Source organism: Streptosporangium sp. NPDC006013 (assembly GCF_040614275.1).
GTDB lineage: Bacteria > Actinomycetota > Actinomycetes > Streptosporangiales > Streptosporangiaceae > Streptosporangium.
The window spans coordinates 1-46,659 of the sequence record NZ_JBEXUE010000019.1; the positions used below are offsets into that span (position 1 = coordinate 1).

Annotated in this window: 39 protein-coding genes and 1 pseudogene; 26 read left to right on the forward strand and 14 right to left on the reverse strand. The window is 70.0% G+C overall.

Translation table 11 applies throughout. From position 1 onward, the window contains the following. Positions 1-89: 89 nt before the first annotated feature. The 4 genes and pseudogenes from ABZ260_RS05135 to ABZ260_RS05150 all read left to right on the forward strand — a co-directional run. Positions 90-782 (forward strand): annotated as a pseudogene (locus ABZ260_RS05135) (iron ABC transporter permease); the annotation flags it as partial. A 100-nt stretch (positions 783-882) separates the two neighbouring features. Then, positions 883-1,656, forward strand: a complete 774-nt coding sequence (locus tag ABZ260_RS05140) for an ABC transporter ATP-binding protein (protein WP_355613178.1) — start codon at positions 883-885, stop codon at positions 1,654-1,656. A gap of 77 nt (positions 1,657-1,733) precedes the next feature. Next, on the forward strand, positions 1,734-2,381 hold the full coding sequence (locus ABZ260_RS05145) for an adenosylcobinamide amidohydrolase (protein ID WP_350958270.1): 648 nt from the start codon (positions 1,734-1,736) through the stop codon (positions 2,379-2,381). Positions 2,382-2,449: 68 nt separating this feature from the next. Further along, on the forward strand, positions 2,450-3,034 hold the full coding sequence (locus ABZ260_RS05150; RefSeq protein ID WP_355613181.1) for a Uma2 family endonuclease: 585 nt from the start codon (positions 2,450-2,452) through the stop codon (positions 3,032-3,034). 67 nt (positions 3,035-3,101) lie between these two features. Here ABZ260_RS05150 and ABZ260_RS05155 read toward each other — a convergent pair whose 3' ends face one another. Together ABZ260_RS05155 and ABZ260_RS05160 are read right to left on the reverse strand one after the other, a co-directional pair. Further along, a complete protein-coding gene (locus ABZ260_RS05155) occupies positions 3,102-4,802 on the reverse strand; it encodes a hydantoinase B/oxoprolinase family protein (protein ID WP_355613195.1) in 1,701 nt (566 codons plus the stop codon). Positions 4,803-4,879: 77 nt separating this feature from the next. Continuing rightward, positions 4,880-6,958: a hydantoinase/oxoprolinase family protein gene (locus ABZ260_RS05160; RefSeq protein WP_355613197.1), complete on the reverse strand. Its 2,079-nt coding sequence runs from the start codon at positions 6,956-6,958 to the stop codon at positions 4,880-4,882. 618 nt (positions 6,959-7,576) lie between these two features. Here ABZ260_RS05160 and ABZ260_RS05165 point away from each other — a divergent pair. The 4 genes from ABZ260_RS05165 to ABZ260_RS05180 all read left to right on the forward strand — a co-directional run bounded on the left by ABZ260_RS05165 (position 7,577) and on the right by ABZ260_RS05180 (position 12,690). Continuing rightward, positions 7,577-9,145 carry a hypothetical protein gene (locus ABZ260_RS05165; RefSeq protein ID WP_355613199.1) on the forward strand — a complete coding sequence of 523 codons (1,569 nt, stop codon included), beginning with the start codon at positions 7,577-7,579 and terminating at the stop codon, positions 9,143-9,145. Beyond that, positions 9,145-10,698 (forward strand): serine/threonine-protein kinase, encoded by a 1,554-nt coding sequence (locus ABZ260_RS05170; RefSeq protein WP_355613201.1) that lies wholly within the window; start codon positions 9,145-9,147, stop codon positions 10,696-10,698. The genes ABZ260_RS05165 and ABZ260_RS05170 overlap by 1 nt, the downstream gene beginning before the upstream one ends. 87 nt (positions 10,699-10,785) lie before the next feature. Next, positions 10,786-11,967 (forward strand): sensor histidine kinase, encoded by a 1,182-nt coding sequence (locus tag ABZ260_RS05175; protein ID WP_355613203.1) that lies wholly within the window; start codon positions 10,786-10,788, stop codon positions 11,965-11,967. A 60-nt stretch (positions 11,968-12,027) separates the two neighbouring features. After that, complete coding sequence (locus ABZ260_RS05180) at positions 12,028-12,690, forward strand: response regulator transcription factor (RefSeq protein ID WP_355613205.1); 663 nt, start codon at positions 12,028-12,030, stop codon at positions 12,688-12,690. Here the strand turns inward: ABZ260_RS05180 and ABZ260_RS05185 are convergent. Continuing rightward, the gene (locus ABZ260_RS05185) at positions 12,630-13,334 is read right to left on the reverse strand and encodes a hypothetical protein (RefSeq protein WP_355613207.1); all 705 of its coding nucleotides are present in this window, start codon (positions 13,332-13,334) and stop codon (positions 12,630-12,632) included. The two genes, ABZ260_RS05180 and ABZ260_RS05185, sit on opposite strands and share 61 nt — an antisense overlap. A gap of 206 nt (positions 13,335-13,540) precedes the next feature. Here ABZ260_RS05185 and gdhA point away from each other — a divergent pair, with 206 nt between their 5' ends. Then, the gene (gene gdhA, locus ABZ260_RS05190; RefSeq protein ID WP_355555346.1) at positions 13,541-14,884 is read left to right on the forward strand and encodes an NADP-specific glutamate dehydrogenase; all 1,344 of its coding nucleotides are present in this window, start codon (positions 13,541-13,543) and stop codon (positions 14,882-14,884) included. A gap of 194 nt (positions 14,885-15,078) precedes the next feature. On the opposite strand, the gene ABZ260_RS05195 is transcribed toward gdhA, so the two are convergent. Further along, on the reverse strand, positions 15,079-15,972 hold the full coding sequence (locus ABZ260_RS05195; protein ID WP_355613209.1) for a phosphotransferase: 894 nt from the start codon (positions 15,970-15,972) through the stop codon (positions 15,079-15,081). A gap of 110 nt (positions 15,973-16,082) precedes the next feature. Then, the gene (locus tag ABZ260_RS05200; RefSeq protein WP_355613211.1) at positions 16,083-16,703 is read right to left on the reverse strand and encodes a hypothetical protein; all 621 of its coding nucleotides are present in this window, start codon (positions 16,701-16,703) and stop codon (positions 16,083-16,085) included. 204 nt (positions 16,704-16,907) lie between these two features. Between ABZ260_RS05200 and ABZ260_RS05205 the strand changes: the two genes are divergently transcribed. The 3 genes from ABZ260_RS05205 to ABZ260_RS05215 all read left to right on the forward strand — a co-directional run bounded on the left by ABZ260_RS05205 (position 16,908) and on the right by ABZ260_RS05215 (position 17,935). Further along, positions 16,908-17,108, forward strand: coding sequence for a DUF397 domain-containing protein (locus ABZ260_RS05205; protein WP_355613254.1), 201 nt, complete (start codon positions 16,908-16,910; stop codon positions 17,106-17,108). Positions 17,109-17,406: 298 nt separating this feature from the next. Next, on the forward strand, positions 17,407-17,601 hold the full coding sequence (locus ABZ260_RS05210; RefSeq protein ID WP_350958227.1) for a DUF5999 family protein: 195 nt from the start codon (positions 17,407-17,409) through the stop codon (positions 17,599-17,601). 133 nt (positions 17,602-17,734) lie between these two features. Beyond that, the gene (locus tag ABZ260_RS05215; protein ID WP_355613214.1) at positions 17,735-17,935 is read left to right on the forward strand and encodes a hypothetical protein; all 201 of its coding nucleotides are present in this window, start codon (positions 17,735-17,737) and stop codon (positions 17,933-17,935) included. A 190-nt stretch (positions 17,936-18,125) separates the two neighbouring features. Here the strand turns inward: ABZ260_RS05215 and ABZ260_RS05220 are convergent, their stop codons facing one another. Continuing rightward, entirely contained in the window at positions 18,126-18,806 is a 681-nt protein-coding gene (locus ABZ260_RS05220; RefSeq protein WP_355613216.1) for a hemerythrin domain-containing protein, read from the reverse strand. 111 nt (positions 18,807-18,917) lie between these two features. On the opposite strand from ABZ260_RS05220, the gene ABZ260_RS05225 reads away from it, so the two are divergent. The 7 genes from ABZ260_RS05225 to trpS all read left to right on the forward strand — a co-directional run bounded on the left by ABZ260_RS05225 (position 18,918) and on the right by trpS (position 26,991). Then, positions 18,918-20,012, forward strand: a complete 1,095-nt coding sequence (locus ABZ260_RS05225; protein WP_355564616.1) for a helix-turn-helix transcriptional regulator — start codon at positions 18,918-18,920, stop codon at positions 20,010-20,012. 141 nt (positions 20,013-20,153) lie between these two features. Next, positions 20,154-20,402 carry a hypothetical protein gene (locus ABZ260_RS05230; RefSeq protein ID WP_355613218.1) on the forward strand — a complete coding sequence of 83 codons (249 nt, stop codon included), beginning with the start codon at positions 20,154-20,156 and terminating at the stop codon, positions 20,400-20,402. A 472-nt stretch (positions 20,403-20,874) separates the two neighbouring features. Continuing rightward, entirely contained in the window at positions 20,875-21,801 is a 927-nt protein-coding gene (locus ABZ260_RS05235; RefSeq protein ID WP_355613220.1) for a hypothetical protein, read from the forward strand. Positions 21,802-21,917: 116 nt separating this feature from the next. Next, complete coding sequence (locus tag ABZ260_RS05240) at positions 21,918-23,990, forward strand: DUF6421 family protein (RefSeq protein WP_355613222.1); 2,073 nt, start codon at positions 21,918-21,920, stop codon at positions 23,988-23,990. Continuing rightward, complete coding sequence (locus tag ABZ260_RS05245) at positions 23,987-24,628, forward strand: SDR family oxidoreductase (RefSeq protein ID WP_355613224.1); 642 nt, start codon at positions 23,987-23,989, stop codon at positions 24,626-24,628. The genes ABZ260_RS05240 and ABZ260_RS05245 overlap by 4 nt, the downstream gene beginning before the upstream one ends. Before the next feature lie 138 nt (positions 24,629-24,766). Next, complete coding sequence (locus ABZ260_RS05250) at positions 24,767-25,828, forward strand: low specificity L-threonine aldolase (protein ID WP_355613226.1); 1,062 nt, start codon at positions 24,767-24,769, stop codon at positions 25,826-25,828. Positions 25,829-26,025: 197 nt separating this feature from the next. After that, the gene (trpS, locus tag ABZ260_RS05255) at positions 26,026-26,991 is read left to right on the forward strand and encodes a tryptophan--tRNA ligase (RefSeq protein ID WP_355613228.1); all 966 of its coding nucleotides are present in this window, start codon (positions 26,026-26,028) and stop codon (positions 26,989-26,991) included. Between the two features lie 117 nt (positions 26,992-27,108). Here trpS and ABZ260_RS05260 read toward each other — a convergent pair whose 3' ends face one another. Both ABZ260_RS05260 and ABZ260_RS05265 read right to left on the reverse strand, forming a co-directional pair. Next, positions 27,109-27,408 carry a DUF3467 domain-containing protein gene (locus tag ABZ260_RS05260; protein ID WP_030921269.1) on the reverse strand — a complete coding sequence of 100 codons (300 nt, stop codon included), beginning with the start codon at positions 27,406-27,408 and terminating at the stop codon, positions 27,109-27,111. Between the two features lie 74 nt (positions 27,409-27,482). After that, positions 27,483-28,121: a DUF305 domain-containing protein gene (locus tag ABZ260_RS05265; protein ID WP_355613230.1), complete on the reverse strand. Its 639-nt coding sequence runs from the start codon at positions 28,119-28,121 to the stop codon at positions 27,483-27,485. Between the two features lie 133 nt (positions 28,122-28,254). Between ABZ260_RS05265 and ABZ260_RS05270 the strand changes: the two genes are divergently transcribed. Further along, on the forward strand, positions 28,255-28,971 hold the full coding sequence (locus tag ABZ260_RS05270) for a DUF3105 domain-containing protein (protein ID WP_355613232.1): 717 nt from the start codon (positions 28,255-28,257) through the stop codon (positions 28,969-28,971). Positions 28,972-28,983: 12 nt separating this feature from the next. Here ABZ260_RS05270 and ald read toward each other — a convergent pair whose 3' ends face one another. Next, positions 28,984-30,102 (reverse strand): alanine dehydrogenase, encoded by a 1,119-nt coding sequence (gene ald, locus ABZ260_RS05275; RefSeq protein WP_355613234.1) that lies wholly within the window; start codon positions 30,100-30,102, stop codon positions 28,984-28,986. A 799-nt stretch (positions 30,103-30,901) separates the two neighbouring features. Between ald and ABZ260_RS05280 the strand changes: the two genes are divergently transcribed. Next, positions 30,902-31,825 carry an excalibur calcium-binding domain-containing protein gene (locus ABZ260_RS05280; RefSeq protein WP_355613236.1) on the forward strand — a complete coding sequence of 308 codons (924 nt, stop codon included), beginning with the start codon at positions 30,902-30,904 and terminating at the stop codon, positions 31,823-31,825. Between the two features lie 27 nt (positions 31,826-31,852). Here the strand turns inward: ABZ260_RS05280 and ABZ260_RS05285 are convergent, their stop codons facing one another. The 4 genes from ABZ260_RS05285 to ABZ260_RS05300 form a co-directional block, all read right to left on the reverse strand. Next, positions 31,853-33,229 (reverse strand): NCS2 family permease, encoded by a 1,377-nt coding sequence (locus ABZ260_RS05285; RefSeq protein ID WP_355613238.1) that lies wholly within the window; start codon positions 33,227-33,229, stop codon positions 31,853-31,855. Positions 33,230-33,265: 36 nt separating this feature from the next. Next, a complete protein-coding gene (locus ABZ260_RS05290) occupies positions 33,266-35,509 on the reverse strand; it encodes a molybdopterin cofactor-binding domain-containing protein (RefSeq protein ID WP_355613240.1) in 2,244 nt (747 codons plus the stop codon). A gap of 144 nt (positions 35,510-35,653) precedes the next feature. After that, positions 35,654-38,617: a BTAD domain-containing putative transcriptional regulator gene (locus ABZ260_RS05295; RefSeq protein WP_355613243.1), complete on the reverse strand. Its 2,964-nt coding sequence runs from the start codon at positions 38,615-38,617 to the stop codon at positions 35,654-35,656. A gap of 93 nt (positions 38,618-38,710) precedes the next feature. Beyond that, positions 38,711-39,145 (reverse strand): helix-turn-helix transcriptional regulator, encoded by a 435-nt coding sequence (locus ABZ260_RS05300; protein WP_355613245.1) that lies wholly within the window; start codon positions 39,143-39,145, stop codon positions 38,711-38,713. A 1,517-nt stretch (positions 39,146-40,662) separates the two neighbouring features. Between ABZ260_RS05300 and ABZ260_RS05305 the strand changes: the two genes are divergently transcribed. The 4 genes from ABZ260_RS05305 (at position 40,663) to ABZ260_RS05320 (ending at position 45,277) form a co-directional block, all read left to right on the forward strand. Next, complete coding sequence (locus ABZ260_RS05305) at positions 40,663-41,937, forward strand: helix-turn-helix transcriptional regulator (RefSeq protein ID WP_355613256.1); 1,275 nt, start codon at positions 40,663-40,665, stop codon at positions 41,935-41,937. A gap of 83 nt (positions 41,938-42,020) precedes the next feature. Further along, a complete protein-coding gene (locus ABZ260_RS05310) occupies positions 42,021-42,647 on the forward strand; it encodes a copper resistance CopC family protein (protein ID WP_355613247.1) in 627 nt (208 codons plus the stop codon). After that, positions 42,644-44,686 (forward strand): cytochrome c oxidase assembly protein, encoded by a 2,043-nt coding sequence (locus tag ABZ260_RS05315; RefSeq protein WP_355613249.1) that lies wholly within the window; start codon positions 42,644-42,646, stop codon positions 44,684-44,686. The genes ABZ260_RS05310 and ABZ260_RS05315 overlap by 4 nt, the downstream gene beginning before the upstream one ends. Before the next feature lie 177 nt (positions 44,687-44,863). Continuing rightward, positions 44,864-45,277, forward strand: a complete 414-nt coding sequence (locus ABZ260_RS05320) for a hypothetical protein (protein ID WP_355613251.1) — start codon at positions 44,864-44,866, stop codon at positions 45,275-45,277. Between the two features lie 173 nt (positions 45,278-45,450). Here the strand turns inward: ABZ260_RS05320 and map are convergent, their stop codons facing one another. Beyond that, positions 45,451-46,299 (reverse strand): type I methionyl aminopeptidase, encoded by an 849-nt coding sequence (map, locus tag ABZ260_RS05325; protein WP_350914933.1) that lies wholly within the window; start codon positions 46,297-46,299, stop codon positions 45,451-45,453. Positions 46,300-46,343: 44 nt separating this feature from the next. On the opposite strand from map, the gene ABZ260_RS05330 reads away from it, so the two are divergent. Beyond that, entirely contained in the window at positions 46,344-46,526 is a 183-nt protein-coding gene (locus ABZ260_RS05330) for a hypothetical protein (protein ID WP_355570007.1), read from the forward strand. Positions 46,527-46,659: the final 133 nt, after the last annotated feature.

Here is a 46,659-nt window from a genome sequence, read left to right on the forward strand (position 1 = left end):
TGAAGACCATCGTGAACGGCCCGTAGTCGAACAGCGAGTCCAGCCACGTGGCGAAAGTGTGACCGGGGTCGTTGTAGCGCAGGGCGACCACGGCGGCGATCGTCTTCACCAAGGGCGACGGCGAGGCGATCGGCATCCCCGCCGCGGCCTTCGTCGGCGCCGTCGGCGGGGTCCTGCTCGCCTACGCGCTGGGCAACGCGGCGGGCCGGGGCGGCGGCACCGCCACGCTGGTCCTCGCGGGCGTGGCGGTCACCTCCTTCCTCACCGCGATCCAGACGTTCCTGCAGCAGCTCAGGGTGGAGGAGCTCCAGCGCATCTACGCCTGGATCCTCGGCAACGTCGGCGGCGGCTGGAGTCAGGTCACGCTGGTGGCCCCGTACGCGGTCGTCTCGGTGACGGTCATGCTGCTGCACGGCAGGCTGCTCGACGTGCTCTCGGTCGGTGACGACGAGGCGGTCACCCTCGGCCTAAACGCCGCCAGGGTCCGCCTCGTCGTGCTGTTCGCCGCCTCCCTGGCCACCGCGGCGGCCGTCGCGGTCAGCGGGCTGATCGGCTTCGTCGGCATCGTCGTGCCGCACGTGGTCCGCCGCCTGACCGGTTCCTCGTACCGGGTCGTGCTGCCGATCTCGCTGATCGGCGGGGCCGCCTTCCTGGTCCTCGCCGACCTCATCGCCAGGACCGTGCTCGCCCCCGCCGAGCTGCCCATCGGGGTGGTGACCGCCTTCTTCGGCGCGCCGTTCTTCGTCGCCGTACTGCGCATGACCCGCCGGGTGGAGACATGAGCGTCCGGGCCCGTCCGTACGAGGAGCACACGACCGCTCCGGCAGGTGTGCACAGGGAGCGGGCGACCATGGCCCGTGCGCCGCGCGGAGGGGAGATCCGGTGAGCCGCCTCGCGGTGAGTGACCTGTCGGTGGTGCTGGACCGGCGGACCGTGCTGTCCGGCGTCGGGCTCGACGTCGGGGACGGCGGCTGGCTGGCCGTCATCGGCGCCAACGGCGCGGGCAAGTCCACGCTGCTGCGCGCCCTGGCCGGGGTGCTGCCCTGCGAGGGCGAGGTGCTCGTCGACGACGTGCCGATCAGACGGCTGCGGCCCAGGGACCGGGCCAGGCTGCTGGCCTACGCCCCGCAGTCCCCGGCGCTGCCGGTCGACATGACGGTGTTCGACTACGCCCTGCTCGGGCGTACGCCGTACATCCCCTACCTGGGCCGCGAGGGCCGTCGCGACCGGGAGGTGACCGCGTCGGTGCTGGAGCGGCTGGACCTGTCGCCCCTCGCCGGCCGGCGGCTCGGCCATCTGTCCGGAGGCGAGCGCCAGCGCGTGGTGCTCGCCAGGGCGCTGACCCAGCAGGCCCCGGTGCTCCTGCTCGACGAGCCCACCACCGCCCTCGACCTGGGACATCAGCAGCAGGTGCTGGAGCTCGTGGACCGGCTCCGGCTGGCCGACGGACTAACCGTCGTCACGACATTGCATGATTTGAGCCTGGCCGGCCAGTACGCTGACTCGATGATGTTGCTCTCGGGCGGCCGGGTGGCCGCCTCCGGCACCCCGGCCGAGGTGCTGACCGGAGAGCTGATCGGCGAGCACTTCGAGGCCCGCGTCCGCGTCGCCACCGGCCCCGGTGGCAGGCCCGAGGTCCACCTGGAGCGTCCTTGACCGGGTCCGAGATCCTGCGAGGTTCGTCCGAGGGGTTTCCGGACGGCTCCGAGGTTCGGGGGTCACCCGGGGTCTTCCTGAGGCTGAGTCACCGCGAGGAGGACGGCGCCCGGCTGGCCTCGCTGCTCTGGGAGTTCGGCCCCGGGTGGCGGGCGATCTCCTCGGCCATGGTCGGCGGCGGCATCGGCCCGGCCGCCTGGGCGCTCAACGCGCAGGTGGTCGGTGGATACTCGCGGATGGACCCGGTGGAGCACCTGCTGGAACTCGCCCCGCCCGGCTCCGGTGTCGGCATGCTCACCGCCGCCTCCGTCGACCACTTCACCCGGGCCGCCGACGGGGGAGTGGAGGTCATGGCGACCGTCGGCCTGCGCGTCCCCACCTGGGCCGCCGCCCCCGAGGGTGTCCCGGACCCCGAACTGGCCCCCGCGTACCTGCCGGGAACGATCAACATCGTCGTCGCCGTACCGGTCGCGATGAGCGACGCCGCCCTGGTCAACACGGTCATGACGGTGACCGAGGCCAAGACCCAGGCCCTGCTGGAGGTCGGTTTCCCCGGTACCGGGACCGCTTCCGACGCCGTCTGCGTGGCGGTCCCCGAGCACGGCCCGGAGGAACTCTTCGGCGGCCCCCGCTCCACCTGGGGCGCCCGCATCGCCCGTGCCGTCCACACCGCCGTCCGCCAGGGCGCCCAGCAGTGGGTAAACCGTGATGTGTTGACTACTTAAAGTAAGAGAATTGCGGGAAGTAGCATGTGGGCGAGGGCCAAACTCCCGATACTGAGCAGGTGACCACGATGGCAACGAAGGAGCCGGCGGCCAAGCGGACGGTTCTCCAAGGAGAGCCGCCGTTCACTGTCGACGACCTGCTCACGTTTCCCGACGACGGGAACCGCTACGAGCTCTTCAACGGGAGCCTGCTGGTGAGTCCCTCTCCTATCCCCCTGCATCAGCGTGCGATCGCTCGACTTCTCGTAATTCTCGAAGGCGTCGCACCACCTGAGTTCGAGCCACTGCCGGATGTCAACCTCCGGGCGAGTGACCGCGACTTCTTCATCCCTGACCTCGTCGTGGTACCGACGAAGGCCGTCGACGAGACGCAGTTGATGTTCGCGCCACGCGACATCCTCCTGGCCGTCGAGGTGGTCAGCCCGAGTACCCAGGCGCGGGACCGTCATCTCAAGAGGGCCGCCTACGCCGCTGCGGGCATTCCCGTCTACTGGCGGATCGAGCTGTCCGACGGTCCGTCCGTCCACGTCCACGAACTCGCCGGTGACGAGTACAAACCCGCCGAGAGGCACGACGCGGGAGAGGTCGCGACCCTCTTCGCCCCCTTCGAGGTCTCCTTCGATCCCGCTGTGCTGTTGCAGCCTCGGGGCTGAGCGAGGCAAGCCCTCCGCGGGGCCGGGCGGCGCCTTAACCGGGGACGCCCGTCCGGACCCGCGCATGTCAGTTCTCCGCACGCAGGGCCGTGCCGTCGTCCCTGACGGTGACGCCGTAGTCGGCGAGGGCGCCGTGCGGGGTGACGCGGCCGGTGTCGAGGTCGGCGAGGACCTCCTCGACGGGACGTTCGCAGGGGGAGCCGATGCCGCCGCCGCCGGTCGTCTCGATCACGAACGCCTCGCCCGCGCTGAACCGGACGTTGTTCACCTTGGAGTCGAGGCGTTCCAGCGAGCCGTCCGCGCGCCGCAGGTAGAAGCCGCCGAGCCGTCCCGGCAGGCCGCCGGAGCGTCCGGGCGGGGCGTTGCGCAGCCGGTCGCCCCGGGTGGTGACGTGGGCGTCGGCCAGGAAGCGGATCACCGTGCGGGAGCCGAGGCCGCCCCGGTGCCTGCCGGGGCCGCCGGAGTCGGGGACGGTCTCCACCGACTCCACGATGAGCGGGCAGCGGGTCTCGACCGGCTCGACCTGGGGTACCGAGTTGCGGCCGATGCCGAAGTGCACACCGGTCGCGTCCGGGCCGTCCTTGCCCTGCCGGGCGCCGACCCCGCCGAAGTCGTACGACAGGTGGATCCAGTACGGCGCCCCGACGGCCGCGATGGAGAAGGGCTGCAGGATGCCGCTCGCCGCGATGGCGCGTTCGGGCATCGCGTCCGACAGCGCCTGGAAGACGGCCTCCATCGCCGCGTAGATGGGCACGAACCGGCCACCGCACGGATAGGGCGAGCGGGCGTTGAGCAACGAGCCGGGTGGCAGCCGCACCTCGATCGCCCGCAGGCAGCCGTCGTTCATCGCGATGGACGGGTCCAGGAAGCAGCGCATCGCGAACACGGCGGCGGCCAGCGACTGTGATGAGGAGGAGTTGATCGCCGCAGGGACCTGGGGGTCGGTGCCGTCGAAGTCGAGTACGGCTCCCGCACCGGGGGCCAGGGTGACCGCGACCCTGACGGTGTGCGAGGTGGTGAGGTCGATGCCGTCGTCGTCGATCGGGTAGGACGCCTCGTAGCGCCCGGCGGGCAGGGCGAGGAGGGCCGCGCGGGTCAGCGTCTCGGTGTGGTCGAGATAGTCGTCGATCCCCCGGGCGAGCCCGGCGGGGCCGTACTCGCCGACCAGTGCCTCGATCCTGGCCGCGGCGACCGCGGTGCCCGCGACGAGCGCGCGCACATCGCCCATGACCTTGTCAGGGGTGCGGCTGTTGGCCCGCAGGATCGCCTCGATCGCCGGTTCCACGCCGCGCGCGGTGGCCAGCAGGACCGGGGGGAGTTGCAGGCCCTCAAGGAAGATGTCGGTGGCGAGCGGGGCCATGCCGCCCGCGGACAGGCCGCCGAGGTCCGAGACGTGGATCATCGTCGCGGTGAAGTAGGCGGGCTCGCCGGCGACGAAGACCGGCCGGTAGACGAGCAGGTCGTTGGTGTGCACCCCGCCCCGGTAGGCGTCGTTGAGCACGAACACGTCACCGGGCCGCATGGTGGGGGCAGGGATGTCCTTCAGTAGTTCGGGCAGCGCGACCTTAAGCGCCATGCTGTTCATGAGCGTGGTCGCCATCGACTGCGCGACCAGACGCCCACTCGCGTCGAGGATCGCCGCCGAGGCGTCGGACCCCTCGACGATGAACGTCGAGTAGGCCGAGCGCACCACCACGATGCTCGCCTCCTCGGCCGCCACCACCAGCGCGTTCCGCAGCACCTCCGCGGTCAGCGTCTCCGCCGTCAACCGGCTCGCCCCCTCGTGAGGCCCCTTCGTGAGGCCTCCTCGCGAGGACCGCTCGTGCGCCGTCGAGGGTTCCGGTGTCATGGTGTTCCGCCCTCGGTGAGGATTACCGCCATGTCGTCCGCGAGCCTGGCCGTCCAGCCCGGTGGCACCACGATCGTCGCCTCGGTGTCCTCGACGATCGCCGGTCCCTCCGTCTCACGCAGGGTCGCCCTGGTGAGCACCGGCACCTGTACGTACCCGCCCAGCTCGGGGAAGTACGCGGCCCGCCGTACCTCGGAAACGTCGGAAGCACCGTGAGCCTCCGGCCGCGGCCCACCCGGCTCCCGGGCTCCGGGCGAGGCGCGGGGAGGGGGAGGCGCGGGCACGGCGTCGGTAATGGGGTGCCGGGCGGTCTGGGTGACGCGGACGCGGTAGCCGACGACCTCGGTGGGGCCCCGCTGTTCGATGCCGTACACCTGCCGGTATCTCGCGAAGAAGCGGTCGGCCAGCTCGGCGGGGGAGTCGCTCCACCGCACGGTCAGGTCGTGGGCCTGTCCGGTGAAGCGGACGTCGGCCGAGCGGGTGACCGAGACGCCGGGGGAGCCGAGGGTCACGTTCAGGTCGGCGGCGGCGGCCTCGGCCAGGATGGCGAAGACCCGCACCGGATCGGCACCCGGGGCGGACAGGACGCGGTCGGTGGACAGGTCGCCGGCCAGCAGGCCGGCCGCGGAGCCGACCCCGCAGTGCGCGGGGACGACCACCGTGGAGATGCCGAAGCGGGAGGCGACCCTGGCCGCGTGCATCGGGCCCGCGCCGCCGAAGGCGACCATGACGAACCCTCGGGGATCGATGCCCCGCTGTACCGTCACCACGTGGACCGCCGACCCCATCGAGGCGTTGGCGATCTCGTGGACGGCGTGCGCCGCCTCGGCGCGGGAGACCCCGAGCGGGCCGGCCAGCCGGCGGTCGACCGCCTTCTCCGCGAGGTCGAGGGAGAGCGACATCGTCCCGGCGGCGAACGAGGCGGCGTCGAGGTAACCGAGTACCAGGTTGGCGTCCGTCACCGTCGGCTCGTCGCCGCCCAGGCCGTAGCAGGCCGGGCCGGGGTCCGAACCGGCCGAGCGCGGGCCTGCCCGCAGGGTGCCGGCCGGGTCCACCCACGCGATGCTGCCCCCTCCGGCCCCCACCTCCGCCAGGTCGATGGCCGGGGTCTTGACCGGCACCCCGGTCCCGGCCCTGCGCCCGCCGAAGCTGCCCTTGCCGCCCACGTGGAACTCGTGGGTGATCTCCGGCTCGCCGTTCCTGATCACGCAGGTCTTGGCGGTGGTCCCGCCCATGTCGAAGGAGATGACGTCCGGATGGCCGGACGCGGCGGCGGCCAGCACCCCGGCCGCGGGCCCGGACTCGATGGTGGCCACGGCCCGCCGGGCTGCCAGCTCGGCGGACATCACGCCGCCGCCCGAGTCCATGACGTGCACCGGCGCGGTGATTCCGATGCCGGCCAGCCGAGCGGTCAGCCGCCGCAGGTATCCCGCCATGACGGGCCCGACGTACGCGGACATGATCGTGGTGGTCGCCCGCTCGTACTCGCGCAGTTCCGGCCAGACCTCCGAGGAGATCACCACGGTCGGCACGACGCGCCGGAGGATCTCGGCGACCCGCCGTTCGTGCGAGGGGTTCGCGTACGAGTGCAGCAGGCAGACGGCGGCCGCGGTGACACCCCGCCGCGCGATCTCCTCACCGACGCGGGCCACGGCCGCCTCGTCGAGCGGTTCGAGCACCTCGCCCCGGTCGTTCACCCGCTCGGGCACCTCGAAGCAGTCACCGGCGGCGACCGGCGGCGCGGGAGGGTCGAAGCGGAGGTCGTAGCGGTCCTCCTCGACCCGCGCGTAGCGGCCCAGGGGGATCGCCGAGCGGAAACCTCTGGTCGTGACATAGGCGACGCGGACGCCTCTGCGTTCGAGCACGGCGTTGGTGGCCAGCGTGGTCGCGTGCACGACCCTGGTCACCAGGGAGGGGTCCCTGTGGCCAAGCGCGGTGATGATGCCCGTGACGATGCCGTCGGCCGGGTCGTCGTGGGTGCTCAGGCACTTGGCGACGCTGATCTCACCATCCGGCCCGCGGAGCACCACGTCCGTGAACGTCCCTCCGACGTCGACCCCGATCGAGTGGCTCAACGGCTCTCCCCGTCTGATCGTCCGGTGCTCCGGGCGGGTGGCCCGTCGCGGCGCGGGGGCAGGCCCCACGTCCGCTCGCCCGCCCACGAAGGGCAGGCTATTTCCCTAGCAAGCGCTTGTCCATGGGGTCTGCCGGGGCCCGCCTCCGGGCGATCGGCTCGCCCGTGATCCGGTGGCCGCTCTTCTCGCGTTTTCGGATTCGCGGGCCGTCTGCCCGCGCACGGGAGGAGCCTCCTCGGGCGCATGAGAAGCAATGAGAGCTTTATCCCCTTTATTGCGTATTAGATGGAAATATCGAAATATGGGGCCTCCGTCCCATTGGATTCGGGGCGACCGCGGGCCATTGGGCGAGATGAGGGAAACGGTCCCCGCGCGGTATACATTGTCGCGCCGGGGCCCGGTCAGGATTAGACTTTGCGTAACTGTCCGCAACGGGGGGGTGGGGATGGTGAAAGGCATGGTCGGTGCCTGAGTGGTGATGGTGAAGACGGGGTGGAGATATCCGTCTCGTGATCAGGTGCAGGTGACGGCGGAAAGAAAGTCAAGCCCTCGGGCCTGAGCAGTTCACTTATTCACTCCGGTTTGCGACCCTTGTCCTATCCCCTGTAGGGAGTGGCGATGCGGCGGTTCGGTTCGGCGATGGCGGCGTTCGGAGGCCTCCTGTTGGCGGTCGCCGGGGTGGCGCCTGCTCTGGCTCATGAGCACCCCAGCGGGATCACCGATCTGGTGACCCCCGCGGTGGTCAGGATCGAGACCACGGCACGCGTGGACATCACGCTCCTTGACCACATCGGCGAGCTGGTCCACGTGGAGCGTTCCTACGAGGTGCCGATCGGCAGCGGAACCGGCACGGTGATCAACCCCGACGGGGGCATGGTCACCCTCACCCGGGTGGTCAAGAACGACCTGGACGTCCGGATCTACGCCGCCAACAAGATCTTCGCCGAGCACCACAAGGTCAAGATCCCCGCGGACTTCGAGCGGCACAAGCTCAAGGACGACCTGCTCAACCACCACCTGCAGGAGTGCTACCCGCCCAAGCAGCCCACCGCCACCTGCATCATCGACGTCACGACGGAGATCAAGGTCTTCCCCAACATCTCCCCCGCCGACACGGAGGGGTTCAGGGCCGAGATCGTCCGCCCCGGTGACAAGCCCGACAGCCCGGCGGTGCTGAAGCCCGTCGGCCGCGCCGACGGGAGCGCGGGCCTGCCCACCGCCCCGCTCGCCGCCGAGGTGCCCGCCAAGGACAACTCACCGGTGGCGGTCGCCGGGTTCACCGGGCGGCCCGCCGCGAACCTGCCGGAGACCGTCGACATCGCCCACCTCCGGGCGGGCGGCGCCGGTGAGGGCGGCCGGCAGTTCAAGGACCCGGAGAACAAGGTCAACGAGCCGGAGAAGCTGGGCGCGCTCGTCGACAAGGGGCTGCTCGGCGGCCCGGTGATCGAGGACAAGAAGGGCGAGGTCGTCGGCCTGCTGCTCGGCGGTGGCAAGGACGCCCGGATGATCGGCATCCGCGAGGTCACCAAGGCCCTGGCCGAGGCGGACGTCGCGCCCGCCCGCGGCCCGATCGACGCCGCCTTCGAGCAGGCGCTGACCCGTTTCCACACCCACTACTACGGTGACGCCGTCCCCGCCTTCCAGCGGGTGCTGGACCTCTACCCGGGCCACACCGTGGCCGCCGCGCACCTGAAGACGTCCCAGGCCAAGCGCGGCACCGCAGAGGACGAGGGCACCAAGAGGGCGGCCGCCTCCACCGACGCGCCCGGCGGCGCGCCGCTGTGGCCGTTCCTGGTCGGAGGCGGCCTGCTGGTGCTGGTGGTGCTGGTCGCCGCGATCCTGCTCTGGCGCCGCAGGCGCTCCGAACCGGAGCCGGAACCGGAACCGAGCCTGCCCGCGGACCCCCTGCCCCCTACCCTGAACCCGCCGCCTGTGCAAGGGAGATCGGCCTTCGACGAGCAGGTCGACTCCACGATCGTGGTCGGCCGCTCCTTCCCCGCACTGCCCAAGATCTCCTCGACCTCGCCCGGCCAGCCGGTGCTGGTGGCGCGCGATCCGGGTTCCAGCACCGCTCCGGACCCCAGACCCGCCGAGACGACAGTGCAGAAGTACTGCACGGGCTGCGGGATGCGGCTGGGCCCCGCGCACAGCTTCTGCGGCTACTGCGGCCAGCCGGCCAAGACGTGATGTCAGTGAACGACAGGGCGCTGATCGGCCGGGAGGTGGCCGGCTACCAGATCGAGGACATCATCGGCAAGGGCGGCATGGCCGTGGTCTACCTCGCGGTCGACCCCAGGCTCAACCGCCGGGTGGCACTGAAGATCCTCAACCCGCTCCTCGGTGAGGACGAGCGGTTCCGCCAGCGCTTCGTGCTGGAGTCGCGCACCGTCGCGAGCATCGACCACCCCAACATCATCCCGATCTACGAGGCCGACACCGCCGCCGACGGCACCCTCTACATCGCGATGCGCTACGTCAACGGCCCCGACCTGCGCAAGCTCTTCTACGACCGGGGCCCGATGCCGGTCAGCCAGGTCAACCGGACCTTCGCCCAGGTGGCCGCCGCGCTCGACACCGCGCACGCCCACGACCTGGTTCACCGTGATGTCAAGCCGGCCAACATCCTGATCGCCGCCCACACCGAGGGCGACCACGCCTACCTCACCGACTTCGGCATCACCAAGCACCGCACCTCGATTTCCGGGCTGACCCAGACCAACCAGTTCATCGGCACCCCCCGCTACATGTCGCCCGAGCAGATCAACAAGGAGCACATCGACGGCCGCTGCGACCAGTACGGCCTGGCCTGCGTGGTCTACGAGGCGCTGGCCGGGAGGTTGCCCTTCCAGCGCGACAACGAGATCGCCCTGCTCTGGGCACACCTCGCCGAGACCCCCACCCCGCTCACCACGCTCCGCCCCGAACTGCCGCTCGAGGTCGACGGCGTCATGATGCGGGCCCTGGCCAAGTCGCCCGAGCAGCGCTACGAGACCTGCGGCCAGTTCGTCGCCGAACTGCGTGACGCGATCAGCGGTGCCGGCCAGTCGTACCAGCTCACCCAGGCTTCCCCCGCCGCACCGACGGTGCCCACGACCACGAGACGACAGGAGCCGAGCAGGCCCAGATCCGGCGGGAAGGGCATCCTCATCGGCGCCGCAGTGGCGATCACGGCGATCGTCGCGCTGGTGGCGATGCTCGCGACGTTCCTGCGCGGTGGCGACACCTGGGTGGCGTACGAAGGTTCGGCCGCGGTGCCGGTCGCCTTCCAGCATCCCGGCACCTGGACCCTCCAACCGCACGCCGACGTGTTCGTGGTGGCCTCGCCGAGGGTGGAGCAGTTCCGGTCGCTGTTCGCCACGCCCGTCACCGCCGACTGGGCGACCGTGAACGAGATCATCAAGGACGACCCCCAGGACGCCGGCGGCCTTTACGTGCAGACGCTCGACACCCTCGACCCGCGCAGCGGCGCCAAGCAGCTGCAGGAGACGATGCAGTCCTCGCTTCCCGGCACGGTCAACGTCTTCTCCCAGGTCGTCCAGGTGAGCGTGGGCGGGCAGCCGGCCATCCGGTTGCAGGGGACGATCGCCGACCCGCAGCGCGGTGGCCAGCTCGAATTCACCGGCTGGGTCGTCGAGCGGCCGGACGAACCGGCCCTCATCATTTACTTCTGCGCGTCCGGCAGGTGCGACAACGCGACCGCCAATCGATTCGTGCGGAGCGTCTCATTCCCGGTGTTCTGATCCGTTGACTTGTGTTCCACTTGCGATCGACTTGTCCGGGTGTTTTGTCCTATGGGCAAGACGGTCACCAAGCTTTAGTCTCCCCGCATGGCGGTTCTCCTCTCCCCCCTTCGGTACCTGCGCGCGGTGCCGAAGTCCGACTTGCTGATCGGCGCCGTGATCGTCGCCCTCGGCACGCTGGAGGCGTTCACCGTCGCCACCGAGTACGGCGCGACCGAGACGCCCGAGCTGTGGTGGGTCGGCCAGGCGCTCGTCACCGGCGTGCTCGTGTGGTTCCGGCGCCGGTCGCCGGTCGCCGTGTTCATCCTGATGATCCTTGCCCAGTACGCCTGGCACCGACAGGGGTACGAACACTGTCAGACCTGGCAGCTCGCCTCCCTGCTGATCGTCTTCCACACAGTCGGTGCCGAGCTCCCCTTCAGGCCCGGGCTCGCCTGGGCCGTCACCGGCATCCTGGCGTTCGGCTCCGGTGCCGTCGACCACCGCCGGCTCCCCCTGGAGGAGGTCGTCTTCCTGACCGCCCTCTTCGGCGCCGCCTACCTCACCGGCCTCGCCCTGCACGCCTATGTCGCCCGGGTACGCCGCCTGGCCGAGCAGGCCGTTCGCCTGGAACGTGACAGGGAACGCGAGGCCGCCGAGGCCGTCGCGCGGGAGAAAGTCCGCATCGCTCGCGAGCTGCACGACGTGGTCGCCCACAGCGTCAGCATGATGGTCATGCAGGCCGGGGTGCTCCGCCGCTCGCGAGGCGGGGACGACGAGGCACTGCTGGGCATCGAACGGATGGGGCGCGAGGCGGTCGAGGAGCTGCGCGTCATGCTCGGCGCGCTGCGTATGCCCCTGGACGAGAGCATCCCGCAGCCCGGCCTGGATCTGCTGTCCGGCACCGTGGACTCGCTCGTCTCCTCCGGGCTGCGGGTCACCCTCGACGTACGGGGGGAGGTGGTGCGGCTGGCACCCGGGCTGGATCTGTCGGTCTATCGCATCGCCCAGGAGGCCCTCACCAACGCGGTCAAGCACGCCGGAGAGTCCGAGATCCGGATCACGGTCTCCTATCACCGGGACTCCGTGGAGGTGGAGGTCACGAACGGGAGTGAGAACGGCGGGACGTCCTCCGCGCTGTCGACGGGCAACGGCCTCATCGGCATGCGTGAGCGCGCCGAGCTCTTCGGCGGCACCTTCGAGGCCGGCCCGCGTCCAGAAGGTGGCTTCCGGGTCCACGCGTCCCTGCCGGCCTCGCTGGAGGTGTCGGCCGGTGAGCCGATCGTATGAGCCGGTTGACGGACAGAACCATGAACGAGGCGCCGAGCCGCCTGGCAAGAAGGAGGAGAAGTGAGCATCCGTATCGTGATCGTCGACGACCAGGCGATGGTCCGCGCCGGGCTGAAGCTCGTCGTGGAGAGTGAACCCGGCATGGAGGTGGTCGGCGAGGCCCCCGACGGGGTCGAGGCCATCGCCGTGGTCCGCCGCACCAAGCCCGACATCGTGCTGATGGACATCTCGATGCCCCGTATGGACGGCCTCACCGCCGCCAGGCAGCTCCTGGGGCAGCCGGAACCGCCGAAGATCGTCATGTTGACCACCTTCGACACCGACGAGAACCTCTACGCCGCGCTCCGCGCGGGGACCAGCGGGTTCCTGCTCAAGGTCTCGCCGCCTGAGCAACTGGTGGACGCCATTCGTGTCGTCGTCGCCGGGGACGCCCTGCTCGACCCGGCCGTCACCACTCGCGTCATCGCCTCCTTCGCGGGCCGTCATGATCCCGCGCCCCCGCCGCAGCTGGCCGACCTCACCCCGCGCGAGCTGGAGGTGTTGCGCTCCCTGGCCCGTGGCCTGACCAACTCCGAGATCGCGGGGAAGCTCTTTGTCGGTGAGGCCACGGTCAAGACCCATGTGGCACGGGTACTGATGAAGCTCCATCTGCGGGACCGGGCTCAGGCGGTGGTGTTCGCGTACGAGTCGGGCGTGGTGCGGCCGGGGGCGGCGGTCGGGTAGTAGGAGATCCACTCCTCACGGCTCATCCGGATCATCTTGACGCCGAGCCAGCCCAGCGCGACCGCGGGGGCGATCCACAGCGGGACGGTCACCGGGCCGTACGGGACCAGCATCGAGCCGCCGTAGCCGATGCCGACGACGAGCGGCACCCACCAGTGCGCGAATCCCGCCCGCCAGACGCCGATCACCAGGACGGGCAGGCCGAAGATGGCGAAGAACAGCCAGGGCATCTGGAACCCGAAGACGACGCCGGGCAGGTTCAGCATCTCGTTGAGGATCTGCTGCGCCTGCTCAGGAGTGTTCCGCTGCCCGAGCCACCACTCCACCGGGTCGGTCATGAGCAGGCCCGACACGCTGATGTAGCCGAGGACGGTGAGCGAGCCGGCGATGTGGCCGAAGACCACCGCGCGGCGGCGCATCACATGCAGCAGGCCGAGGGTCGCGACGGCCATCAGCAGGTAGGCCCAGTGGTACATCACCGACTGGACCTGGGCGAGGGCGGGATTTTCCGCGAAACTGACCGCTTCGCGCTCGTCGCCCCAGGTGCCGGGGTCGAGGATGACAGCGATGGCCTGGAGCAGTGGGGCGACGATCAGCAGCAGGCCTGATGCGATGCGCCGGAAGTCGGCTGAATCCTTGAACATGGTTTTTTCTTCCCGTGCGAGGCCGGGCCGGCCTTTCAACCAGGAAGGTAGGCGGCGGGTCTCCGCCGGGTCGTCCGTCGCCGGGCTGATCCGGGGTCCCTCTCGCGGGGTAAGAAGTTCTCACCGTGGGCCGGTTAAAGATGTGAGAAGTGCGTCTCATAAGGTCTAGACCACAGTGTGTGGGCTGGCGATCAGAAAGATAAGTGATGTTGCACGAAAAACTGGACTCGATCTACGACAGTGTCCTGCGCCGCAACCCGGGTGAGATCGAGTTCCACCAGGCCGTTCGCGAGGTGTTGGAGAGCATCGGACCGGTCCTCGGCAAGCATCCCGAGTATGCCGAATCCAAGATCATTGAGCGGATCTGCGAGCCGGAGCGGCAGATCATCTTTCGGGTGCCGTGGGAGGACGACCAGGGTGAGGTCCACATCAACCGTGGCTTCCGGGTCGAGTTCAACAGCGCGCTCGGGCCCTACAAGGGGGGACTGCGTTTCCACCCCTCGGTGTACCTGGGCATCGTCAAGTTCCTCGGCTTCGAGCAGATCTTCAAGAACGGACTGACCGGCCTGCCGATCGGCGGGGGCAAGGGTGGCTCGGACTTCGACCCGAAGGGCCGCTCCCAGCGCGAGATCATGCGCTTCTGCCAGAGCTTCATGACCGAGCTCTACCGGCACATCGGTGAGTACACCGACGTCCCCGCCGGGGACATCGGCGTCGGCCAGCGCGAGGTCGGCTACCTGTTCGGCCAGTACAAGCGCATCACCAACCGGTACGAGTCCGCGGTGATCACCGGCAAGGGGCTCAGCTACGGCGGCGCCCAGGTCCGCACCGAGGCGACCGGTTACGGCTGCGCGTTCTTCGTCGACGAGATGCTGAAGGCACGCGGCACCTCCTTCGAGGGTAAGCGCGTCATCGTGTCCGGCTCGGGCAACGTCGCCGTCTACACGATCGAGAAGGTGCAGCAGCTCGGCGGCACGGTGATCGCCTGCTCCGACTCCTCGGGGTACGTCGTCGACGAGAAGGGCATCGACCTGGATCTCCTCAAGCAGGTCAAGCAGGTCGAGCACCTCCGGATGGACGCCTACGCCAAGCGTCACGGCGGCAACGTGTCCTTCGTGGCGGGGCGGAGCATCTGGGAACTGCCGTGCGAGGTGGCGATGCCGTCGGCCACCCAGAACGAGATCACCGGCAAGGACGCCGAGTCGCTGGTGCGCGGCGGGTGCATCGCGGTCGGCGAGGGTGCCAACATGCCCACCACGCCGGAGGGCATCCGGGTGTTCCAGGAGGCGGGTGTCGCCTTCGGGCCCGGCAAGGCCGCCAACGCGGGCGGCGTGGCCACCAGCGCGCTGGAGATGCAGCAGAACGCCAGCCGTGACTCGTGGACCTTCGAGTTCTCCGAGCGCCGCCTCCAGGAGATCATGCAGGACATCCACGGCCGCTGCCTGGAGACCGCCAGGGAGTACGGCATGCCGGGCAACTACGTGGCCGGCGCCAACATCGACGGCTTCAAGCGCGTCGCCGACGCGATGCTCTCCCTCGGCCTGATCTGATCTGAAGTGTTCGTCGTGACCGCCAAAGGCGTCGGTCACCGGCACACCTTCCATAACCGGGCGCCGCTCCCATCGCGGTCCCGGACGCCGAGCCCGCTCCCCGTGCACCGGGATGCCGGCGGCGTCCGAAGTGGCCGTTCACCGGCGAAACCGCGAATACGCCGTTCTGATCACCGGAGCCCCGGTGGGGCGTTCTACGAGTGGAAGAGCCACTCCATCGCGGTGCGGGATTTGCCGACGTAGGCGTCCTGGCCGGTTTCGAGGCCGTACGCCAGATCCTCGAAGAGACCGCATCTGCCGTAGAAGACGGCGCGCTCGCGCAGGGCGGTGACATCGCCGGGCCGGTAGCCGCCGAGGGCGGCGTCCAGGGCAGTGGGGCCGAGGTCGCGATACAGCAGGCCGAAGTCGTAGGCCGGGTCGACGATCGCGGCGTCGCTCCAGTCGATGACGCCGGTCACCGCACCCGTGGCCGGGTCGACGAGAACGTGCTCGATTCCCAGATCATTGTGCGAGAAGACCGGGGTGTATCCCCCGTCCGGGGGTGGGGTGTCCAGGAACGCCTGCACCGACTGCCGGTGGGCCGCCGGGATCTCCCCGGAGATCGTCGGGTAGCTCTCCGCCGCCTCGTCCAGCCATTCGGACGGCGGCGGGTCGTCCACCTCCACCAGGCCGGCCAGCCGATCCACCGGAACGGCGTGCGCGGCGGCGAGCAGGCCGCCGAGCGTGGCGGCGACCGACGGGCCGTGGGCCAGCCGCTCCGACATGGGCAGGCCGAGCAGCGGCCGGCCTGGGAGCTTGAAGTAGGCCAGGCAGCCGTGCTCAGCGACCGTGAACCGCGGTTCGGGGACGGGCACCGGGGAGAATCGCGCGACGGCGGCCAGGAGACGGGCCTCGCGCTCCACGAGCGCGGCCCGCCGCGCCGGGTCCGGCTCCTTGCTGAAGCGCACGATCAACTCGCCGTTGACCTCGTAGGCGATGTTGTCCTGGCCCTCACCGAGCGGCGTGACGGTGTCGACGCGGTAGCCGGGCAGCTGCTCGGCCACCGCGTCGCGGGCATCCTCGGCATGGTCGCGGCTCTGGCTCTCCATGCCGCGACCCTACCGATCACGGCGTGTCAGGTGCGGGGCCGTGTTCCGCGAGCCTTCTTGGGGTGATCCTGCCCCTCCGCTGTCCTTCGGTCTCTGGGGCGGTGGTGCTCTCAGCTCGCGCCGGGGACGGTGACGTTCTTCTCCTTGAAGCCGTAGCCGTTCTGGGTCGCCTTCTGCTGCAGGCCGGTGAAGGAGTCCTTGGTGGCGGCGAGGTCGGCCTCGGTGGCGGTGCCGCTCTTCAGCTTGGAGGTCAGCCTGTCGAAGCTGGCGGTGACCGCCGTGACACCCTTGCACAACGTCGGGTTGGCCAGGGCGAAGCGTTTGGCGACCTTCAGCTCGTGAACGGTGAAGAGACCGGCCACGGCCGCCTTCGCGAAGGTCCGCTTCCGCTTCTCCGCCCCCGCCTTGAAGCCCCCGCTCCGCAGTGGTCGGTAGATGTAGCGGTAGAAGGCTCCCAGTGCGAGGCCCGCGTGCAGCGCGAAGCGGGTCTTGGCGAACTTCTTGGCGTTGCCGGCGGCCGGGCACTCCTCGGAGGGGTACTCCTGGTCGGTATCCGCCGCCGGTGGGGCGGTCGTGGCGGCCGGCGGGGCGGCGGCGGGTGCCGAGGTCGTGGCCACCATGGCACCGGGCCTCAGGTCGGCCGGCGTGTTGTCGCCGCAGCCACCCACCAAGGCCACGGTCAGCAGCACCGCCGCCGGGATGGCAAGGGATCGGGTCCCCCGTGCAAGCATTTTCCCCCCTGGAGAACTTCACGGTGCCGTGGTTCGCACCTTCCTCCGCACTCTACTCTCTGTAGTTGCTTCATCACTTTAAGTGAATAGTGTGGCTCTCCGGGGTGTCCCGAGCCGACGGCGCCGAATCGCCCCGTTGACGTGGCGGACATCATCACCAAGTACGAGGCGATTCGCGCCGAGGCACTTCCGCAGCGAGCATCGCTGAAGCTGATCGAGGCCGTGTGGGTGAAGTCGCCGTTCTCCGGTGGCAACGGTGGCGAGTGCGTGGAGGTCGCGAAGTTGTCCGGCGGTCGTGTCGGTGTTCGTGACAGTAAGGATCGGTCGGGTCCGGCGTTGGTGTTCACTCCGGCCGAGTGGGCGGCGTTCACCCGCTGGATCCGCACCGACGACACCGTCCAGTAGGGCTTGGTTCCTTCGACCTGCTCGAAGTGATCGCTGTCGTCGATGACGAGACAACGCACGGTCACGAGTCCAGGGCGACGGCAGGCCGCGGATGGCGCACTGCAGTTAGCGGGTATGCCGGGACTGCCGTTGGCACGGGGCCCGAATGGATGCTGCCGGCGCAGACGACGGGCGGCGGACACGGCATTGTGGGAAGTGAAAGCAGCCCACCGGACCGGAACGCCGGCGATGATCGTCCAGCCGGAACCGGAGGCTCTCGAAGACTCTCCTGCGATCGTCAAGGATCGAGGTAACGGTCATGTGTCAGCACAAGCCTCCGTGTCCATCCGCGAACGCCCCGGACCACGACGCGGCCCGCCTGGTGGCGTTTCATCCGGAACAGGGATGGGGGCTGCTCTGCAACGGCGTGGTGCTGTTCGACGACACCGGCGAGCTTCTGCCCGACGGGCGCAGCATCCCCGCTCACCGGGATTGCTATGTGCGGGCGGCCTGAACCCGTGTGCCGCCGGGGTCTCGCGGCGGAGTACGCGGTGCCCGGCCGGTCCGCCTTCCCGGCCCGGCCGGGAAACGACTGTTCGGGGGGATGGCGCCGGCTATGGCGGCTTCCTCACGGACTCGGCGGGCCCGTGGCCCGAGCCGTCCGCGCGGCGCGCATCCGGCGGGTCTCGTGGACGCTGTCGCCTGATGTCTCCTCCACGCCCCTGGCACGGCATCTGGCCCGTACCCAGCTCACCGACTGGGGATACGACGGGGAGAGCGACACCGCCGAACTGCTCGTTGCCCGCCCACCCGGCGCGTCAGGCCTCTTGACCGGCCATCCGCGATGAGACGACCATCTTCCTCCCCTGCGGAAACCGGCAGCCCGAACTGTAGCGATCAGTCGGAAAAGGAGTTCACGTGACGAGACGGATCCTTGTCTCCAAGCCCAGCAGGCCCCCTGCCGGGATCGAACTCGACCTGCGGACACCGGGCGGGCGGCGGCTGCCGTATCAGTGCTCCGTTCCTCGGAATAAGCGGTCACGCATGGAGATCACCGCTCGCCGGGGCCGTGGAGACGAGGGCGTGGAGCGCGGCCGAGTCGGCGGCGCCGAGCACGCGGTCGCCGATCGCGAGCACGCCCTTCACCACCTCCGGCGGAGCCGTGGCGGCCATCCGCCGGACGAGCCCGGTTCGGGTCGGTCGGTCGAGGGACGGCAACATCAGTTCCAGGCTGATCGTCTGGATCTCCGGCGTCGTCTCGGCCATGAACGCCGCCCGTGCCGCCGCGATCTCCTCGTCGGTGCAGCGGGCCCAGATGCGTGGCATCACCACGGTCTCCTCCTCGTGCAGGTGCGGGAGGTAGGCCGCGGTGAATCTGGCCAGGTCGCGGTAGAAGGCGAGGCCGGCCACCGGATCGGGCTTGACGACGAGCGCGTCGAAGCTCTCGGCCAGGTGCTGCTCCAGCTCCTCCAGGTCCGTGTGCTGCTCGGCGATCGCGTCGGTGGTCTGGTGCTCGTACGGGTCCAGGACGCGCAGGATGTGCCGGTCCTCGTGTTCGGTGTGCGAACGCAGCAGCGCCAGCAGGGGCTGCCAGCGCGTCGCCAACTGTTCGATGTCGTCGTCATCGGCCCAGTCGGTGGCGCCCGCCAGCATCGTGACCTCGAACAGGCCCCGGCGCAGTGCCTTGTGAATGTGGGTGAACAGGTCGTCCCGTTCCATGTTCGGCTCCTTCAGGTCGAATGCTGAAAAAGCTAGTAAGGGGCCGCCGGGGAGCGGTATCCCATAAACATGGGGGTGGTGAGGAGGCCAGGTACGGGCGATCCTTTGAACGTGGACTTGCACGAAGGGCTGCGCCGGATCGCGGTGCGGGGTGGTGACCTCACCGAGGTGCGCACGGAACTCGACCGGCTGTTGCGCCGGGTCATCGGGTACGACATCGCGGCGATCTCCACGGTCGACCCGGCCACCCTGTTGTGGACGAGCTGCTTCGTCACCGGGATCGGGCACGAAGGCGGCGCGGACCGCGAGCGCATCATCTTCGATCTTGAGTTCCGCGACGCGGACCTCAACGGCTACACCCGGCTGGCCAACGCCGCCGTGCCCGTCGCGGGGTTGCACCAGGCCACCGGCGGCCGGATCTCCGAAGCGGCGCGATATGAACCGCTGCTGCGTGAGCTCGGGATTTGCGACGAGGCCCGCGTGATGTTGCGGTCCCGCAATGGCTGCTGGGGGTCGCTGACGCTCTACCGGTGCACGCCGTCGCCGCCGTTCGGGGCGGCCGAGCTCGCGGCGTTGACCGGGGCGGTCTCCCCCATCGCGGACCTGTTCCGGCTGACCCTGCTCCGTGCCGCCCTGGACGTCGCCGAGGGTATCGAAGATCCTCCGGGGATGTTGCTCGTACGCTCCGGTGGCGAGGTCGAGACGCTCAGTACCCAGGCGCGCACGTGGCTGGAGGCCATCGACGATCGGGGCCGCATACCGAGTGCGGTCAGGTCCGTCGTGGCCGCCGCCCAGGCCGGGAACGGCCCGGCCACTGCCGCCCTGCCGGCCCGGGGCGGAGGGTGGGTGATGCTGCACGGCTCGCCGATCGAGGGTTCGGCGGACCGGGTGGCCCTCATCATCGAGGGCGCCCGTCCCGCCGTGCTCGGTCAGATCATCGCCAGGGCCTACGACCTGACCTCGCGCGAGCGTGAGGTGACGGCGCTGGCCGCGCAGGGGCGCAGCACCCGCCAGATGGCCGCCGTGCTCGGCATTTCGCCGTTCACGGTGCAGGACCATCTGAAGGCGGTCTTCGCCAAGACGGGAACCCACAGCCGGGGTGAGCTGGTGGCCTCACTGCACACCCGCCACTACGCTCCGCGCGTGGCGGCGGGTGCGGCTCCGAGCCCGTACGGCTGGTACCTCGATGACGAATGTTCCGTCTAGTACTCCAGCGACACTTTGTGATCAAGGATGGGGATCTGTGCGGGTAGGGGCATCGGCCCATTGAGGTACGTGTAGTCGGCAAGTCCATCCGGCCCTGAATGGTGACATTGAGTAACATGTTCTTCACTTATAGTTGCATTCGTGGATCGGAGAACCATGCACACCCTGACCCGCACCGCCGCCGCCCTAGGCGCCGCACTCATCACCGCCACCCTGATCTCCGCACCCGCCCAGGCAGAACCGCCACCAGTGGCAGGGTCGGCCTGCCCCGTGTACGTCGACGCCCGGACCAACCAATACTGGTACAGCAGAGAGGGCGATTACGGCCTTCCCAATGGCCCCGGCGGCGGCATCCACATATGCCGCAACGGCAAATGGGTGAAGTGGTAGCACGCTCCTGACGTCACGAACCGCGCCCGACCGTGTACACCTGTGCCCCGGCCGGGCGCGGCGCGTGTTATGACCTTCCCTGCTAGATAGATCAAGCCCGCCCGGCCCTCGCATCCAGCTGCGGGAGCCTGACTGTCACGTGTCTCTACCAGGGCCTGTGCGGAGTACGGATCTTCATGCGAGTCGCCGCGAACGCCGATCCGCTGCAAGACCGTGACCATCGACAAAATCGACGCCGGGGTCACCTGTCCCGACCCCACCTGTGTCCAGTCGCGGAGCCTCGGGCTGGAGGTGACGCCGGCCCTGGATCGCCCGCCGCACCTCGCCCGCCACGGCACTGATCACGGCGATCGCGGCCCCGCGATGTCCGTCGTCGTCGGCCCCAACCCGGCTCCCAGTGGCTCGCAAGGGCGGGTTCCTAGCGTCCGCCCCGTAGGAGTGATCGAGCCTTGCGGGAGCGGGACGCGTGGACATGAGGTTGTTGCTGGGGCTCGACGGGCCGGATCTGTCCGCGTTGGCACGGGCCGTCGTGGGCGTGTTCGGGCCGGGTCGGCCGCCCGACGCGAAGTTCTCCGTGGACTTCGCGGACGAGGTGCCCGGTGCGGACTGGTCGGAGCGCTTCGCCGCCCGCCAGGAGAAAGGGGCGGAGAGCGCCGTCGGGTGGAACGGTGACGGGGAGCCCTTCGCGTTCAACATCGGTAACGCCATCGTGAAGGCGGGCCGCGACGGCGACTGGACCGCCGAGTCGCTGCTGGAGGTTCTGGAGGTCCTGCCGTTCGCCGTCGCCTCCACCGGAGGCGTCCATCACTGGACCGGCAACGGGGGCTTCGCCGATCTCCACTACAGCCACGGGTGGGCGTGCGCGTTCAGGGGAGCGGGCCACGACCGCCTGCTGTCGCGGCGGTGGCTGGAGCACGGCCCGTGGCGGCTCCTCACCCGTGGGGACATCACGCTGGTGCAGTTCCACGATCTGGCCGCCGACTCCGAGACCGCGCGGCGGCAGGCCTGGCCGGGACACGAACTCCTCACGGCGGGGGTCGGCTATGTATCGCCCCTGCCCGGCGGGGCGCGGGACCACCCGTGGCCGAAACGCCGGAGCGGGCTGCGCGGCCTGTACGACGCCGGCACGCGGACCCTGCGGATCGTCGTGCACGGCCGCGCCGTGCACGACGCCGAGATGCGCGACGCCCGCCTGGCCGTACTCGAAGACTCCGGTGACCCGCCGATCGCCGGAGTCGCGTACGTGTTCATGGAGGAGGTGGTGGCCCGCGCGCACCTGCACAGGCTCTGGCTGCACGAGTTGGAATGCTGGACGGTCAGCCACGGCCGTGAGGTCCGCCTTGACGAGGACTACCGGCCCGCGCGCACCCCACCGCGATGGGCGGTGGCACCGACCTGACCCCACCCCGCGAGGTGCCGGTCTTCCGGAAAGCCCTCCGCGTAAGGGATGCGCCAAAAATGGGATGGATTGTGTATATTTTCCGTTGTTAGCTCTTGCTTGAAGGAGGATTTATCGTGACAGCTCTGCCGCGGGTACTGTTCGATGAGGCTCACAGCGAGTCGTGGACCATCCGGCGGGACGTGGCCGAGACGATGAATCCCGGCCATCCCGACGACAGCAGCTACGCGCGCGCCGCGCAGCTGCTGCGCCGGCTGGGGCACACCGTGGACGCGCACACCGAGGGGCCGCTCACCCCGGCCCTGCTGAGCGCGCGGGACGTGTTGGTGATCGCGCACCCCGCCGACGGGCGCTGGGAGCGGACCACCGGGCTGGGCAGCCCCGTCCTGCCCGTCGAGGAGCTGGACGCGATCGAGGAGTACGTCGCGGGCGGCGGCGGGCTGGTCGTGCTGGCCGAGTACGAGCAGGAGAAGTACGGCAGCAACCTCACCGAGCTGCTCGCGCGCTTCGGCGTCGGGGTCGAGCACACCCTCGTCCACGATCCGCAGAGCGCCCACAACGGCGTGGCCGCCTGGGTCATGGGTGCCCCGCGAAAGATCGACGTCGCGGGCCAGGACCTGCTGGCCGGGGTGCGGAGCGCCTGCTTCTACCGGGCCGGGGTGCTCACCGCCCCCGAGGACGCGGCGGTGCTGTTCGAGACCTCGCCCACCGCGACCCCCGCGGGCCGCCCGCTGGCGGTGGCCGTACGGCACGGCGAGGGCCGCCTGGTGGTCGTCGCCGACTCCGACCTGTTCGGCGACGACTCGATCGGCGACCACGACCACGCCGTGCTCTGGGGCAACCTCGTCACCTGGGTCGCCCGCGTCCCCGCCCCGGTCGAGGCCAGGCGGTCCGAGGCCCGCGCCGCCTTCGAGGACCTGAAGCGGGCGATCGAGGAACTGCGGCCGATGCAGGCCAAGGACGGCTCGGTCGAAGGGGACCACGCCAGGGCCGTCGAACTGGTCGCCGAGATCGTCGAGTGCGTCGAGCGGCTCGCGCCGCGCTTCCCGCACGACGCCGGCTACCTGGCCACCGTGGTCGCCGACCTGCGCAAGTGGGCGGACCAGGGCCTGGGCGTGCCCGACTTCCTCGACTCGCTCGACGCCTTCCACCCCGACACCCAGCGGGTGGACGGCCTGGAGCACCTCGTGCTCTTCCCGATGTACACCCAGAACGGCAGCACCTCCCGGCACATCGAGGCCGTGTGGATCCGGACGATCTGGCCGGAGTGGCTGGCCGAGCTGGAGCGGACCCGCTACGACAACCCGATGTTCGTGCCGATCGCCTTCGAGGACTTCACCTCCGGCTACGACACCAACTCCGCGGTGCTCTTCCCCGAGACCGTCGCGGTCCGCCAGACCCCGGCCCGCTTCACCTGGGGCGGCATCTTCGCCGACCGCGAGGCCGCCAGGTTCCGCGCGGTGAGCGGGGCGGCGGCGGACACGCTCAAGCTGGCGCTGCCACCGGACGCGGCCAGGCTGATCGCCTCGCAGGAGCTGGCCCAGGACACCTTCGTGCTCTGGGACCTGATCCACGACCGCACGCACAGCCACGGCGACCTGCCGTTCGATCCGTTCATGATCAAACAGCGGATGCCGTACTGGCTGTACTCCCTGGAGGAGCTCCGCTGCGACCTGACCGCGTTCGGCGAGGCGGTGAAGCTGGAGAAGGAAGGGGTGCCGCACGCCCGCTACGTCCAGCTCGCGGTGCTCTTCGACCGGCTGTTCCGCTTCCCGATCACCGGTGACCGGGTCCGCAACTACGACGGCCTGGGCGGGCAGCTGCTCTTCGCGTACCTGCACCGCAACGACATCGTCAGGTGGACCGACAACCGGCTGAGCGTCGACTGGGACCGGCTCGCCGGGGGCGTGGCCGACCTGCGGGGCGAGGTCGAGAAGCTCTACCGGGACGGCATCGACCGCTCCAAGCTGGCCCACTGGCTGGCCGCCCACCAGCTGGTCGCCACCTACGTCGAACCGCACCCCGCCTCGGTCTGGGCCCGGGGGGTGGCGGCCCTCCCCGTTGAGGGGTTCCCCAAGGCCGTGGTCGACGCGGTGTTGCCCGACGAGTTCCCGCTGAGCATGTTCTACGAGGCCCTGCGTCGTAAGCTCACCGATGTCATCGACTCCACGAAGGGCATCCGAGCATGATCATCCTTGTCACCGGCGCGGCCGGTCCCGCCGGTCAGGCCGTCGTCCGCAGGTTCACCGGCCAGGGGCACACGGTGATCGGCGTCGACAGGAGCGGTGCCGACGGAACCCTGGCGGTCGACCTGCTCGATTTTGACGCGGTGCGGGGGCTCGCGCGGGACGTGGCGGCCGAGCACGGCCACCTGGACGGGATCGTGCACCTGGTCGGCGGCTGGCGCGGGTCCAAGACCTTCGCCGAGACGTCGCTGGATGACTGGGCGCTCCTGCACGACCTGCTGATCCGCACCCTGCAGCACGTCACGCTGGCCTTCGAAGCGCTGCTCAAGGCCAGCGAGCGCGGCCGGTTCGCCATCGTCTCGGCCAAGACGGCCGAGCACCCGGGTCAGGGCGACGCGGTGTACGGCACGGCCAAGGCCGCCGCCGAGGCGTGGACCCTGGCCTTCGCGGACGCGCTGAAGGACACCGCCTCCACCGCGAACATCCTGGTGGTCAAGGCGCTCGTGCACGACGGCATGCGCGCGGCCGCCCCGGAGCGGAGGTTCCCCGGCTTCACGGACGTCGACGACCTCGCCGAGGCGATCGACAGGCTCTGGAAGACCGACGCCAACGGCACCCGGATCGACCTCACCACAGGCTGAGGCGGCCGTGAACCGGCTGCCGGGACCCGTACGGCGGCCACGGCCGGTGCCGCGCCCGTACCGGTACCGCGGCCACGAAGAAGCAAGGCGACGCCCGGCCACGAAGCGGCCGGGCGTCGAACGAGGGGGAAAGAGCACGTGACGGACGCCATCCGCAGGCACGACCCGCTGGTGAAGGGCTTCGCCAGCGACAACTACGCCGGGGTACACCCGGAGATCCTCCAGGCGATCGCGCTCGCCAACGAGGGACACCAGACCGCGTACGGCGACGACGTCTACACCGAGGCGCTGCAGGAGATCTTCAAGAGGCACTTCGGCCCTGCGGCCGAGGCCTGGCCGATGTTCAACGGCACCGGTGCCAACGTGGTCGCGCTCCGCTCGATGACCGCCCACTGGGAGGCGGTGGTCTGCGCGGAGTCGGCGCACATCCACACCGACGAGGGCGGCGCCCCCGAGCGGTCGGCGGGGCTCAAGCTGCTGCCGGTCGCCACCCCCGACGGCAAGCTCACGCCCGAGCTGATCGACAGGCAGGCGTGGGGCTTCGGCGACGAGCACCGGGCCCAGCCCAGGGTCGTGTCGATCACGCAGACCACCGAGCTGGGCACGCTCTACACGCCGGAGGAGATCAGGGCGATCTGCGACCACGCCCATGATCTCGGCATGGTCGTCCATCTCGACGGCGCCCGCGCCACCAACGCCGCCGCCGCGCTGGACGTGCCGCTGCGCGCGTTCACCACCGACGCGGGCGTGGACGTGCTCTCCTTCGGCGGTACCAAGGCCGGTCTGATGTTCGGCGAGGCGGTCGTGGTGCTCAACCCCGACGCCGTCCGCGGCCTGCGCTACCTGCGCAAGAGCGCCATGCAGCTCACCTCCAAGATGCGGTTCGTCTCGGTGCAGTTCGAGGCGCTGCTCGCGGGCGATCTGTGGCTGCGCAACGCCCGCAACGCCAACGCCATGGCCCGGCGGCTCGCCGAGGCGGTGCGGGAGGTGCCCGGCGTGGAGATCCCGCGTCCGGTGCAGGCCAACGCGGTCTTCGCGGTCCTGCCCAGGGACGTGACCGAGCGCCTGCAGAAGCGGTTCCGGTTCTACACCTGGAACGAGGCCACCGGCGAGGTCCGCTGGATGACCGCGTTCGACACCACCGAGGCCGACGTGGACGCGTTCGCCGCCGCGGTGGCGCAGGAGATGGGCACCGCCTGACCAAGGTGGGAGGACCAAGGGGAGCGCTTATACTCGCGGGTATGAGCAAGCACAGTCTGGGTCTGTGGCGGGCCGCTGAGAGGCGGATCCGCTAGCCAGTCCCGACTGCGCACAGAAACGGCCGCCGTTCACCGGCGGTCGTTCTTGTTTTCCCGTACGGCCGGTGCGCGACGGTCCCCCTTCCACGAGGAGTGACCATGACAAAGCGCGTCTTCACCGCTTTCAAACCGACCGGCCACCTCACGCTGGGCAACCTGCTTGGCGCGATCATGCCCGCGGTACGGCTCCAGGACGAGGCCGACTGCGTCTACGCCGTCGCGGACCTGCACGCTCTGACGATCAAGCACGACCCGGAGCAGCTCCGCGCCCGCACCCGCGAGGCGGCGACCCTGCTGCTCGCCTGCGGCCTTGACCGCTCTCTCGTCTACATCCAGTCCCAGGTGCCCGCGCACACCGAACTGGCCTACCTGCTGGAGAGCACCGCCCACTTCGGCGAGATGCGGCGGATGATCCAGTTCAGGGAGAAGTCGGCCGGGCAGGAGGAGGTCCGGCTCTCGCTGCTCACCTACCCCGCGCTGATGGCCGCCGACATCCTGCTGCACCGGGTGGACGTCGTGCCCGTGGGGGAGGACCAGCGCCAGCACGTGGAGTTGACCAGGGACCTGGCCCTGCGGTTCAACCGCCTGTACGGCGAGGTCTTCACGGTGCCCGAGGCGGTGCAGCCGCGGGTCGCCGCCAGGGTCATGGACCTGAGCGATCCCACCTCGAAAATGGGCAAGTCGGATGGCTCGGCCGCGGGAACCGTCTATCTGCTCGACCGGCCCGACGACATCCGGCGCAAGGTCATGCGGGCGGTGACCGACTCCGGCACCGAGGTCCGCCACGATCCGGTGGCCAAGCCCGGTGTCTCCAACCTGCTCGCCCTGCTCGCCGCCTGCTCGGACCGGCCGATCGAGTCGTTGTCGTACGGGTCGTACGGCGCGCTCAAGCGGGATGTGGCCGAGGCGGTGGTGGAGAGGCTGCGGCCCGTCCAGGAGCGCTACACCGAGCTTTCGGCGGACCAGGCCGAGCTGTCGCGGCTCCTGTCGGGCGGGGCGGCGCTGGCCACCCGGCGTACCGCCGGCCTGCTGGCCGCGGCCCGGCAGGCCATCGGCCTGCCATGAAGGCGGCCTGAAGCCGGGTCTCGCCCGCCGGGTTCGGCCGCGTCCCGGGTCCCGGCGGGTGGGACTCCCCGGGCACGGGGCGCGGTGGACCGGATCCGCCACACCGGCGGGCCGGGCTCAGTTCTTCTGGCCTGTCTCGTGCTCGTACGCGGTCAGCTGCTGTTCGAGGGCCTTCATCAGCTCGAAGACCTGGCTCGGGGGGATGCGGATCCGGCTGACGATCCGGGTCGGCACGCTCACGAAGTGATGCCCCGAGGAGGGGTCGTTGGCCAGTTGGGGTGGCCTGGTGATCACCGCGAAGTCCAGGACGAACCCATCCTGGGTGTGCCACACGGAGGCGAAATTGGCGTACTGCCCCATTTCTACCTCGGCGGAGATGCTCACCTCCAGGCGGTTCTCCGGCTCGTCGTTCACCATTCTCTTTCCTCCGGCCAGGTTGACTCCATGCTGCCCTGGCCGGAGACCGGCCACACAGGGACGCGCCGACGCTATTAAAGGATGGAAGGCAGCCGCTGGGCGCCGCGCTGCCGCAACATGTCGGTCATCAACTCGATCTCGCCTGTCTGGCCGTCGACGATGTGCTGCGCCATGGTGGCCACCTCGTCGCGGTCGGACAGTTTCAGCAGCCCCCGGCCCATCTGCACGCCGCCCTCGTGATGGCGGATCATGAGCTGCAGGAAGAGGATCTCCTGGTCCTTGCCTGTGGCCTCACGGAGCTTTTTGAGCTCGTCGTCGGTGGCCATACCGGGCATCGCGGCGGAGGCGCCCGGCGTTACAGAGTGGCCGCCGTGACCGGCCATCCACGCCATGACCGGTCGCTCCGTCGACTGGTTCAACCCCCACTGCTGCAGCCAGCCCGTGAAGATGCCGCGCTGGGCCGTCTGGGTGACGATGATGTCGTAGGCCAGCCGCCGGAGCGCCTCGTCCTCGCTCCCGTCCCTGGCGATGAAGGACATCTCGACGGCCTGGGCATGGTGGACGGCCATGTCGCGGGCGAATCCCGCCTCTGCCGAGGCGTCGGTCGGGGATGCCGTCCTGCCCAGGACGAACAGCAGCGTGATCGCCACGGCCAGGACACCGAGCAGGACGCCGAACAGGACGCCGCGCCTGGACTTTGCACTGTTTTTCACCGGAGTTTCCATTGCCCGCCCAGCGTACCCACTGCCGCGAATCATCGCTGTATCACGTGTTATGAGCCCTTTATTCTCCACATACGCCGGTAGGGCATAGGGTGACCGGAGTTGTTTGCTGGCTGGAGGGTTGATGACCAAGGAAAAGGCGCAGGCGAGGCGAGAGCATCTTGCCCGGATGCGTGCGGAGCAGCAGCGCAAGGAGCGCAGAACGGCCTTCCTGATGTGGGGGGCCGGAGGCCTCGTCATCGTTCTGCTCGTCGGGCTCGTCGCCTTCTACATGGTCAACGAGCGGGCCGCGACCTCGCTGGACAACGTCACCAGCGCGAAGTACGTCGGCAGCCAGCACACCCAGACCAAGGTGACGTACAAGGAGAGCCCCCCGCTCGGCGGTGAGCACAACCCGGCCTGGCAGAACTGCGGTATCTACGACCAGCCGGTCAACAACGAGAACGCCGTCCACTCCATGGAGCACGGCGCGGTGTGGATCACCTACCGGCCCGACCTGCCCAAGGCCGAGCTGGACACGCTGAAGGAGCTGGCGTCCAAGGACTACATGCTGCTGAGCCCGTACCCGGAGCTGCCCGCCAAGGTCGTGGCCAGTTCCTGGAACAAGCAGCTCAAGCTGGACAGCGCGGAGGACCCGCGGCTGCCCAAGTTCATCACCAAGTACAAGAACGGCCCGGACACCCCCGAGCTCGGTGCCGCCTGCAGCGGCGGCGTGGGCAGCACCACCGCCGAGGCGCCCATCCCGGCGAGCGCGCCGTCCACGGATCCCAGCCAGAGCGCTCCGGCCACCGACGCCCCGGCCACCGACGCCCCGGTTCCCAGCGCCACCCCGGCGCCCTGACCAGGTCCTGATCTAGGCCCGCAACGCCCACTCCAGGGGCACCGCCTCCAGCCCGTGAGCCTCGGCCACGGGCCGGTTGGTCAGGTGCCCCTCGTGCGTGTTCAGGCCCCGTGCCAGCGCGGGGTCGCCCAGCAGTGCCTCCCGCCAGCCCAGGTCGGCGATCGCGAGGGCGTAGGGGACCGTCACGTTGGTCAGGGCGTACGTCGAGGTGTGCGGGACCGCGCCCGGCATGTTGGCCACGCAGTAGAACACCGAGTCGTGCACCCGGTACGTCGGATCGTCGTGGGTGGTGGGCCGTGAGTCCTCGAAGCAGCCGCCCTGGTCGATGGAGATGTCCACCAGGACCGAACCGGGCCTCATCCGCGAGACCAGGTCGTTGTCGACCAGCTTGGGGGCTCTCGCGCCCGCGACCAGCACCGCGCCGATGACCAGGTCCGCGTCCAGCACCGCCCGTTCGATCTCGTAGGCGGTGGAGGCGATGGTCCTGCAGTGGCCCCTGTAGATCATGTCCGCCTGGCGGAGCCTGTCGATGTCACGGTCCAGCAGCAGCACCTCCGCCTGCATGCCCAGCGCGATGACCGCGGCGTTCATACCGGAGACCCCGGCACCGATCACGACCACGCTGGCCGCGTGCACGCCGGACACCCCGCCCATCAGCACGCCTCGCCCGCCGCCCTGGCGCATCAGGTGATAGGCGCCCACCTGCGGGGCGAGCCGTCCGGCCACCTCCGACATGGGGGCCAGCAGGGGCAGGGAGCCGTCCGCGTTCTGCACCGTCTCGTAGGCGATGCCGGTGATCCCCGATTCGAGCATGGCCCGGGTGCAGGCCGGCGACGCGGCCAGGTGCAGGTAGGTGAAGAGCACCTGGCCCTTGCGCATCCGGTGGTACTCCTCGGCGACGGGCTCCTTGACCTTCAGGACCAGGTCGCCCTCGGCCCACACGTCGTCCGCGGAGTCCAGGACGGTCGCGCCCACGCGTCGGAAGTCGGCGTCGGGAATGGCGGACCCCACCCCGGCGCCCTTCTCGACGAGGACCTCGTGGCCGTGCCGGATGAGCTCATGGGCTCCGGCGGGAGTCAGGGCCACACGGTACTCGCGATTCTTGACCTCGCTGGGAACAGAGATCTTCACGGCTCCTCCAGGGTGGGCACGTGTCCTCTTCTTCACGTTGCGTTCCCCGAAAGTGAGTAATCACGCGCAAGGTGGCAGGAAAGGGGCGGCGCCGGTGGCGTACCGTCAGCGGTCCGTCGACGCCCGGCCTGTCGGCGTCCATCCTGACTTGCGGGGTTACCGGCTTCCCGCGCTGATCGATAGGCTCGCCGCGAACAGATGCGAGGAATACGGGGATATGACGATGGGGATGCACGCGGGGCAGGGTGGGCCGCCCGTACCGCAGGGACCTCCAGCAGGGTCTGACGAGCCCGCCGGCGCGTCATGGGGACCCTCATCCTCCTACGACGCCTTCACGCCGCCGGAGCGCCGTGACGCCTTCACGCCGCCCGAGCGTCCCGGCGCCCCAACCGGACGCCACGCCCGTGGCCCCTGGGAGCCGGGCGCCGAGCCCCCCGGCGAACCGGGTCCCGGCGGCCCTGATTCCGGTGGTTCCGGCCCCGCCGGTCCGAGGCCCGGCGATCCCGGCTCCGAAGGTCCGGGGCCCGGTGGTTCGGACCCCGGTGACACGAGGTTCGCCGGCCCGGGTTTCGGCGACCGCGGACCGGACGGCCCAGGTCAGGACGGCCCAGGTCAGGGCGGGCCAGGTCCGGGCGTGCCGGGGCCGGGTGGTCAGGGTCCAGCTGGTCAGGGGCCGGGCGGTCAGGGGCCGGGTGGCCCCGGAGCGGGCGGTCCGGAGGCCGGTGGCAGGCAGGCCGGAGGTCCGCCGAACGGGGCGCCGGGGATCCCCAGGGCGAGCCGGATCACGACCGCGATCCTGTTGACCACCCTGGTCGTCGTCGTGCTGATCACCGGCGTGCTCGGCACCATCGCGGTGCTCATGACCCGCAACCCCGATATGCCGCTCGGCGCCAAGCCGCCCAGCCGGCTGGCGGTTCCCATCCACTTCGCCCCGGTGACCGAGGCGAAGGCCGGAGCCTGCACGCTTCCGGAGACCTACCCCGACGACCTCGGGCAGAACTGCTACTCGGTCGCCGCCGGGGTCACCGTGAACGCCGTGCGGAAGATCGAGGCGATCAAGGAGAAGAACGGCACCTACTCGGTCAGGATCGCGTTCGCGCCCACCTTCCGCGAGCAGATCACCGACCTGACCGAGGAGGTGGTCAAGGAGGACGACCCGGTCAGGCAGCAGATCGCGATCGTCGTGGGGGAGAAGGTGGTGGCGGCCCCCCGGGTCGCCCAGGCGATCACCGCCGACAGCCTGAGCATCGCCGGCTCCTTCACCAAGGAGCAGGCGGACGCGATGGTCGTCCGGCTGCTCGGCTCAAGCGGCATCGGCACGGAGCCGACCGCCGGCCCCCGGCCGGACGACACGTCGGTCTTCACCCCACCGGCCGATCCGGCCACGAACCCGCAGCCCAACCAGCCCGTGAGCCCGTCGAACAACGGCGTCCCGGACACGACCAACCCGGCGGGGACGGACCCGGCCGCGACCAATCCGCCAGGGACGGACCCGGCCGCGACGCCCCCGCCGGGAACGGACGCTGCCGCCACCAACCCCGCCACCCGGAACACCGCTCCGGCCACGTCGGGCAACGGAGACCTCGACCCCAAATACCGCACCTGCAGGGAAGCGAACGACAACGGCTACGGCCCGTACCACAAGGGGATTCACAAGGAGTACGACTGGTACATCGACGGGAACAAGAACGGGATCGCCTGCGAGCTGAACGACAGGTCCTGAGAGCGGCCCCGTGCGATCCGGGCCGGCTCAGAAGAACAGCGTTCCGACGCCGTCGACGCCGAAGTAGATCGCGAAGATCAGGCTGACCGCCCAGAGCAGCCACGGGATCCTCCGGGCCCGGCCGAGGGCCGCCTGGATGACGGTGTAGGAGATCACGCCCGCGCCCACCCCGTTGGTGATGCTGTAGGTGAACGGCATCAGCACGATCGTCAGGAACGCCGGGATCGCGATGCCCAGGTCCTCCCAGGGCACCTTCCTGACCTGGGTCATCATCAGCGCGCCCACCAGGACCAGCGCGGGCGCCGCCGCGGCGGCGGGGACGACGGTGGCGACCGGGGTGAAGAGCAGGGTCAGCGAGAACAGGGCACCGGTGACGACGGACGCCAGGCCGGTCCTGGCCCCCTCGCCGACCCCGGCCGCCGACTCCACGAACACCGTGTTCGCCGAGGAACTCGTGAGACCCCCGATCGCCGCGGACACGCCGTCCACGGTGAGGATCGCTCCCAGCCGGGGCACCCGGCCCTGCTCGTCCACCAGGCCCGCCTCGTCGCTCACCCCGATGATGGTGCCCATCGCGTCGAAGAACCCCGACAGTACGAGCGTGAACAGCACGATCGTGGCGGTCAGCGCACCGGCGCGGGCGAATCCGCCGAACAGGTCCACCTGGCCGACCAGCCCGAAGTCGGGCGCCCCGACCACCGCTTCCGGCATCCGGGGTATCACCACACCCCAGAGCTCCGGCGGGACCGTGGTGAACGTGTCGACCACGACGGCGAGCACGGCGGTGATCACGATGCCGATCAGGATGGCGCCCCGGGTCTTGCGCACGAAAAGGGCGATCATCACCAGCAGCCCCAGGCAGAACAGCGCCACCGGCCAGCCCGTCAGGCGCCCGGTGGTGCCGAGCTGGACCGGCGACCCCGTACCCCTGCCGACGAAACCCGCGTCCACCAGCCCGATCAGCGCGATGAACATGCCGATACCCACGCTGATCGCGTGTTTCAGCGCCAGCGGGATGGAGTTCATGATTAGCTGCCGCAGCCCGGACACGGCCAGCAGCACGATCACCAGCCCCTCCAGCACGACCAGCCCCATCGCCTGAGCCCACGTCATGTGCGGCGCGGCCTGGTAGGCGACCACCGCGTTCAGCCCGAGCCCGGTCGCGACCCCGAGCGGTGCGTTGCCGATCACTCCCATGAGCAGCGTGCTCACCGCCGCCGCGAGGATCGTCGACGTGGTCAGCTGCTGGGTCGACAGCCTGGCCCCCGTGACGTCCGTCGCCCCGCCCAGGATGATCGGGTTCAGCAGGATGATGTACGCCATCGCCATGAAGGTGGTTATCCCGCCCCGGAGCTCGCGGCCGACCGTCGTCCCCCTGGCCGAAAGCTCGAAGAAGCGATCCATGGTCTCCCCTCCGGACATGGAGGGGATGGGCGGTTCCTACCCGTTCAAGGCGATGTCATGGGGACGTATGGGCACCCGGGGCAGCGGCAGGCCGGTCGCGGCCCGTACGGCGGCGGCCACCGCGGGGGTGGACGAGAGGGTGGGCGGCTCGCCCGCGCCGCGCAGGCCGTAGGGGGCGTGCGGGTCCGGGTTCTCCAGGATCGACACCCGCATCGGCGGCATGTCGAGGATGGTGGGGATCAGGTAGTCGGTGAACGAGGGGTTTCGCACCACCCCGTCCTGGACCTGGATCTCCTCCATGAGCGCCAACCCCAGCCCCTGGGCCGAACCGCCGTGGATCTGGCCCTCCAGCGCGAGCGGGTTCATGATCCGGCCCACGTCCTGGACCGCGGCCAGCTCCACCACCTTGACCAGGCCGAGCTCCACGTCCACGTCCACGACCGCGCGGTGCACGCACAGCGCGAGCTGGGTGTGGGAGTCGCCCTGCCCGGTGAGGGGGTCCAGCGGGAAGGTGGGCCGGTGCCGGTACTCCCTGGTCTCCTCCACGGCCCCGGCCAGCTCCAGAGCCTGCACCAGCGACGATCCGTCGGCCCGCAGCTTGTCCAGCCGCTCCCGCACGGCCTGGCAGGCCGCCCTGACCGCACCACCGGTGACGTAGGACTGGCGGGACGCCGACGAGGACCCGGCCGACCCGACGGAGGTGTCCGCCCGCGCGACCGTCACCGTGTCGATCCCCAGCTCGGTCCTGGCGATCTGCTCCTGGACCATCAGCAGACCCTGTCCCACCTCGGCCGCCGCCGTGTGCACCAGGACGTGCGGCTCCCCGCCGATCAGCTCCACCCGCACCCTGGCGGTCGAGTGGTCGTCGAAGCCCTCGGAGAAGCAGATGTTCTTGATACCCACGCCGTAGCCGACCCCGCGCCGCACGCCCTCGCCGTGGGTGGTCTGTGAGATGCCGCCCGGCATGCTCAGCAGGTCCGTCCCGCCCGCGTCGTCCGAGGCGCCGTCCGAGGCGGTGGGGGCGGTGGGCAGCGGCATCGCGGCGAGTTCCGCGAGCATCTCGGCCAGCGGCGCGGGCGAGTCGATCACCTGCCCGGTGGCCAGCCTCGACCCCTGGGAGACCGCGTTGCGGATTCTGACCTCGACGGGGGAGATCCCGCACGCCTCGGCCAGCCTGTCCATCTGCGACTCGTAGGCGTAGCAGGCCTGCACCGCGCCGAAACCGCGCATCGCCCCGCAGGGCGGGTTGTTGGTGTAGACGCCGTAGGCGTCGATCCACACGTTGTCCACCTCGTAGGGGCCGACCCCCAGCGAGGCCGCGTTGCCGACCACGGCCGGGGAGGTGGAGCAGTAGGCGCCGCCGTCCAGCAGGATCTCCGCCCTGACGTACAGCAGCCTGCCCTCGCGGGTGGCGCCGTGCTCGTAGCGCATCCGGGCCGGGTGCCGGTGGACGTGGCCGTAGAAGGACTCCTCGCGGTTGTAGACGATCTTCACGGGACGGCCCGTGCGCAGGGCCAGCATGCACGCGTGGACCTGCATGGACAGATCCTCACGGGCGCCGAACGCGCCGCCCACCCCGGCCAGCGAGAGCCGCACCTTCTCCTCGGGCAGTCCCAGGCACGGCGCGATCTGGCCCCGGTCGGCGTGCAGCCACTGCGTGGCGACGTACAGGTCCACCCCGCCGTCCTCGGCGGGTACGGCCAGCCCGGACTCCGGGCCGAGGAAGGCCTGGTCCTGCATGCCGACCTCGTACTCGCCGGTGACCACCACCGGGGCCTCGAATGTGGAGCCGACCCGGATCGGCTGGTGGCGCAGCACGTTGCCGCGCTCGTGGACCGCGGGACAGGAGGTGTCGAAGGCGGCCCGGCGCGGGTCGGTGACGGCCTCGCGGACCTCGTACTCCACGATGACGGCCTCGGCCGCCCTCCTGGCGCGCTCGGGGTGGTCGGCGGCGATCAGCGCGACCGGCTCACCCTGGTAGCGGACCTGGTCGATGGCGAGCACCGGCTGGTCCCTGTGGTCCAGCCCGTAGAACCTCTCGCCGGGCACGTCCTCGTGGGTGAGCACCGCGTACACGCCGGGCATGGCCAGCGCGGGGCCGACGTCGATCGAGCGGATCCACGCCGACGGGTGCGGGCTGCGCAGGGTGACCCCCCAGATCATGTCCGCCAGATACAGGTCGGAGGAGTAGGCGAACTCGCCCGTGACCTTCAGCGTCCCGTCGGGACGCAGGACGCTCTCGCCGACGCCCAGGCTCTGCCGCGTTTCGATGCCGCTCACTCTGGTAGTACATCAGCCGGGCACGGGGCCGGACATGGCAGACACGGGGGAACGCGGGAGGCGGTCGTTAGCGACTCTTACGGTTGTGCCCGGCCGGGTGCGCGTGATCAGCCCGTTGGGCTCGCGGTCCTCAGCTCGCGGTCCTCAGAGAGCCATCATCCGGCCCGGGGAGGCGGACGGTTTCTCGCGGGTGGCCCCGATGGCCGCCCGCTCCGCCGACGCCTCCTTCTCCACCTCGTCGTTCCCCGTCGCCCTGGCGGACGCGACGGAACGCCCCAGGTAGGTCACGGCCTGCTCCACCTCGCCGAGGAGCCGCAGGGAGCGGGCCAGGCCGAGCAGCAGGTACGGTTCGGCGACGACCACCTGCGCGGCGCGCGCGCAGTCGAGGCCGGCCTCGAAGGAGGCCCTGGCCGCCGCGGCGTCCCCCAGGTCGAGGTGAACGCCGCCGAGCCTCTCGTGCACGGCCGTCTCCTGATACAGGTTGCCGTCCCTGCGGCACTTGAACAGGGCCTCGTCCAGCATGGCCAGTGCCTGCTCGAACCGGCGCAGGCCGTGGTACCCCGAACCGATCATGGTGAGCGCGTAGTGCTCGCCCGACCTGTACCCGATCGCGTCCGCGACCTCCCGCTGCTTCTCGGCGCAGTCGATGCACTTCTCGTAGCAGCCGAGTGCGAGGTGGTTCATGGCGAGGTTTCCCAGCGCCTTCTGCTCACCATGCCGCTCGGAGAGCCGACGGCACAGGATCAGGTGCTGCCGGAAGTGGCGCAGGGCCTCTTCGAGACGGCCGACCATGTTCAGTGCGAGGCCCACGAGGCTGTGCGCCCCCGCCTCAAGCCGGCGATCCTCCAGCCGCTGCCCGGCCGCGAGGGTCCGCCGGCTGATGGTGAGGAGACGAGCGGGAAGGCCGGCGTGGTGGAGGTGCCAGAAGAGCGCGAAGACCAGGGCGACGCCGAGACGCGATGTCCGCTCCCGGGGAGCGGACATCGCCTGGAAGGCGGCGGACAGGAGATTGGCCTGTTCCCGGTTCAGCCACTCGTGGGCCTCCTGGTACGAGCCGAGCGGGAGAGGATCGGCACCGAGATCGACGTCCGCCGACTCCGCGCGAGGGTAGCGGGCCAGCTTCACGGCCAGCCGGGTGGTCCCGACATAGAAGCTCAGCGCCCGGTCCAGCATGGCGTCGCGATCCGTCTCCGTCTCCTCACGTGCGACCTGCTCGCCGGCGAACAGCCGGATCAGGTCGTGCGGCCGGTACCTTCCCGGCTCGCCCTCCTCCAGCAGGTGCGCGTCGACCAGCCGTTCCATCGCGCGCTCCGCGGTGTCCGCGGGGACATCCAGCAGGGCGCCGACGACAGGTGCCGTCACGTCGGCCGTCTGCAGCACGCCGAGCGCGCGCAGCGCGCGGGCGGCCGTCCGGTCAAGGTGGTGGTCGCTGCCGGCGAGCATGTCGTGACTGACCGCGAGGCTGGATCGGACCGCGAGATCGCCCGCCGCCAGCTCCCGCAGCCGCCCCCGCTCGTCCTCCAGCCGGCTCACCAGATCGACAACGCCCCAGCGCGGCCGGTTCGCCAGCCGGGCTCCCGCGATGCCGACGGCCAGTGGCAGGCCTCCGCAGAGGTCGATCAGGCGCGCCGTCGCCTGAACGTCCTCGGCGACCCGCTCCTCCCCGATCAGTCTCGCGAGCATCGTGGAGGACTCGGCGCGCCGCATCCTGGAGATCGGTATACGGGCACAGTCGTCGAGCAGGGTGAAGCTCTCCCGGCTGGTCGTCAGGATCGTGTTGCCCATCGGCACCGACAGCAGCGGGCGGATCTGGGCCTCATCGGCGGCGTCGTCCAGCACGACGAGGATCTCGCGGCCGTCGAGTTCGCCGCGCCACAGGGCGGCGGCCTCATCGAGGTCGGCGGGAATGTCACGCTGGGGCATGCCAAGATCGCGCAGGAACCTGCTGATCACCTCGATCGGTTCCAGCCGCCTCATGCCCGGCGTCGCCCCGCGCAGGTTCACGTACAGCTGCCCGTCGGGGAAACGGTCGCGGACCAGGTGCGCGGCCCGGAGCGCCAGGGTCGACTTGCCGGATCCGGGTGCCCCGGTGATCGCGACGACGTGCCGGGGCGGGCGGCCGTCCCAGGGAGAGAGCAGCGTTCTCAGCCGCACGAGCTCCTCCGCGCGTCCGACGAAGTCGGTGGGGTCGCGCGGCAACTGGTGAGCCACCTTTCCCCGGGCGGCGGCGCGGTGCCGCGAATGCGAGGGCTCCCGGAGCGGGGGGACCCGCTCCGGGGGCGTGGGGAGCGTCGCCGAGGGCAGATCGAGCAGGGGGTCGGCGCGTAAGATCAGCTCATGGCACCTGCGGAGACTCTCGTGCGGCTGGATGCCGAACTCCTCGGCCAGCAGGTGCCGGATCTCCTGATAGACCTTCAGCGCCTCCACCTGCCGGCCGCAGCGGTAAAGCGCGACCATGTGCAGCTCGCGGAGCCTTTCGCGCAGCGGGTGCTCGCGGATCAGGGGGGCCAGCCGGGCCGCGGCCTCCTGGGGGCGCCGGAGCAGGAGCAGCAGGTCCGCGTGCAGCTCCAGCGAGGTCAGGCGTAGTTCGTTCAACCTGTGCCGCTCGAACTCGGCGAACGGACCGGGAATCCCACCCAGGCACGTGCCCCGCCACAGCTCCGAGGCCCTGTCCAGGGAGTGCAGGGCGGTCTCGTACGAGTTCTTCGCGTGCGACTTTCTGGCCAGGTCAAGGCAGCGCTCGAAGACCAGGGCGTCCACCTGCTCCGGCGCGAGCCGCAGCGAGTATCCGCCGGGGACGGAGACCAGCGGCCTCGAAGGTCTCTGCGGATCCCGGTCCGGGTCCAGTGCCCGTCTCAGCCTGGACACGTACGTGTAGACGCTCTGCTCCGCCGTCTTCGGCGGCCGCTCTCCCCATACTCCGTCGATCAGCCGGTCCCTGGTGACCGGCTGTCCCGCGTTGATCGCCAGGATGCAGAGGACGGCCTGCTGCCTGGGCTCTCCCAGGTCGAGCTCGAGTGAACCCCTCCGGCCGGTCACCGGTCCCAGAACGTCGACGCCGAGTCCCTCCGCGGCGCCGGTGGTGGTAATGGCTTCCGTTTCGTCCACCAGGCCTCCACACGCGGTTGGGCATGACACAGCGAAGTCGAGGAGAACGACCTTATCTGACAAGTTCGCGGCGCGGAGTCCCCCGCTGATCGCCTAGACGATCCCCGCCTTGGCGATACGGACTCCCGCCTGGAATCTGCTCTGCGCTCCGACCCGCTCCATCGCGGTGGCCATGTGGCGGCGTACGGTGCGGGAGGTCAGGCCGAGATGGCGGGCGATCACCTCGTCCGTCAGGCCCTCCGCGGACATCCTTAGAACGGTCCTTTCCTGGTCCGTCAGCGAGGACAGCGGCTCCCGCTCGCGGCGGCGTGGTGCGGCCTGTGACCAGACGCGCTCGAACAGCTCTCCCAGCAACGTGACCAGTGCGGGGGTGCGCACCACCGCCATCCGGGAGGTGTGGCCGGTCATGGCGACGAGGCCGTCGATCATCAGGAATCTCTCGGAGATCAGCGGATCGACCCTCAGCTCCACCGACTCGGGAAAACCGGCCGCTCCGGACGATGAGCCGATGACGACCCTCGTCCGCACGCCAGGTGGAATGACAGCCGAATTGAAGATGCGGGAAAACGCGACGCCGGCTCTGGGATTGGGCAGGAGAACGGCCACGCTGCGCCTCGCGGACGAGCAGAGAGTGTTGATATCGGGCCGGATCTGGTCTCTCCCTCCGGCCGATGGAGAGGTCAGGAAAGAATGGGTCATGTGCCCCTCGCGAACTGCGCTTGACCGAACACCCGCGTGTTCCTCCCGGCAGGTGACGCCGCTCTCGGATCGGACTCCGATGAATTTCCGAGGTGATTCGCGATGCGGAAGGGGAGGCACGTGGCACGTGTGCTGGATCCACCGTCGTACGCGCGTGAAGGAGGGGCGTCCATCGATCGTCCCTCCGTCCTGTCGTTCCGGTCCGCGATGACGAGAGAGCCGCCAGGAAAGGGATTCTCGGACCGGAGGCCCGGAGCAACAGAATCCCGGCCGGTGGTCCTCTGGAATTCCCGCCATCCGACTGTCGCAGGCGGTCCTAGAGATCATCTAGAGACGCCCGGGGACGGGCCGCGTGGGGCCGAGCAGGAGGCCGGGATCCGAGGGGGGACGAGGCGGGGGCCGGCACGGGGGGTCGGGCCGTCCCGCGACCTCTCTCCGGGCAGGCCGCGCTCGCGGCTTCATCCGGGGGTGCTTTTCCCTGCCTGAAGTGGACAGGCCGCTCCGCCTTCGGGGAAGTCGGCTGACCGGTTTAGGACATTGACTTGATAGCGGATTAGTTCAATGTATTTCTAGAGTAATGGCTGGTTTAAAAGCGGGGTGTCGAGAGACGCGGCCGGTGACACGGGGGGCGGCGACATGGGTTCCGTGAGTCGACAGGCCCGCGGACCGGTCGGCGGCACGGGGAGGCGGCTCGAATTCCGCGAGCCGACCGGCCCGTAGGCCGGTCGGTGATGAAAGGCGGGCGGAAAGGCATGGCCGATGAGAGGGGGCGGGTGGGCGCCGCCGACCCCCTCGGTTCGAGCCGTGACCTGCAATAAAATCTATACGGATGTAATGGGATCTATATGTAGGTGTTGCCTGCGGCCGGGATCCTCCGTGAAGGGTGATGGTCTTCCACGGAAGGGGTCCGGATCCCGGCTCCGCCGCTACCCGCGGGTCCCGTCTCGTGGCGCGCGCACGCCGGAGGCCTGCACGCTCACACCGGTGCGGGCCGCACCGGTTCCGCCAGGTGGAGTGGCTCGCCGGCTGGAAGCTCTCCACAAGGGCGGGAGGGGTTCTTTCCGTTCCCTGTCTTTACGGCGGGCTGAGCCGTCGCTCAGTCCGGGTAGCCCCAGCCCAGGTAGGCCTGGGCGGCGCCCGCCTGCAAAGAATACTTACCGGTGTCCTTCGGGGGGGCAGACGAATCAGCACTCGCGGTCGTAGCATTGCCAGTGACGGCAAAAGCAGCCGTAAATAGCATGGCGAGGGCAGACAAGGCAAGACGTCGGCGCACGGGGAGACTCCTGTCGTAGGTTCTGCTGCTCAAATGATATCTTTCAAGGGGTAACGTGACTGGTCAAGACTTGGTGGGGCAGCGCATCAAAACCGTCCGCCGGCAACGTGGTTTTTCCCAGGCGCAGCTCGCCCATCCAGAACTGTCGGACAGTTACGTATCTCTCATCGAGAGTGGCAAGCGTACTCCGACCCCCGCGGTGCTGGAGCTGCTGGCCGAAAAACTCGACTGTTCCCTTACGTATCTGATCAATGGTGTCACGGCCGAGCAGATGCAGGAGATCGAGCTCGCGCTCAGCTACGCGCAGCTGGCCATGGACAACGGCGAGGTCGTCGAGGCCCGCACCCGTTACGCCGAACTCCTCGCCGACAGCGGGCTGGCGGGCCTGCCCCAGATGCGGCAGGACGCCGAGTACGGCCTGGCCCTCTCGACCGAGGCCTGCGGCGACCTGGAGCAGGCGATCGTCCTGCTCAACGGGCTGCGCGAGAGTGACGAGGCAGCTCTGAGCCCCGAGCGTCACGTCGCGGTCGCGGTCGCGCTCTCACGCTGTTACCGGGAGAGCGGGGACCTGGCCCGGGCGGTGCACGTCCCCGAGGAGATCCTCACCGGCGCGGTCCGGCCGGCCTGGACGGACGGTCTGATGCGGTTGGGCGGCCAGCTGCTCGCGGCCTACATCGAGCGCGGCGACCTGCTCCGGGCACGTCACTTCTCCGCCGAGATGATCGCCGCCGCCGAGCTCCTCGCCAGCCCGCAGGCGCTCACCCTGGCGCACTGGGGTGCCGCGATCGTCGCCGTCGAGAGCGGCCACGCCGACGAGGCGGTCACGCAGGCCGAGCGTGCCCTGGCCATCCAGTCCGAGTACGGCGACGCCCGAAGGCTGGCCCGGCTGCGCGGCGACTACGCCCAGGTACTGCTGATCGTGCGGCCCATGGAGGCCGAGGCCTGGCGTGATGTGCTGTTGAAGGTGGAGAAGGAACTGGCGGAGAGCTCTGCCAGCTCGATAGACAAGATGCGCTGCGCGATGAACCTCGTCCGGGCGGAGCTGCTGCTCGCCCAGCCCGAACGGGCCGAGGAGCGGATGCGCTTCGTCTGCGATCTACTCGACGGCATGCCGAAGGTCATGCAGGCGGAGGCCCGCCTGCTGCACGGTGAGACCCTCGCGGAGCTGGGCCTGCAGGAGCAGGCCTCGCAGGAGCTGCGCGCCGGGACGGAGTGCCTGGAGCAGGCGCCGGAGACCCGCTTCACCGCTCATGCCTGGCTGACCGCGGCCCGGGTCCTGGAACGTATCGACGAGCCGGACCGGAGCGTCGACGCCTACCGGCGGGCGCTGGCCGGCGTCGGGTTGTAGGGCGGGGCGGAGAACCCGCGCCGAAGGTAGATCGGACAGGGGGGTCGAGACCGCGCGGTCACCTGGGTAGCCTTGTGGTTGCCATGAAGACTTCCCCTGTCGCGGTCGCCCTCGCGCTTCTCGTCGCCCTCGTGCTCGGCACGGCCTTCGCCTCGCCGGCCCTCGCCCATGACCGGCTCAAGAGCAGCGACCCCGCCCAGGGCGCCAAGGTCGAGAGCCTGGAGGAGGTGAAGCTGACGTTCACCGCCTCGGTGCGCTTCCCGAACGTCGTCGTACGTTCCGGGGACGAGAACCACCAGGACGGCAAACCCGTCGTCGACGGCACGGTGGTGACCCAGAAGGTCAAGGAGGATCTCCCTCCAGGTGACTATGTCATCGCCTATCGCGTCGTCTCCTCCGACGGCCACCCGATTGAGGGTGAGATTCCCTTCACCCTGCTCGGCTCCGCCTCCCCGTCGGAATCGGCGTCGGAATCGGCGTCGCCGTCCGCCGCCGCCGCTGAGTCCCCGGTGGCGGCCGAAAGCCCGGTCACCGCGGAGACCCCGGCCGAGAACGCGCCGTCCGCCGCGCTCAGCCCGGCCGCCGCGGTCGGCGACGAGGAGCCCGGCTCCTCGCAGGGCGTGCCCGGCTGGATGTGGATCATCGTCGGAGGCGTGACCGGAGTCGGCATCGGCCTGTTCCTCAGCATGCGCAACAAGAAGCGGCCATGAGCGGGCCCGCGCGGGCCGCGCAGACGGCACAGAGCGAGACGCCGGGGAACAGCCGGGCCGTGCGGCTGGCCCTGGCGGCCGCGGTGGCGGCCGCCGCCGCCCTGGTGATCGCCATGATCGCCGGAGGTGCCGCGACCCCGCGCATCATTCCCGGCCTGCCCGATCAGGGGGCCTTCACCCGCTGGGGGCTGCCGCTGGCGAAGCTGGCGATGGACGCGGCGGGCGTGCTCACCGTCGGTGTACTCCTGGCCGCCACGGTCCTGCTCCCCAACGACAAGGGCCTGCTGGGCAAACCCGCGCTCGGCTACGTCAAGGCCGCCTCCTGGATCGCCCTCGTCTGGGCCGGGGCCGCCGCCGCCACGATGGTGTTCAGCCTCTCCGAGGCGCTCGGGCTGCCGGTGGCCGACGTGCTCGGCGGCAACGAGCTCACCAGCTTCGCCAGCCAGGTCTCCCAGGGCATCGCGCTGACCCTGGTCGTGCTCTTCTCGGTCGCGATCGCGCTCTTCGCCCGAGGGGCGATCACCGCAGGTGCGGCCGGCGGCCTGCTCGTCCTCGCGCTGGTCACCCTGCTCCCGCCCGCGCTGACCGGCCACTCCGCCTCCTCGCCCAACCATGACCTGGCCACCACCGGTGTCGCGCTCCACCTCGTCGTCCTCGCGCTCTGGGTGGGCGGCCTCGGGGTGCTCTGCGCGCACGCGCTGCGCCGGCAGCCGTACCTGGAGATCGCCGCCGCCCGCTTCTCGACCCTGGCGCTGTGGTGCTTCGTCGGAGTGGGGCTGTCCGGCCTGTTCAGCGTCCTGGCCAGGCTCACCTCGGTCTCCGAGCTCTTCACCTCCGCCTACGGCCTGCTGCTGCTGGCCAAGACCGTCGCGTTCGCGCTGCTCGGCGCCGTCGGCTGGTGGCACCGCAAGCGGACCCTGCCGTCGCTCGCCGCGGGCGGCCCCGGCACCTTCGTCCGCTTCGCCACCGGTGAGATCGTCGTCATGTTCGCGGCCATCGGGCTGGCCGTCGCGCTCTCCCGCACCGCGCCGCCCCCGGCGGTGCTGCCCGTCGACAGGGCCTTCGAGGTGCTCGGCTACACGATGCCGCCGGAGATCTCGCTGGCCAACCTGGCCTCGCTGTGGTGGTTCGACCTGTTCTCCGGCACGGTCATCGCGCTGCTGGCCGGCCTCTACCTCGCCGGTGTCGTACGGCTCACCCGGCGCGGCGACTCCTGGTCCAAGGGGCGTACGGCCGCCTGGTTCACCGGTGTGCTGATCCTGCTGATCGCCACCCAGAGTGGCGTCGCCCGCTACGCCAAGGTGCTGTTCAGCGTGCACATGGCCGAGCACATGACGCTGTCGATGATGGTGCCGATCTTCCTGGTGCTCGGCGCGCCCGTCACCCTGGCCCTGCGTGCTCTCAAGCCCGCCGCCCGCAGGGGCGACCGAGGGCCCCGCGAGTGGCTGACCACGATCCTGCACAGTAGGTTCGTCCGCTTCGTCACTCACCCGGCGATCGCTACCGCGATCTTCATCGTCTCCACCTACGCGCTGTACTTCACGCCGCTGTTCGCCGCCGCGATGGAGGAGCACCTCGGCCACATCGTGATGACCGTGCACTTCCTGATCAGCGGCTCCCTGTTCTTCTGGGTGATCATCGGTATCGACCCGGCTCCCTACCAGCTGCCGCACGTGGCCCGGCTCCTCCTGCTGTTCGTGACCATGCCGTTCCACGCCTTCTTCGGCATCGCGCTGATGAGCATGACCACCGTGCTGGCCTCCGACTGGTACGACCAGCTGGGCAGGACGTGGGGTGCCTCCGCGGTCGAGGACCAGCAGACCGGCGGGGCCATCGCCTGGGGGTTCGGCGAGATCCCGACGCTCGTCGTGCTCCTCGCGCTGGCCTTCCAGTGGTGGCGCGCCGACGACCGCAAAGCCCGCCGGGCCGACCGCCGGGCCGACGCCGCCGCGGCCCGGACCGGCGGCAGCGGCGACGCCCAGCTCGATGCCTACAATGAATACCTGGCCAAACTCAATAAGCGCGACGGCGTGAAATAGCCGGACGGCCACGGCCTGCTATCTTCCAGCCCTCTCCCGGATGCCTCCCGGTAGCCTGGTGTTTCAGGGGGCTCGTGCTCACCGCAGCGGGCGCAGCGCTTCGTCATCGCGCGCCACGCCCAGTCACATATTCGGTCGGGGGCCGGTGGCTGCAACGTGCATCAGGAAGGTTGAGCAGTGTCCGAGGAACTGCGCGTACGTGGGGGCCGGAGTCGTAGCCTGGCCCAGGCCCTTGAGGGGCATCTCACCGAATGGTCCGAGCGCACCGGGACCACCGTCGAGATCTGGGCGCTGCCCGCCGGCGACGTTCCGGCCGGGATCACCAGGGCCGTGATGGCCACGCTCGAGGAGGCGCTCGCCAACGTCGAGCGGCACAGCGGCGCGCGGGTCGTGGCCGTCGCCGTCACCCTCGGCCCCAGTGGCCTGCGCATGACGGTCAGTGACGACGGCGTCGGCTTCTTCGGCCCGGCCGAGGGCCGGGGCATCACCGCAATGCACGCCCACTTCGACCAGGTCGGCGGCACGCTCAGCGTCAACGGTGTTCCGGGCGCGGGAACCACGGTCACCGGAGTGGTGCCCCGCCAGGACTAGCCGGCACGAAAACGGGCGCGGCGCCGGGCGAGCGCCCCCAGGGCCTGTCCCGCGGATCTTGCCGTGGCGAGGATCGGCCAGGTGGTGCCTCGCAAGGCGGAGGAGGGAGCCGCAGCGTGCTGCGGTGACCGACGACAACGCGGCGAGGCGCCAAAAGGTCCAGGGGAGAGAGCCTAGGGCAGTGTCAGGATCTCGTGGCCGGTCTCGGTCACCAGAATGGTGTGCTCGAACTGGGCGGTCCGCTTGCGATCCTTGGTGACGGCGGTCCAGCCGTCGGGCCAGACGTCGTAGTCGATGGTGCCGAGCGTCAGCATGGGCTCGATCGTGAACGTCATGCCCGGCTCCAGCGTGACCGCCAGTGACGGGTCGTCGTAGTGGGGGACGATCAGGCCCGAGTGGAACGTGGTGCCGATGCCGTGGCCGGTGAAGTCACGGACCACGCCGTAACCGAACCGCTTGGCGTAGGCCTCGATCACGCGACCGGCCACGTTGAGCTGCCGGCCGGGGGCGATGGCCTTGATGGCCCGGTTGGTGGCCTCGCGGGTGCGCTCGACCAGCAGCCGTGACTCCTCGTCGACGTCGCCGACCAGGAAGGTGGCGTCGGTGTCGCCGTGCACGCCCCCGATGAAGGCGGTGATGTCGACGTTGACGATGTCGCCGTCGCGCAGCACGGTGTCGTCAGGGATGCCGTGGCAGATCACCTCGTTGATCGAGGTGCACAGTGACTTGGGATATCCCCGGTAGCCGAGCGTGCTGGGATACGCTCCCCGCTCGCAGAGGAACTCGTGGCCGATCCGGTCGAGTTCGTCGGTGGTGACGCCGGGCGCCACGTGCTTGCCGACCTCTTCGAGCGCCTGAGCCGCCAGCTTGCCCGCGATCCGCATCCGCTCGATGATCTCGGGGGTCTTGACGTCGGCCTCTCCGGTCTTCGGGGATTTCTTCCCGACGTACTCCGGCCGCTGGATGTGAGAGGGAACCCTGCGGAGGGGAGAGATCCGCCCGGGCTGGAGCAGTGTCGTCATGGTTCCACAGTCTAGTTGCGCTTCCCACTGGGCAGGATTGCCGCATGAGTGACCAATGGTGGTTCTGCCTGAAGCACATGGCCGTCGAACCCGACGAGGGTTGCCCGAACAAGGACCGGATGGGACCGTACCCGACGCGCGAGGCCGCGGCCAACGCGCTGAAGACCGCGGCCGATCGGAACGAGGACTGGAAGAAGGAGGACCAGGCCTGGGAGGACGACGACTGAGAGCGGAGCGCGGCCGGTACGCCTAGGCCCTGTCCTGCGGATCTTTTGCCTACTGCGGTCGGTCAGGCGGCGCCTCGCCGCGTTGTCGTCGGTCACCGCAGCACGCTGCGGCTCCCTCCTCCGCCTTGCGAGA

Bases quoted from the DNA above. Each gene is read 5' to 3' on its own strand.
- gdhA (WP_355555346.1), top strand. From the start codon at position 13,541: ATGTTGCACGAAAAACTGGACTCGATCTACGACAGTGTCCTGCGCCGC.
- ABZ260_RS05285 (WP_355613238.1), bottom strand. From the start codon at position 33,229: ATGGATCGCTTCTTCGAGCTTTCGGCCAGGGGGACGACGGTCGGCCGC.
- ABZ260_RS05150 (WP_355613181.1), top strand. From the start codon at position 2,450: ATGGCAACGAAGGAGCCGGCGGCCAAGCGGACGGTTCTCCAAGGAGAG.
- ABZ260_RS05235 (WP_355613220.1), top strand. From the start codon at position 20,875: ATGAGGTTGTTGCTGGGGCTCGACGGGCCGGATCTGTCCGCGTTGGCA.
- trpS (WP_355613228.1), top strand. From the start codon at position 26,026: ATGACAAAGCGCGTCTTCACCGCTTTCAAACCGACCGGCCACCTCACG.
- ABZ260_RS05165 (WP_355613199.1), top strand. From the start codon at position 7,577: ATGCGGCGGTTCGGTTCGGCGATGGCGGCGTTCGGAGGCCTCCTGTTG.
- ABZ260_RS05330 (WP_355570007.1), top strand. From the start codon at position 46,344: ATGAGTGACCAATGGTGGTTCTGCCTGAAGCACATGGCCGTCGAACCC.
- ABZ260_RS05185 (WP_355613207.1), bottom strand. From the start codon at position 13,334: ATGTTCAAGGATTCAGCCGACTTCCGGCGCATCGCATCAGGCCTGCTG.
- ABZ260_RS05200 (WP_355613211.1), bottom strand. From the start codon at position 16,703: ATGCTTGCACGGGGGACCCGATCCCTTGCCATCCCGGCGGCGGTGCTG.
- map (WP_350914933.1), bottom strand. From the start codon at position 46,299: ATGACGACACTGCTCCAGCCCGGGCGGATCTCTCCCCTCCGCAGGGTT.
- ABZ260_RS05210 (WP_350958227.1), top strand. From the start codon at position 17,407: ATGTGTCAGCACAAGCCTCCGTGTCCATCCGCGAACGCCCCGGACCAC.
- ABZ260_RS05315 (WP_355613249.1), top strand. From the start codon at position 42,644: ATGAGCGGGCCCGCGCGGGCCGCGCAGACGGCACAGAGCGAGACGCCG.
- ABZ260_RS05195 (WP_355613209.1), bottom strand. From the start codon at position 15,972: ATGGAGAGCCAGAGCCGCGACCATGCCGAGGATGCCCGCGACGCGGTG.
- ABZ260_RS05260 (WP_030921269.1), bottom strand. From the start codon at position 27,408: ATGGTGAACGACGAGCCGGAGAACCGCCTGGAGGTGAGCATCTCCGCC.
- ABZ260_RS05310 (WP_355613247.1), top strand. From the start codon at position 42,021: ATGAAGACTTCCCCTGTCGCGGTCGCCCTCGCGCTTCTCGTCGCCCTC.
- ABZ260_RS05245 (WP_355613224.1), top strand. From the start codon at position 23,987: ATGATCATCCTTGTCACCGGCGCGGCCGGTCCCGCCGGTCAGGCCGTC.
- ABZ260_RS05170 (WP_355613201.1), top strand. From the start codon at position 9,145: ATGTCAGTGAACGACAGGGCGCTGATCGGCCGGGAGGTGGCCGGCTAC.
- ABZ260_RS05270 (WP_355613232.1), top strand. From the start codon at position 28,255: ATGACCAAGGAAAAGGCGCAGGCGAGGCGAGAGCATCTTGCCCGGATG.
- ABZ260_RS05175 (WP_355613203.1), top strand. From the start codon at position 10,786: ATGGCGGTTCTCCTCTCCCCCCTTCGGTACCTGCGCGCGGTGCCGAAG.
- ABZ260_RS05220 (WP_355613216.1), bottom strand. From the start codon at position 18,806: ATGGAACGGGACGACCTGTTCACCCACATTCACAAGGCACTGCGCCGG.